Below are 57,671 nucleotides of genomic sequence, written 5' to 3'. Positions count from 1 at the left end.
GCAGGGCTTCTCTGAGTAAGCGCTATCTGCACCCATATTCTATGCCTGCTAGTGAGCCCTAATAGTATCTGCCAGGTCTGGCATGCAGAGGATCAACCGGTAGGGGCGACAGGCAATGGGGCCACTAGTCTGGCGGCCTTCTGGTAGTAGAACCGGGGAGCAGGAGGGACTTCCCAAAGCTGCAGCAGTATATAGAGCGATGTGCAGGGAGAGTCCATGTCTAGTCATCGCATATATGGCGGGTGAACGACCCGTCGTGGCTGTAGTTCCCGCACAACCTAGCCCTCTATGTATAAGCCTTGACAAGGCAAGTATGGCAGTTATTAAACGCATACTTGTAGATCTAGGGTTCGACATACCATATCTAACAGCGTGTCGTATAACTGGTACACTACTACGTAGAGGTCTACGTGAGACTTTGGATATATTGCAACAGTTTGGGATAATAGATAGACTGAACGAATAGCCTTTAGGCGAAACAGGGTTATGGTTCTAGTCTAGGAATATTGACGTCATCCTCCTCGGTGCCAACACATAGTCCGGATGCACAGCACGCTATACGTCTGTATGCGTCAATAACTATCCGGTAGGCCATGCCCTCTTGGTCATGTATTTCAAGCACTTCGCCGTTAAACTTAACCTCAATGTTTCCTATGCTGCGTAGACCGCGAATAGAGTACGTCTTGAGCGTAATATGCTCCTCTACGGCCCCGTCTACAACGTTTACTTCGAGCTTGAATGTATCGGGATCAACGAGCAAGCCCTTATTAAGGTATACTTTACGTAGAGTGAAGGCTATAACGCTTGGCTCGAGTACGATGTAATTGTCGAACACTTGTATAGCCTCTAGCACTTTTCTAGCAAGATATACGCCACTACGGATATCCCGCGAGAACGCACTAGAGTAGTCAGGGCTCCAACTCTTCCTTCGAACGAAGAACTCGTAGAGTACGGTAATAGCCTCGTAAGTTAAGCTCGGTGCTCCAAGCCCTCTTACCCTCTTTGCATCGTGAAAGCTTGCAGCGAAGGTTCCTCCATAATCTATTATTATTGTCCTGGGAGGTTCTAGGTTCCAGGCCGGCTCGCCTCTATTGTCGACAATATAGACGGGTCCAGGGGGCTCTGCTTCAAGCTCCATAGATACATTTGATAATGCTACGGATACTGGAAGACGTGCCTCACTTATCAGCTTCAATGGCAGACGTCTACCCATACCTATAATGGTTAGCTTCCACCCCTCTGTTCCCAGGGCAGTATAGAGTGTACGGGCAAGTACTGCAGCATCAAATATTGATGGAGGGGTGGTGATTACCACGTGAAGGTCAACGTTATCTTCTACCATCCCAAGAACCCCCAAAACCTCCATGACGTGGCGGCTCTGGCTGCATCTATCAGGGCTGACCTCTACGTTATACCCCGGCCTGGCGTAGACTATAAGCTTGAAATGCTTCAGCAAAAAGCACGTACAAGACTACACATAGTCCAGAGTATGGAAGAAACTGTCAATGCTATAGGTGAAGCAATGTATGTAGTATTAGAGACATATGGTACAAAGTATCTGCATGAAGTAGAGTTTAGCCATGAAAGAATAGTAGTCGTGATAGGTGCTGAGGATTACGGTATACCACAACACGTAGTAGAAGCTATACCGGAGCCCAAAGCTGTGGCAAAAATACCCACAGTCGTACAAGGGATGAGCTATAATGTTGCGGCTTCGCTCGCAATTGCATTATATGAAGTAGTGCGTGGAACTCAAAGTGGAAAGCCCCGGAACCTGTGAGGCTCTATAATTCTGTAGACCTCGTCCTTAAGGCTGCTCCGTGTCGCAAATGCGCCACGAACAGCTGCAACCACGGTCGGTGCTGGCGTCCTCACACCCCTCATTGCCATGCAAAGGTGTACAGCCTCTGTCACCACCATAACGTCTGGCGAACCAGTTGCGCGTGAAACCTCCTCGGCTATCTGCTGTGTCATACGTTCCTGTATCTGTAGCCTTCTCGCGTACTTGTTAACTATGCGCACGATCTTCGATAGTCCTATGACCCGGCCCCTTGGTAGATAGGCTACATGTGCGACACCGAAGAATGGTAGTATATGGTGTTCACATAAGCTATAGAACCTTATACCAGAGACTACAACGAGATCGCTAGTCTCGGTGAACCATGTATACTCTTCGCTATCCTTGTACCCCGCGAGGATCTCCTCGAACATCTCTGCTACACGTCTCGGCGTATCCCTAAGACCTTCTCTGTCTGGGTCTTCCCCGATGGCCTCAAGGATTAGTCTTACAGCATGTTCAATCTTTTCCTTGTCTATGCCCATTTACATCCCCATCCATGGAGCCGGGATGGTAGAGCCAGAGGGGCTAAAGAGGCTGACCCAGGTTATTGTTAGCAGGAATAACGGCCGTGAGGCATAGACGATACTATATTGTGACATCGTGTTAACAGCTTAATACCCGTACAATTCGCTATAGGGTACGAAACATGGTGGGGACATCATGGCATCTATACACGAGAGACTAGGGCCTGGCGAGAAAGCCCCAGAAATAGTGAACGTGTTCATAGAGATACCCATGGGTAGCAACGTAAAGTACGAGTATGATGAGAAGGCAGACGTAGTAAAGGTTGACCGCTTCCTGTACACAGCAATGGTTTATCCGTTCAACTACGGCTTTATACCTGGGACACTCGAGGAGGACGGCGATCCGGTAGATGTGCTCGTCATAACTGCACAGCCCGTTCTGCCAGGCACAGTCATAGAAGCACGTCCTATAGGAGTACTGGTAATGGAGGATGAGGAAGGTCCAGACAGCAAGATAGTAGCGGTACCTAAGGATAAGCTGGATCCCAGCTTCAAGAATATAAAGAGCGTGGATGATCTACCTGAGATTATCAAGGAGCGCATTAAGCACTTCTTTGAGCACTATAAGGAGCTAGAGCCCGGCAAGTGGGTTAAAGTGCGAGAGTGGCTAGGCCCCGAAGAGGCTAAACGGAGGATAAAAGAGGCCATTGAGCGTTATAGGGCCAAGAGCTAGTCGGATAGTTTTCTTTTTAGATAGCCCCTTCACAGTTAGGCGATTCAATCTTAAGGGAGCAACAAATGAAGCAGATAAATGGCTACGCGTAATAAAGATGGAGTTTCAATGTTATCAGCCGGAGTAATGACTTCTTAGCTGGGTATACTACAGTAAGAATCGGCAGGATCAAGGTGTAGTGCTTGCACGTAACACCTTATTGTGTGGCTTGTACACTCTTCAAGAGAGCTGTCGAACTGGATACTCGCGAGAACGATAATGCTAGAAAACTAGCTATATACCGTGAACTCCTTGAGGCTGTAAATCTCTACATAGGTCCAGACATAGAGGTAGCTGAGCTAGCCACGGTCTCGTTTAGGAGGCTCAAGACCCTAGTGGGTAACGACTCCCCATATGAGGAGATAATTCAGCGGAACTTAAACAAGGCTATATCCCGAGCTAAGTCAATTGAAGAGTCTATAAAAGACAAACCTCTTGATAGAAAGATAGCGGATGCTCTAAAGGCGGCTAGTCTTGCCACAGGTTTCCGTCCTCTAGACACTCCCGACAAGTTGCTGACAGAGCCGCCTACAGTAGTAGACATAGCTGCCTTAGGATCATCGCACAAGATAGGGCGAGATGATACAAAGATTGTTATAGATAAGTTATATGAGATGAAGAAGAATGGCGGGATTGTATACTATATGTTCGGGTCTGTATTCGAGCTGCCTTATGATTCTATATTCATTAAGCTTTTGCGGGACGAGCTTGGCCTCGGAGTAATCGGGGTAGCACGTAGTGGAAGATATGAGGATTATGTAATAGCAAATGACCTGGAGGTAACCGGTGTAGCTGACCTTCTGTCGGAGGTCATAGACATAGGGTCGGATGCAGCGACAGTTATGAGGGATGAGAACGAGCATATCTATGAACAGTTAAATGAAGCATCACTGGTAGTAGTCAAGGGTGATATACAGACATTATATTTCCACAATAACCCTCCGGAGGCGCCATTGTTGTTTCTCTTTGCAGCACCATGTAATGTAGTAGCCAAACTGTTCAATGTACCAGAGAAAAGCTTCAATATAATACTACGGTAAACATAACCGTGAGTCAGTCAGGATAGGACCTCTTCATCCCTCCGCGCCCTCTAAGCATGTACCATAAGATTTATTGATAGTGCGGAGGCTCCGCCGGGGTTCTTTCACTCATCCATTATTACGTGTTCAGAACTAGAATCCCATATATAAGGCCCCCTAGAGGTGCGCAAACTAACGCCACTATGCTGTCATAGCTTATACCGGTGGCGTGTCTGAGATGAGTAAAGAGGCGGAGATAAGGGGTTTTGACCCAGTTAAGCTAGCTGATCTAATAGAGCAGCGTGTCCTCCAAGGTACTCGTCGCAAGTACTATCGTTTCCGTGGGAGCCGCTTCTATGGCGGAAGCGCGGTGGGTGATGTAGTTGGATGTAATCTGCGCTGTGCATTTTGTTGGACAGGGAGACCACGCGATGATCTCAGGATAGGATTCTTTGTACACCCCCTGGAGGCCTATAAGAGACTTGAGAGCATAGCCAAGGCTCATGGTTATAGATATGTGAGGCTTTCAGGAGGCGAGCCAACTATAGGGTTCAAACATCTAGTAAAACTATTAGATCATTTTGAGTCTACTAGTGATAGGCTCTTCATACTAGAGACCAATGGTATACTTATTGGGGCCCGGCGCGAGTATGCTAGAACCCTAGCCAGGTATAATAGACTACATGTCCGTATTTCTATAAAAGCGTGTAGTCCAGAATTATTCACGAAACTGACGGGTGCTATGCCTAGAGCTTTCGAGTACCCCCTTAATGCCGTAAAACATCTAGCCGACTATGGCCTAAGCTTCCATGTAGCTTTGTTTGCGGCATTTGGTTCTGAGAAGTGTTGGGCACAGTTGATCGAGGAGCTAGTTGAGCTTGCAGGACCCGATATAGTTGAGAACATAGAAGTAGAGCCTCTGGTACTCTATTCACCTGCTAAGCGTAGACTAAAACTTCTAGGGTTAAAGCCTAGGTTCTACTATGAGCCAAAGTAGGGTGGAAACGAGCTTGGCCCGTGTTAGGGCTGTCACAGTGCAAGGAGCATTGTCTGCTGCAAATACAGGAAGAGCTACGGATATAGATCCTTATGATTCTCCCATAGAGACGTTGCTGAGAATATCTTGTAAATCCATAGGATTGAGGCTATGTAGAGAAGACAAAGCCAGAATGATCCACACCATTAGACTATTGGCTATGGATATATACGCATTATATAGTGGGGCGGGATTGAGGAATGTGGTACTTGAGGAGCAACGAGACAACAGATTGGGCAATGTACTGGTCGTTAAGGAGCTAGGCTGTGGTACAGCCAGGTTGAGTATTATGAATGGAGAGAAAGGCGAGGTCATAGCTAGGGTAGAATGTAAAGACTCATCCTACGAATGTGTAATTGAGTGTCAGTGAGGTGGCCTCTTTCATCGCCCTTGTAGACTTTCTCGAAAGCTATGGAATGGAAAGGGCTCTAAGAGTGCGTAACGTCATCATCCATACATACACATTATATTAGTCTCATAGTAGGCGGCTAATAAGAATAGGATTCACTCGAGGCTAGGATTCTTCGGCATGTACCTGAGTTCTCTAATGTATTATTCATCAATAGTTGCTTCCTAAGTGTAGCTTAAGGAGTGAGTAAAAGTGTCTAATAATTGGCATTCGTAGGAGGGTCTGTGCTGCGCGGCTCTTCATAGGTTGACCCGGCACTATTGCCGGGTCTCTGCCCTTTCGAGCCTCTTCATCCCCACAGCTATGTCCTCTAGATGAAGACTTATAGTTGTATGCTTTAACTCGGGTTTATTATATCAATGTTCGTTCCTGTGGATAATACCTTTAGTCTATCATCGTGGTTGATAATACCTAACACTTGGCGCACTACCATGGGCGGATTCAAACTGATTCTAGGAACGCCTATAAACGCGGTCCCTCATCCATGGCTTACCCTCCCAGTATCTGGGATAATGGTTAACGCTTACGATATACTAAGGGTTGGTTTAAGTCGTGTACGTGGGAGGGGTCTTCGCAAGTTACTCGGAATAGATAATGATGACGTAGAATTGTGGATCGACAGTGGTGGTTACCAGTTTCTTAGACGAGGTATCGATCCGGGTACTTATAAAATAGCAAAGGTTTACAGGGAAGTTGATGCAGACTATTATATAAGCCTGGATTATCCTCCAGGCCCACTTGACGATAATGAGACCAGAGCACGGAAGATAGCAAGAACAATATCCAGCTATATGTCGCTTAAGAATACGCTACGAGGTCTCGTAGAGGAAGGAAGACTAATTCCCGTATTCCATATGGCTGTAGGCGAGTCGCTGCGACTACAGCTACGCAGTTATGAGCCGCACTCGTGTATTGCTGCCGTTGGCGGTTTGATACCACATTTCATGCAAAGATCGGGTAAAGGTTCGCGGCTCAAGGCAGTCCTATTTCTCACTCTTCTACGTAAGTTGTGGCGTGGCAAGCTTCATGCCCTTGGCCTCGCTTCTGCAGCAGTGATACCTCTCTTAAAGATAATTGGTATAGATAGCGGTGATACGCAAACCTGGCGACATAAGGCGGCCTTTGGTAAGATAATAGTCCCAGGGCTCGGTGAACGCCATATAAGTGGACAAAAAGTACGCTTCGGTCCAGCAACATTGCGTGAAAACGAGGTAGACATCTATCGGGAATTTGTCAAGAAAGCTTCTAGCTTGTTTAACGTGACACATGAAAGTCTTGTTAACAGTTTTGAAGCACGAGCTTTATTCAACGCGTGGATACTTCTCGAAGTCGCAAGTAATGGCGCTACATACCGGGGAACGAGCAAACCCTTCGCGAAGCTCTATGAAGCTGCAAGGGCTTTGAAGAAGCTACCCCCGGATGAGCTTGAAGCTAAGCTTGCAGGGCTCCTAGGAGTTGCTAAGCTGCCAAGTGCGGAGAGTAGCAGCTACGTTGAGGTTAAAACTGTGGAACGTGTGCCAAGTTATACAGCGCTAAACTATACCACGGTGGAGGAGGCATAAAAGACATCTCACATGTATCGCTGTGCGGTCAGCGACAGCAGTACACTGTCATCTAATAATTATGTCGTATAGCTGAATGTAGACGCTAGGCTATAATCACCGTGTTGCCTCCACGGCGTTTAGCCTTTCTTAGAAGTGCTAGAGCTCTACGCCTAAATGGTGTAGCTGTATAGGCTTCCCTTCTATCTGCGGCAGGTTTGCCAAGCACATACCCCTTAAGGGCTACGATGGTGATTCCAACTCCGATACTGTTTAGCTCTTGTTTTATCTTCTCTAGATCCGGTAGAAGTTCTTCGGGTTCAACTAGCGGTATCTCTATAACTACTTCCTCGGTGCCACGTTCTTCGTCGAAGCCGTAGATAATGACACCTTGCCATCTCCTTGCAAACATCTCTATGAGTCTTGTTAGAAGCCCTGTAGCCGGGTTTGGGCTGTATTCGCTCCATCCCCTCTCCTCTACAACTTCACTGAACCTATCAAGGTCGATTATCACTATTGTTCCTTCTACGAGATGACTAAACTCTGTCTTTCTATACATAGACGTTCACCACAATTTAGACCCTCGGGAGTACCACTAGACAACTTAAACGTGCATGTTAAATCCTGGCGTATGTAATATTATAATGCATATGGAGGGGGTACATCTGACATGTCCTCTATGGATTCGCGCCGCCTTCTTGTTGAGGCAGAAAAGATTCTCCATCGTGCAGTCAACCTTCTAGGATACGATGAAGATACATATAACGCTTTACGCTATCCAGAACGCGTCATTCAGGTAAAGATACCGGTACGTATGGAAGATGGTAGAGTTAAAGTCTTCATTGGATGGAGGAGTCAGCACAACAGTGCTCTAGGCCCATACAAAGGTGGTATTCGTTTCCACCCGGCTGTAACCATGGAGGAGGTAATAGCGCTGAGCATGATGATGACGTGGAAGAATGCACTAGCAGAGTTACCCTACGGTGGAGGCAAGGGTGGAGTCAAAGTAGACCCTCATATGCTCACAAAGAGAGAGCTTGAAGAGCTATCACGTGGCTACATACGTGGTATATACAAATACATAGGCCCAGACACTGACATACCCGCACCCGATGTCTACACTAATCCACAGATAATGGCATGGATGATGGATGAGTACTACAGGCTTACAGGAGAAAACAAGTTCGGAGTAATAACTGGAAAGCCCAAGCTCCTTGGGGGTTTTGAGACTAGGATAATAGCTACAGGATTCGGTGTAGCCGTAGCAACTAGAGAAATTGCAAAGAAGATGTGGGGAGGAATAGAAGGAAAAACCGTAGCCATACAGGGCTATGGCAACGTCGGCTATTACGCTGCAAAATTCCTCCATGAGATGGGTGCAATAATTGTAGCCGTAAGCGATAGCAAGGGCGGTATATACTACTCAAAAGGCCTCAATCCGGACGAGATAAAGCAGATAAAGAACAAAACCGGATCAGTAACCAACTTCAATAAGGCCGAGAAAAGGCTCACGAATGAAGAGCTCCTAGAACTCAACGTAGATGTATTGATACCAGCAGCCATAGAGGATGTTATAACTGAGGAGAATGCTCCTAGGATAAAGGCTAAGCTCATAGTAGAGGGTGCTAATGGACCAGTCACAGCAGCTGCTGACGAATACCTATCACGCAAGGGCGTCGTCATAGTACCTGACATACTTGCAAACGCGGGTGGTGTCATAATGAGTCACATAGAGTGGGTAGACAATCGCACTGGAAAGTGGATAAGCGAGGACGAAGCACGCCGCAGACTCGAGGAGAAGATGGCTAAAAGTTCCATAGCTCTATGGGAGTTCTGGCATAGAGAGCTCGAGCCAGGAAAACATACGATGAGGGATGCTGCTTACGCATTGGCAGTTAAACGCGTAGTAGAGGCAATGCAGCTTCGCGGCCTTCTTTAAATTATATAAATTATACCTTTTATTTCATTTTTACTCATTCTCCTCCAAGACGCGTAGAAAAGGGTTGAGGGAAAGGATGTTAGTCGAAGCCTGGTTTACGCTTCTCGACAACTTCAGGGTTTACCAGGTTTGGTGGTACTTCTCCGCGTTTGAAGGCTAGTAGGTTCTCAAGTACTGCGCATGTCATTCTCTCTCTGGTCTCTCTTGTTGCGCTACCTATGTGGGGTGCTAGTACGACGTTTGGAAGCTTAGTTAAGGGGTGGTCTGGTGGTAATGGTTCTTGCTCGAATACGTCGAGCCCGGCACCAGCGATCCATCCCTCCTTTAGCGCCTTTACGAGCGCGTTGGTATCTATTACTGCGCCGCGGGCAGTGTTTACGAGTATCGCTGTAGGTTTCATTAGACGTAGCTCTCTCTCGCCGATCATGTATCTGGTCTTCGGAGTCAATGGTACGTGTATACTAACTATATCAGATTCGCGTAGTAACCTGTCTAGTGGCGCATACTCGGCATTTAGTTCCTTTTCAACATCCTCTGGTGCTCGGTGTCTGCTATAGTAGAGGATGCGCATACCAAAGCCCTTAGCCCCTATACGTGCCACTGCCCGCCCTATCCTGCCAAACCCTATAATGCCGAGAGTCTTACCCTCCAGCTCCATGCCTAGGAGAAGTTCCGGGTGCCATCCTGTACCACTACGGTACCACTCACCACTCCTAACATAGGCGTCTGCTTCGACTATCCTCCTAGCGGTGGCAAGTATAAGAGCCCATGTGAGCTCAGCGGTAGCCTCTGTCAGTACGCTGGGTGTGTTGGTAACGTATATGCCGTTCCGGGTAGCGCAATCGACGTCTATATTATCGTAGCCGACGGCGTACTGTGCTACTATCTTAAGACCGTGTTTAGCGCCCTCGGTTAGAAGCTGGCAATCTATCTTGTCACTCAGTAACGAAACTATACCATCAACCTCTCTAGCCTTCTCGAGCAAGACCTCGTAGGGTGGATGCTGCCACTCTGGCCATACTTCCGCTTCGAACTCCTCTAGGAACTTCTCAAAGCAGGGGCCGGGAAGCCTACGAGTAATGAATATGCGTGGCTTCATCTGAGAGCACCTCTGGCACGGAGTTTCATGAGAAAGGGTGGGCTGCTTTGCCGAGGTCTACGCGGTGTTAAGGGCTAGTACAAGGGTTTTACGTATCCACCGTGATCCGGCACTATCCTGATAATTCCCTCGGATTCCTCGAGGACACCTTTGACTTCAGCCTTCATGCCGGATGGCAGCTCTGTGTAGCGGAGCCTATAGCTCAGCACATATATCCATGAATAGTTAGCACCATTGAGCCTAAGTGGCTCTCTTAGCATGAGCCGGTATACAGCTGGGATAGTATACGGTGATACATGCTCTAGAATGCCGCTAATAGTAAGATTCTCTATAAGCAGTCTTACAGGCATACAGCGTTCCGGTCGTGTGCAAGGCACCAGTTTAACGTTGTACTCGGAACCACCTATGTAGCCGAAGAGAACTCTCTGTTCACCAATTGTTTTATGGAGGGCGATATCAGCTCTATTCCAGCCGTGCCCGTGTCCTCTGTAGGGAGTGGTTACACCGTCTTGGCGTAGGTCTACAAGCAGTCGGTAAACCTCATCTAAACGGCTTCCATAGACTACTATATCTATATCGCTGGCATTAGTTGGGTTATAGGCTAGGCCTCCCGTAACACCTACAAGCTCGGTGACGCCCTCTATCAGTTCTACCAGTTCTAGAGCGCGTCTACATAGAGGCATGTTACAGCTCTTTAGCTTTGTTGCAGCTGTCAGCGGGGACTCAAGCCTAGCCTTATCCGGCGCTAGTAGTGATACCTTCCTCTTGTAAAGGCATGGCTCGTTACGCAGCACGATAGCGTCGTCTATGCTGATAGCGTTGGCGCTTATGTAGGAATTCCAGTTCTTCAAGCCTTTGATGACGCGGGGTATGAAGAATAGTAGTGGGAGTGGCTGGAAACATCCCTTTACAAATCCTATAGTGTGTTTTGTGTATGCAATCCAGCCCTCTACTGGGGCTAGATCCTGGTGCAGTCTGGTGCCTCCCTCCTGGCACAGAGATTTGTTGCTTCGAAGGTCTTGTGCACGGCGTTTGCTACGCCTCTCAGCAGGTAGAATATCTGTGGTAGCTCCTCCATTACTTGTTTACGGTTCGTCGGGTCAATTTCTTTGCAGTAGCTCCACTTGCAGAGCTTGACTCTGCGGCCCTCAACCTCCATACGCACGTTGCCGCGGTGGAATACCAGCTTGCCATCACGGAACGAGATAACGGTCTCGGGCTTTACTCTGATAGCTATCAGACCACCGTCGTGTTCTAGTACACGCCATGTTGTGCATATTGTTAGCACCTTGCCTTCGGTGCCCTTAGCCTCTGCTATGCAGCGTAGTCTGCGCAGCGCAGCAGATATCTCGTCGAGAGTCTCGGACACTGTATATATAGCAGTGTTGGCTCGACTCTCGAGCAGGCTCTCGGCAGGTCCTACACTCTCTCTTATCCTATTAGCGATGGCCTCGAGACTTCTGGCAACTTCATCTAGACGCTCAAGCGCCACCACTATCTCACCCGGCCGCTTCGACATCTACCCAGCTATAAAAACGGTGTCTAGACTAACACCATTAGGGCAAGCTCCTACCAGCTTTGTAGAAGACCCCGGGAGAAGTTGGTAGGCTGGCTATAGGGCTGTGCTCACAGGTATGGGGCTATGTAGTCTCTAGGGAGGAGACGCCGGACAATGGGTAGGACGCAGCTCCGGCTGCGCGGCATACCAGGTGTAGGCGAGCGTGTCTACGAGAAACTTGTAGGCTACTTTGGCTCCGAGGAGGAGGCGCTAAGAGCACTGCTGCAGGGACAGGTAGCAAGCATAGCTGAAGCCTTGTCATCGACCCGTAGAGCTGTAAGGCTGGTGCGACTAGCTCGCGGAGCACTAGCAGGGTACGACCCCGGCGAGGTGATAGGCTCTCCGGACACAGCCGGGCTCTTTGAGGCTGTGACAAAGCTGTTTATCGAGAGTGTTGTATCGGAGCCGGGTAAAGACCTAGTTGCAACTTTGGCGCCAGTCCCTGGCCGCTTCGAGGCAGAAGTAGAGGCTGTGTCGCGCAGAATGAAGAGGCTAGTAGATGCAACAGCCACAGCCAGGATTACATGGCCCAGGCTGTACGGGAATCTTTCCCGTATAACGTGGCCACGGAAGCCGAGAGTCAAGGTAAACCGTGTAGTAGTAGCCCCAAGGGACTACGCCGAGAAGCTCCGGGACAAGCTTGGCAACAGGGTGGAGGGGCTCACAATCATAGAGGCTAACTCGCTAGACGATGTGGATGTGCATAGCTCAGCTATAATTCTAGCTTATAGAGTTGACGTGCCTGATAAACCAGGTGTAGTCGGGATAGACAAGCTAGACATGTACACTGTTGCCCCGGAGCTTGTAATCGAGACCCTTAGGCAGAACAAGGGAGTCATAGAAGCGTTTATAAACATCTATGAGATGAACCCTGGTCTGCTCGTAAGTGTTGCAGAGGCTTTGGGCAAGCAGCCAGGAATAGTGGACGAGATCGTGGCATTGGCCCGGGAAGCCCTAGAGGTGCTTAGACGCCTCGAGCTGGGCGAGATAGACCCAGAATACAAGTATGCCTCATTCGTCCTAAAGAACCTAGAACCTGCAGTGTCTGACCTCGAAGTCTGGATAAACGAGGAGGCTAAACGCCGCCTCGAGGAACGCGAGCTACGACTAAGCGCCGCAGAACTCCTGCGCCTAATACAAGCACTCGAGGAGGGCTACTTCCGTATCCCAGACGAGCTAGTCGAGATATTCGAAGAGGTGAGCATAGAAGCGGAGAACAGGCTTGCAGAAATGCTGGGACTAAAACCCGAGGAGCGAGAGTTCATAAGAGGAGTCGTAGAGCCCAAGCCGCAGTTCCCCATAGAAGTGCGCCGAGAACCTATTGAGAAGTTGCGCCAACACCTAGAGCAGAAGATTGGCCTCAGCCTCTACCTCTTCGCGAGAAAATATGCTGCCCGGCTTAGCCAGCTCGTTGAACTTCTACCATCGGCTGCCGAGATACTAGCTTGGCTCGATGTAGCACAAGCGGCCCACCGCTTCATAGTGGAGAAGCGTGGTTGCATAGCGGAGGTTAGCCGTAGCTTTAGCGGAGTAGGCTTCATAGAGGCTGTCGAGGCCAATCTTTTGTCAGCAGGTGTTAGGGTTCAGCGCGTAAGCTACGTGGCTGGATGTACCCCCTATAGGCCGGAAGGTACACAGTGTGAGAGAGTCATACTACTCACCGGCGCCAATAGTGGCGGCAAAACAACATTGTTGAAGACCATAGGCGAAATAGTGCTCGCAAGCCAGGCCGGGCTCCCGGTTCCAGCGTCCAGGGCCTGGGTAGGCGGCTTTGACAAGGTCTACTACATCTCTAAGCCGACTGGCATGCTGGACGCCGGAGGCCTAGAGGAGACGCTACGGAAGCTGGCAGCTATAGTGGAAGAGGCGCAGAGGAAGCGCATACTACTCCTAGTAGACGAGCTAGAGGCGATTACAGAAGCACATGCTGCTGCACGCATAGTAGCGGCGATAGCAGCATCTATAGCTAGGAGCAAGGACTCGGTGGCGGTTATAGTTAGTCACCTGGCCGAGGAAGTTGTCGAAGCGCTGCCTCCAGCTATCCGCGGGCAAGTAAGGATAGACGGTATAGAGGCCAAGGGGTTAGACGAGAACTACAACCTTATAGTGGACCGGAGCCCACGCTACAACTACCTTGCACGATCGACACCCGAGCTGATTGTAACCAAGCTGCTGAAAAAGTCCAAGAAGAGCAGTGAACGGAAATTCTTTGAGACGGTGTTAGATCTTCTCTCCCGCTAGTCTCTCACCCTGATAGATACCGCTATATCTCTCACCAAGCTGTGGGTAAACCCGTATAAACACTAGCTGTGCTACCCTAGCGCCAACTTCTATCTCTACTCCATGGGGATTCCCGACTATTAGCAGTGCTTCTCCTCTGCCGCGATAGCCGGGATCCCATACAGCGCAACCCAGCATAACTCCCATACGTAGAAGACTGCTACGGGGAAAACACATCCCTACAGCATTACTAGGTATAGCAATAGCATCCATAAAGACTATCTTGTAGTAGCCTGGCTTGAGCAGCCACTTGTCGCCCTCCGGCTCTAAGGGCTTCGAGGTAGGTATCTTGCGTCCCCTAACACCTAGGAATCCATGCTCTTGAAAAACATGTATCTCTCCTATACGTAGATCTATACCTGCAGGTTGTATCTGGTCAGGGACTATGCTGGTTAGTAGCGATGCAGCGGCATATATTCCAGGAAGCGCCATACCGACCCCTTAAGGCTTGGTTCTACTACATGGTAGGGCGAGCAGCTAAGAGACTCGCCCCACGTCACAACAAGGCCTGGAGGAACAATGCAGCCCCGTAGTGGCTTCAGGGCGGGGGCATAGTGACAAGGGAGGAAAGGGATGCATGATGCCGTTCGGCGTCTGTGTATCGGTCTGGATCTCGGCTGCACTCCGTGTCGAGAGCCTCGGTGGCTCGGCAGCCGCGCTTCATGGGCACGACTATAGAGTGCGTGTTTGCGTCGAGGGTCCGTTGGGTGCCGACAACACTGTCATAGACCATTATGTACTCGAGAGGTTTTTGGGCGAGTGTGTGAGGAGTCTTGATCATGTCTACTTAAATGAAGTCTTAGGCGTCAAGGATGCTACAGCGGAGCTGCTAGTACGTGAAGTGTACAAATGTCTAGACTCTAAGCTATCAAAACTAGCCAGCACTAGTCATGACTTGCAGCTAGTCTTCGTTGAGGCGTGTACAGCGACAGGATACTGCTCGTACTATAGGAACGATGTTCGGTTTTATGCCGGAGAGTAGTGCAGATTAGCCGCGCAGTGAGTAGCTAACGAGGGGAGTGGACCAGCTTCCATTGGGCTCTTTTGAGAATTATATGTCAATGTCATAGTCTAGAGCGTCTAGAGGTGGCATGTGATAACCTTGAAGATTGAGATAGAGCGGTTGCCCACGGGCGTACCTGGTTTTGACAAGCTTATACAAGGAGGTATACCGCGGGGATTCTTTGTAGCTGTTGTTGGAGAGCCTGGTACCGGAAAGACGATATTCTCAATACACTTTATTGCTGAGGGTATTAGACAGGGAGATAAAAATATCTATGTGACAACTGAGGAATCAAAGGAAAGCATAATAAAACAAGCAGCTATGTTTGGTTTTGACTTCGAGAAGGCTATCCGTGATGGAAAGCTAGTTATAATAGATGCGCTCATGGGTAAACGTGATGACCCATGGAGCATTGCCGAGCTTGATGTAGAGACTTTGGTAAACAAAGTCATAGAGGCCAAAAGGTATCTAGGCTACGGTCGTGCCCGCCTTGTGGTAGACTCGATGTCAGCCTTTTGGCTTGACAAGCCCGCTATGGCGAGGAAGTATAGCTACTTTGTAAAGAGAGTACTATACCGCTGGGACTTTACAGCACTACTTATAAGCCAGTATGCTGTCACGACGAGCCTAGGCTTTGGTTTCGGCATAGAACATGTAGCAGACGGCATAATAAGGTTCAGAAAGTCCGTCGTTCGGGGCGAGCTAAGACGCTACGTGATAATAGAGAAAATGAGACAAACAGAGCACAGCCTTAGAATGCATGAAATAGAAATAAGAGACGGAGCTGGAATGCGTGTAAAAGCACCCACAGTATACCGCAAGGAGGATACAGCTCTCCCTCCTTCTGTTGCTGCAAGAATGCTGGCTGCCGAGCTACAAAGGCTATTAGAGATACCTAACGGCGAAGAGGAGAGCTAGGAAGCCTTAAGACTATACTAGTGTGAGGCTAGCTTGGATCCTCTGGACGAGCATAGTGGATGGGAGGCTGGCATTGGGCAGGCGCGAGAGCTTCTACGTTCGATGGGGTAAAGGAGCACTAGAGCTACGTGTTGCAAACGAGGCTCTTGAAATTAGAGCTGCTAATGCCGAACTGCTCTTCGAGCCTAGGAGCATAGTAGTAGAAGCCAAATACAGTTACAAAAGAGAAGTTGAGGATAGGAACAGAAAAACACTCTTCATAGGCTTTGCGGAGGAGCTGAAGCCCCTAGAAGCACCTCGGGTGGACATAGTAGGTAGGAACTATGTTGGAAACTTTGAAGTGGTCTACACCGATTTAGAGTTCGAGAGATATCTCACGGTGATAACCCCGGCTAGCTTTCTCTACGACTATTTCGTGTTGACAAGCAAGGATGTGATGTTCTATATGCAGGCTAAGCGCAAGGTGTATTTCGAAGAAGAACCCTATGACAAGATAATAGTGTATGTTATGTAGCAGTCACCTAGAGTTTGTATAGGACAACGTCTCCCTGTCAGGCTCGGATAAACATAGGTAAGACCGAGTGATACTAAGGTTATGTCCTAGCTTTGTTCAGCATATATTACGCGTGTATAGAATCTACCATAACAGCTGCAGTTGAGCGGAAGAGGTAATACACGGGTTCATAGTCGGCAGGGCTACACTACCCCCTCCTACAAGTACTACCGGGGTGCCCTATTGTGGCGGGCAATACTGACAAGCAGCAATTAGAACTCATCAAGGAATCGCTATACCGGCCGGAGGCTGAGGAGGAAGCAAAGCAACTACTGTTAGGTGACATATATCCTATTGTTGTAAGGAGTTATCGCAGGACAGCCCCTAATGGTGGCAAACTAGCAGAGTTACCCGATTGTGTGAAAGCATACGCTGAGAGTCGTGATAGCGAGCCATGCAGAGACGATATGGGCTTCACGTATAATGCTATACGTGTTCTCATGGCCAGGTACATGACCCGGAACGAGTATGGGGCCTTTATGGAAACCCCTAGCATGGTGATGAGAAGAGTAGCACTGGGCTTTCGAAGCCGCGTAGACCCCGAGGAGCTATACCGGCTACTCATAGCTCGCCGTTTCATGTTTAACTCCCCTACTCTCTTCAACATGTACGCTGATGGTGCCCGTGGTACTCTCTCGGCTTGCTACGTGACCCCGGTCTATGATGACATGCGTGCAATAATGGATGCAGCCACGGTTCAAGCTATGACCTTCAAGTGGGGTGGTGGCCAAGGCTTCAGCTTCAGCGAGCTAAGGCCTCGTTGGGATATAGTAAGGGGTACTAGTGGCTATGCCTCCGGCCCATTAAGCTTCATTCAGATATACGATGTCGTTACGGAGATGGTGAAGCAGGGTGGCAAGAGACGTGGCGCAAACATGGGTATTCTACATGTCTGGCATCCAGACATAATCAATCCCGACTTTGACCCCTGGGCAGCACTCTGGAACAAATTACCACCTCAGCTCCAGAGTCTGCTACGCCAACTCAAAGAGATAGTAGACGCCATAGAGAGGGATGGTGAATACGAGGTAGACACTGCGGTAAAAGAGATGCTGGAGAGGCTAACACGTGGTGGCTGGAGCACGGTAGAAGATGCAGGTTTCATACAAGCCAAGGAGCCACCCCTACAGGACGTAAACATAACCAACTTCAACATAAGCGTGGGCGCCAATGACGCCTTCATGAAGGCTGTGCTAGAGGACAAGGAGTGGTGGATGATAAATCCAAGATATAGTGCCGACTCCAAGACAGGTATCTATCGGCTTCACTACAGTGTATCTATGGCTACTGGTAGTGGTAGGCTAGGCAAGCTAGTAGAGAAGTATTCCTGGCTGCTAGACAATCCATACCTAAATATCTATGAGGAAGTAGCAGAAGAGGCTCGGGCCAAGGCGCTAGCGGCCCTCAAAGAGCAAGCCAAGTACACGGGCTGGGAGATACAGCCAGACACGAAGAATCCCCATACGTGGCGCTACCCGGCACGCAAGATATGGGAGAAGATAGTAGAGAATGCCTGGGCAGGCGGCGACCCCGGACTCATATTCATAGATAATCACAACAAGTGGAGCCCCACGCCATGGCTTGGTGCAGTGAACGCTACCAACCCATGTGGAGAGCAGCCACTATACCCGTTTGAGAGCTGTAACCTCGGCAGCATGAGTATCGAGAAGTACATCGTGGGCGGGAGGTTCGATATAGACAAGTTTATGCATGATGTACAAGTAGTTATAGACGCTATGGATGCCGTGATTGATCTAAACAACCATCCCGACCCCAGGCAGGATATTGCTAACAAGCTGACAAGGAAGATAGGCCTAGGAGTAATGGGCCTCGCTGACGCGCTCGCGAGGCTCGGCTATCCCTACGACAGCGATGAAGCGGTAGCTTTCACCATGATAGTTATGGCCGCTCTGGAGGTCTATAGCTGGAAGCGTAGCTGGGAGCTAGGCGCCAAGCTCGGCCATGCCCCAGCGTTCGAATGTAAGAGGTATGACTGGAGAAGCATGAAGTGTCTAGAGAAGGGTGAGCCTGAAGAACTGGTAGAGCTGCATACCCCAGCACTCGTGAAGGCTGGTGAAGTAGCCCGGTTCGAGAATGGATGGTTGAAGCTTCATTATCACAAGGTAGAGATCAGCGATGATGTTAGGGAGAAGCTCGCAGGTGCTGCGAAAGAGCGGGTAGAACTCGACGGTGCGGTGAAGCTGGTGCCAGAGTATGTAGTAGAGCGGGTTGCTAGCGAGGTATTTGGTGTAGAGAGACGTCATGTCTGGGAGGCGCTGAAACTGCATCCAGTCAAGGCGGCTAACAGTCCCAGGCACTTGCTAGCACTCGCGATATGGATGCCACAGGCGGCGTGGGAGCTGTTAAAGAGCTACGGACGCCTACTGGGTGCAAAGGCTCCACGGAACACAGTCACCACCACCGTGGCGCCCACTGGTACGATAAGCATTATAGCTGGGACTAGCAGTGGTATAGAGCCATATTTCGCCCTAGTATACCGCCGTGTCGTAGCAGTTGGCGAATTCCTGGAAGTGGTGCGTCCCTTCCGTGAGAAACTCCTAGAGGCCGCGGCCCGCTACAAAGTACCAGAGGAGGCTGTAAAGGTAGTCTATGAGACCATCAGTAAGCATAAGGGCTCGCTCCGCTGGGCCCTGGATGAGATACGTGACAAGTTGATGCAGATGGGTATAATGAACGGGTTCCTCGCAGAGATAGAGCGGCTGGCGAGGCTATTCACTATGAGTATGGACTTCGATGTCTGGTATCACTTAGCCCATCAGATAGCTGCGCAGCTCTACGTAGACCAGGCTATAAGCAAGACGATAAACCTCCGCAAGGAGGCCGGCAAGGAAGAGGTCTACACAGCCTACCTGGTAGCCTGGTTAGGTGGCCTCAAGGGAGTAACAGTGTACCGCGACGAGAGCAAGGGAGTCCAGGTAATCTACTTTGGTGGCGAGCAGAAGAGCTTGTCAGCGAAGCCGATAAAACGGCGCAAGAAAAGCCAAGAGCAGTCCCGCCGAAAGATGAGAATGATGCATCTCAAGAAGAAGATTCGACGGGAAGATCTAGAGGCCGACGAGAAGGCACGCGAACTCTTTGAGGTTAAGGAGGCCGCGACGGGTTCTGACGAGGTTGTAGTAGAACTCACGGAGAACAGTACATGCAAGACATGCGAGGTCTAAAGCCCCATACATTTGTTATAAAAGATGTAGGGCTCGATGATAAGCACTCGCAATCCTCCAGCTTCTGTCTAGAGGTCCAGCTCTAATCCGGGGCAAGTTGTGACGCTGCTAGATACCCCTCTTGTTAGCGGGCTGGAGTTGTCACCCCCGGTTCTTGTAAGGCTTATATCCTATACTCGCGATGCGCCGCGGTTAGTAGCAGCGGCTGCACGGATAACAGTGTCGAAGAAGCCTGTTGAGAAGGCATGGGATATGCCTAGCAGCGAGATAGAGAAATGGATACGAGAACTCATACGCCGTGGACATGGTAGTCCTCTTGAGCATGCAGTCTATACATTTGAGGTGATTTGTAGCCGCGTCTGTAGTCATCAGCTCGTCCGTCACAGAATAGCCAGCTATACGCAGCAAAGTATGCGGTATACTGAGGGCTTCCTACGTCAAATGGTCATAGAGTTATGCCAGTTCTCCGACGTGGAATGTCCCGAGAAGCCACGTAGACGAGATGACTATGCCCTCTATTCTAGCATCCTTCGCTGGGCAGCAGGTCTCGTTGACAGGCATGATGAAAGAAATGGTGTCGAGACGGCAAAGATCTTAGAGGCCGTGAGTAGGGCCTTCGTACTAAATCCCAAGTGGAATTTCGGTACAATGCTTAGCCATGCACGTATACATCTCCAAGCGGCTGCTGAGTACTATAAGATGCTTGCAGAGGGTTTGCCAAGGGAGGACGCGCGTTTCGTCTTGCCTCAGGCGGTGCGTACGCGAGTAGTCTTCACAATGAACGCGCGAGAGCTCCTAGAGAGCTTTCTACCGCTCCGCATGTGCAGTCATGCACAATGGGAGATACGTCTACTGGCGTGGCGTGTTCGAGAGGAGCTTGTACGAATTCACCCGGAGATATTCCGTTACGCAGGGCCTCGCTGTGTGTTTCAGGAGAACCGTGTCCGTCAAGAGCCTTGTAGACTTGAAGACTACGTTTTGGGGCAATGTGGCTTTACTATAGAAAGGTGCCCGGAGCTGGTCCCTCGGCAGGGTATAGCCAACTGCCTGGGGCTCGCAGCGCAATCATCAAGGTGGTAGGTGGTATGAGGCTCGGCAGTAGCGCCCTGTACGGGTTTGGCGTAATTTTGTAATTTATGAGAGCCAATAACTAGAATTGCTTGGGGTGATGGCTTTAGGCTAGCGCTTTCTTTACGTGCTCTACAAACTCGTCTATTGTCATCTCTTCGCGGTGCTTGGGCAGTTTTATCAGCACGATCTTACGGTCTGGCGTTAGTACTCTTATCTCGTCATGGTCCTTATATCTGAACACGTCGAGCTGTTTGAGTTTGAGCTGCTCGAGTGCCTTTCTGTAAGCCGTGTACTTGCGGCTTACGGGCATTGCTCTCCTCCAGGCATCCGTGGCCTCCTGGCTGCCCCTATAAAACGAATTATACGGCGAACCGGTATTACCATGCGTAAGTTCTTAAACTCAGGTTAAGACATTAGCGGGTAGCTTGTATATAAAAATATATATGGGGTTTCCACTCTCCTCTATACCTGAGCAAGAAGGCTATGAAAACATTATAGGTGATTGGTCCTTGAGCACAGCGTCAGCAATCTATGTACGTGTGCCACAAGAGCTGCTGAAGGAGTTTGACCGTGTGGCACAAGAGCATGGTCTGTCGAGGAGCGAGGCTATCAGAGAGGCTATGAAACTCTTCATATACTACTCCAAGGCGCCCGACGTCAAGAAGCTCCGCGGCATCATAGAAACCAAAGTCGAGGCCGACGAGCTAGACAAGTTTATTCTACCAGGCTAACATGGGAGGTGAGATGCGATGGTAGGCCCAATACTGGTAGACTCTACAGTCCTCATAAGGCTCCTACTAGGCAAGGCTGGTGCAGACTTCGCGGTCAATATATTCAGTCGCGCCGAGGAGGGCAGCGAAGACCTGGTAATACCGAGCACCGCCGTGCTAGAGGCGCTATCCAAGGCAGCTGTAGCAGCTGCTAGTGCCGCCACTGGGGCAGGTGTAGCAGAGAGTATAGAAAAGCTAGCTAGCGACGAAGAGGTTAGGGCTAAGGCATTCGAGGCTGTGGAGAAGCTCTCCGCGTATCTCTCACAGCTCAGCAGGACTGGAAGATTGACAGTCTACACAGTGAGTATGGACGACATAGCCCGAGCAGTAGAGCTAGCAAAGAAGCATGGCTTAAGCCTCAGTGATGCAGTAACCCTTGCAGTAGCCGAGAAGCTCCGCATACAGAAGATAGCTACATTCAGCCCCAAGCTACGTAGCATAGAAGGCTACACCTTTATGCCTTCGAGCTAGCTCCAATCTCCTTTTTAGCCGCAAATCATAGCGGCTTGTCTTGCTCCGTCTTGCTCCTACTCCTAGCTTACGTCGAGACCCACACCTAGAGCGAGTAACCCCTCTAGTACGCCAGGTGCTATGTCCTCAAGCACGTCAATGCCCTCGAGACTACCGCTTCCCAGTCTTAGAAGCCTAGCCAATGCAGCAGCACAGTAGACAGGGTCATTACACTCTATGCTCTTCCTAATACTCTTGGGCTGCTCTCCCTCAGCCACGAGTCTATCACCTTCATCTTCATAGAAGGCGTTGACTCCTAGCTGTTGTAGGAACGACTCGAATCTCTTGTCAAGTAGCCCCTCAAGCGTCACTGTATTGAGTCCACTTATGACCAGCCGAGCCCATGCAGCCACCTGGGCTGCTGCGTATAGCATGTAGCCGGGCTCGTCTCGAACCGTTATAGTGGCCGAGAGAGGCTCAAAGGATGTAGCAACTATACTGCAGTTAGAATCTCTACACTCTTTATAGGCCTCGAACCCTGTAGCCTTCAACATGTACTCTAGAGTAGACAGCTCTTCCTCGCGTATTGGCAGTCCTTCGACGCGTATCTCGCCACCTATGCATGGAGAGGCTAGCGCGAGTAGGAGAGCAGTCTCGTGTGGTCCACCTTCAACTACAAGTCTACTCTCGCCATCCCCCAGAGCACCTATAATGAGCGAGGGACCACTCTCAATAACCTCAAAGCCAGCCAGCCTAAGCGCCCTAGTCATAGCGGCCAGCCTGCCAACTCCCCTAACGGGAGAACCATACGTCATTAGTCTGCCTCCACCGGTAGCCGCAAGGGCTGCAGCAACACCAGCGGCTATGAACCCTGGTGGACCATAAAGCCTAGCAATGCGGCCATGGGGCTTATATATACTTGGCTCGACTACCACGAGCCTTGAGAGGGTGCCTCCAGGCCATGCCCGCCCGCCTACAGCTATCACTGCTTCTATCAAAGGCCTTAGGCTAAACGATAGACTGGACTCGCTCGTACCCCGGACTATTAGCTGGCCTCCAGGTGGGAGGCGGACAGCAGCAAGAGGGGCTATGAGGCCTGGTACTAGCAGTCCACAAGTTGTATCTACAACTACTCTGGATTTTTGCTCTCCTTCTTCGTGTATTGTTAGTCTCGTGGACGAGATCCACTCAGCCCTATAACCCAGGGCTTGTAATGCATGAAGGAGTGTAGTGATGCACTTGCTTTCCCGTTTGACACCATCTACCTCGCCGCCACCCCTGGCGGCTACTGCAACTATCCCTACAAGGGTCTCCCATAGCGAGGGTGGTGCGGTTACCGAGCCGGAGGCCCCGCTGCACTCGATGACTCTGGCTTTCATGTCTCTGGCACCGCTAATCATGATGGGTCAGGGCGCGAAACCATCCACACTGACAATGCGTCTTCGGAGGGCAACCGTAAGGGCCCAGTTCATCATTCCCGTATAAATATGAGCAGCTAGAGACGTTATGAAGTATTTCCTCGCTCGGCGGTAGCCAGGACTAGGGTCGGTGATGGGACTCTTCTTCATAGCCCTTTTGGGCTCGAGGAGCCCCCAGCCCTCATCCCCGGCTAGCTATAGAGAGGAAGTTCAATTGATGAATCTTCTATAGGGTAGCTTGCTATTTAACAGTAGACACTGCTCTCTGGAACCTCTTACAAGCTCCCTTATATAGCTGCTGCGTATACTTAAGAGATGTTAAGAGTGCCCCTACATGGCATTGGGTTTGCGGGTTCGGGGGTAGAGGCTAGTGGCAGCTAAGGACAGCACAGTCATAAGCGATGAGGAATACCTCGAGTGGCTTACATCAACGTCTAAAGGATGTATAAGCACCGAGGCTATGGAGCTATTAGTCGAAGCTACTACTAGTGGATGTAATGGAGAAATCGAGGTAGACCTTGGAGATACTTTATTCGCTATACCTTGTAGCCAGCTTCCTGAGGCCTGGGCTAACCTAATCCATGTACACTGTATTGACGACTACCAGCTAGGCTCAATAGTAAAGCTCAAGCCAGGCGACATAGTGGTAGATGGTGGCGCTTACATAGGATTCTTTGCTGTAAAAGTGGCGCTTGCCATGAAGCGTGATGGGTTAATTATAGCTGTAGAACCGAATCCGGCTGCAAGGAGTATACTCTACAAGAACTTCGAGCTAAACAGCCTCGAACGCATAGCCCGCATCGATCCTAGATCCTTGGGTGGCTGTGAGTATTGTCTACGCGAGATACACGTTACAGAGCCTTGGGTTAACACCAGCATGTATAAGAGCTATATAGCGGAAATGCGGGTAGAGGTGTTCAAGACCCTTAGAGTGCCATCTATAAGCTTAAAGAGGCTAATGAAGGATCACGGGCTAGATGCTATAAACTTGCTTAAGCTGGACGTGGAGGGAGCGGAGCAAGAGGTTCTAGAAAGAGCATCGAATGACGGAATCCTATCGCCGAGCACTATAAGCCAAGTGATAGTGGAAGTTCATCCGCCGCTCATACGCGTAGAAGATATCGAAGCACTTCTCCGCGACAATGGCTATAAGACCATAGTCAAGAGCTTTGGGAGTGACTGGAAACAAGCAGTAGTCATTGGTATATCTTAGGTTCATAGCAGATATAGTATCTCTGCAGTGTAGTTCTACGGTCAGTACGGCCTCCCCGCTCATCCCGAAGCAAGGATCCAAGGAAGACCCTGGTCGCCGGGGGTTCATCTAGAGCAAAGTAGAGCTATGCATCATCCCGTGGCGCGTCCAGCTAGAGTCTAGCCACGCTTAACTAGCCTCTCAGGTCTATATAGTCGTGCGGCAGCAGCTATAGACACTATAGTCAGTGCGGCGATGATGCTGGTGTGTATGAGGGCCATACCCTCGTCACCTAGAGCGTAGGTCTCTATGGCTTGAGCCGTATGTGTATAGGGTATGAGGTAGAGTAACGCCTTTATCCATGCTGGTAGTGTGTTGATATCGACGAATAATGTTGAGAAGAAGACCATAACAGCGGCGCCTGTTACGCTACTTGCTGTGAGGGAAGCTGCACGCTGGCCGGGAACCACCATAGTAACCAGCATAGTTATAGCGGCGGTAACCATCACGGCTAGAGCTACTTGGACTGCATGGAAGAGTATAAGCCCTGCGGTAGCGCTTGCCGCGGTCATCTCTGCATATGCGATCACGGCTACAATGTCGAGACTGCCTGCTATCAAGGCTGCAGTCAACGAGCCGAGAGTCTTGCCTAGCACCAGCTCCACGCCGCTGAGCGGGGTTATCGCCAATAGCTCGCCGGTGCCGCGCTCCCGCTCACGGGTTATGGAGTCTGCTACAGCTATCGCTGCGGGATTCAGTATAAAGAATACAGAGAATGCTAGGAACCTTGCAACAGCTGCTCTCTCCTGGAGCTCTGGCGGAGCCTTCTGCCCAGTCTCGGTGACGGTTTGCGATACAACACGTAGCGGGTGTAACACGTAGTCGGTCTCAACCTGCTTGCCAGCTAGCCTAGCTAGTGTCTCGACACGCTGTGCGGCTATACTCTGCGAGAATCGCCCCATCACGCTATAGGCTAGCTGTACAGCGTCCTCGGCTGCAGGGTTCCCCACTACGCGGTACAACTCTACGATAACTGGCGAGTCGATGCTCGTGGCATTTCTGCTAAAGCCCTCGGGGATTACTATGGTGGCTACGGCTTGTGATGGTGGTGTACAGGGAGGCCCGTGCTCCATCATTGCGCTAAAGCCCGGGCTTTCGTTGAAGGCCGTATAGAGCTGCTGAGCGAGTTCCTCCGCTGGTGCACCAGTGTCGCATACAACTATGGCTACGAGAGCAACTTGCTGCGTCTTTAGCCCGGTTACGAGGAGCCCTAGCACTGGAAAGAGAAATGCCGATACAGCCATCAATACCAGGCTGCGTCGGTCGCGAAGGAATTCAAGTGCCTCCTTCTTGACGAGCACGGCTAGACGATAGTTTATTAACGGAAGTCTTGGCATGGCGGCTCACCGTGGCTATTCCCGTCGTGTCCCTCGTGGTAGTACAGCCTTCACGAAGGCTTCCTCGAGGTCTCTCGCGGAGTACTTCCTGACGAGGTCGCTTGGATGACCTTCGTCGATGATTCTGCCCCTGGCTATGAAGGCTACTCTATCGGCTATTCTCTCTACCTCTAGCATGTTGTGGCTGGTGACGAGCACTGCCCTGCCCTCCTCGGCGGCCTGTCTTATTAGTTGGCGTATACGTACAGCACTATAGACGTCGAGCCCCGAGGTAGGCTCGTCGAGGACTAGGAGTGGTGTGTCAAGGGCTAGAGCTAGGGCTAATAGGAGCTTCCTCTTCATGCCTTTGCTGTACTCCTCGACACGGCGCCAGAGCGCTTCACCTAGCTCTGAGAGCTCGGCTGCCCGTTCTACGATGCGCTGAGCCTCACTAGGGTTGCCCATATAGAGTCCAGCGTAAAACCAGAGGTGCTCATAGCCTGTCAGGCGTGGATAGACAGCAGTCTCCTCGGGAACATAGGCAGCTAACCCATGAGCGCCTCTCCCAGTGTATGGGTCGACGCCACATATGTTAACACTGCCAGCGTCGGGGCGGTATATGCCGAGGATCATACGTATAGTTGTAGTCTTACCTGCGCCATTGGGGCCTATAAGTGCGAAAACAGTGCCCGAACCTATACGTAACGATATTGGTCCTATCACTGGGCCCTTCTCGAACTTCTTGACGAGCCCCTCCGCTACTAGCACATCTCCCTCACATTTGTGTCGAGCCAAATACCAGGCCCCTCTAGCCGGTCTACCTTGGCGGAGCGAGTACGGCTAATGTCTTCTCTTCGGGGATATCTTCCCGTGTGATCTCAATCCAGCTGGACTCTAAGCGTAGCACGCGCCACTTCTTTGCATATCGTAGTATTGTATCGAGAGGTTCGAGAGGGAGCTGTATTCCTGGGAGCCAGTAGTGCATTGGTATAACTATGCGTGCTCCCAGTGCCTCTGCCGCCTCTAATGCTTGGCGTGGATGCAGGGTATACACGTCTCCAGCTGGGATAAGCGCGATATCAACGCTGCCTATTTCACGAACTTCCTCCTCAGTGAGCATGCGTCCAAGGTCGCTTAAGTGTACTAGACTAATCCCTTCCACCTCTATACGATATGCTACTACGAATCCCCTAATACGCCCGTCAAACTCGTCGTGAGGTAGTTTTACGCCCTTAACCTTGAAGGGTCCTAGAGTGAATCCTCCCGTCCTCTCCCTTGCAACCACAGTATGGTCTGTTGAAACCTTTTCGACAGCATTATGGTCGTAGTGATCGTGGGTAACTAGCACATAGTCGGCCTTAACGCTTGGAGCCGAAAACCCTACGCCTAGGCTACCCCCGTCGTGTGGGTCAATTACCAGCCTCTTGCCGTCTACCTCTAGCTCAAAGCATGCATGTAGCCACCATTTCAGCCTTAACGGCATAGCGGCCCAACCCTGCACAAGCTTAAGCCTTGCACTGCCGTTAAGTAGTGAGCCACAGTGCACGTCTTACAGCAATCATAGATATGCTTCACGGGTTTGTAGTAGTGGTGATACATGGTGAGACGGTGTCTCGGCGATCTGGGCTAGTTGTAGTTGTGTCAAAACCGGGAAGGTTGTAGATTTGTTGAAAGCAGCTTTAGCCTAAAGGGTGATGTTAGCTGGCAAGTGTGTCGCTGAGTGCACGTACTTGCGCTTTGGCCTGGCTTCGTGCTGTGTTAGATACGATGTAGCGGCAGTAGATCTTGCCCTCGCGGCGGATGCAGAGTAGCTGGTCTGCAGGAAGCTCTGCAAGTTTGTCAGTCTTTATGGTGAATGTGGCGTCTAGTGCGCGTGCTATCTTTCTCTCGTAGCCCTTCTGGCTTAGCGAAACTGCCGCAGCATATATCTCGGCGGCTTTGCTGGCGTCATCGAACTCTACTAGACCGGCACGCCAAAGAGCTGCTATGTATGCAGCTGCGGCCTTGTAGTCGCCTGCGAGCTCCGCGAAGTCTTTGAAGCTCGGCTTAGAGCCCTTAGAAGCAGCTTCTAGTATCGACCTTATGAGTGCATACTCTAGCCGTGCAAGCTTGCCCTCGTCAACGTCTATTATCCTCTTCTTGGGGCTTCTTATGCGTAGTCTAGGCCTTGGTAACGCGTAAACGCGGATGTAGAACCTCTCTGCCTCGATCGTCTTGCGGGCCTCCTCAATACCTGTTCCGGCTAGCTTAGCTATATCGACTATGGGTGTAGCTGACACGGCTCTACGTCACCCCCCAAAGGACTCCGATTCCCAGGGGGATGTGCGTACCAGGGATACTCCTCTTATTCAACTCAGCGGCACACCTGGATGAGGGGCGAGGTCTCTAGGCTAGGGCGTAACAGAAAGGGTAGAAAATAATGAGGCCTAGCTTAAAGATACCAGAAAAGCTCGCCAGAATTGTCGTGTCGATAAATGAACGCTTGGGCTACGTAGAGCGCTGGCTATTCATAAGTACAGTTACTGCTGTTGTCTCCTCGCTTGCAATAGGCATCTTCTACGTAATGCTTAGGCTTGTAATTGCCGTCGCAGCCTACCTACACGGTCTTGATGTCTCATCTATACTCTTCCACATATCGGACTACTCCATAATAGCGCTCGAAGGTCATAATAGACTTCTAATACCACTCACGGTAGTCGTAGGTGCAGCTATAGCGAGTACTATAGTCTATCGTTGGGCGCCGGAGGCGGAGGGAAGTGGCACAGATGCTATAGTAAACGCTTACCATCATGAAGCCGGGCATGTAAGGCCTAGAGTAGCAGTAGTAAAGGCAGTTGCATCAGCGCTACTACTCGGTGGAGGAGGAAGCGGTGGCCCCGAAGGCCCGGCAGTACAGATAGGTGGTGCTGCAGGCTCATTCATAGCTAATGTGCTCCGGCTCAGTGTCGAGGAAAGGAAAATAGCACTGATAGCCGGTGTGGCCGGTGCCCTCTCCTTTATATTCCAGAGCCCAGTAGGTGCCGCAATATTCGCTATAGAGGTCCTCTACGAGAGAGACATGGAGACAAGCGCGCTAATACCGGCCCTATTCGCATCGGTAATAGCCTACAGTTTCTCACTCCATATACTGGGTCCAGGCTACAAGCTTCCATCAATAGATGTAGGTGATGTACTGAACGTCTACGGTTTCGACGCGATGGCTTCCTACATTCTGCTAGGAGTATTTATAGCGCCATTTGCATATCTCTACGTCTACACGTTCTATAAGGTAAAGGAGGGGTTTATCGAGCTAACAGAGAAGAAGGGCATAGACACTCGCCTAAGACCAGTCATAGGTGCAATAATTGTTGGTATCATAGGTGTATTCGTGCCGCATATACTTGGCACAGGTGAGGAACTCCTCGCGGAAATGCTGAAATTCTTCCAGGAGCAAAAACCAGGCGCTACCAGCACATCATTCATAAGCCTGGACGTAGATATGATCACAGCTCTGTTGCTGCTAGCCATACTCAAGATAACAGCTACGGCCTTAACTGTTGGCAGCGGCGGCAGCGGTGGACTACTGGCACCAGGCCTCTTTGCGGGAGCCATGATAGGCGAGTTGTTTGGGCTGCTCGTGGCTGGTTATACCGGTGTAGAGCCTGCACTATATGCCTACCTTGGTATGGCTGCCTTGTTTGGTGCAGCGTCAAAGGTCCCTATAGGCCTCGCATTCATGGTGGCGGAAGTAGGTGGTACGCCGGCACTAATTGTGCCGGCGCTTATGACTTCGCTCACGGCCTCGCTCGCGACGAGAGGCATAAGTATTGTCGAGTCTCAGCTACCCCAGTCTATACCGCCAAGCCTATTCACGGCCGAGTCCCTACTACAAATGATACGTGAGCAAAACATATGCATACGTGTTGAGAAGCTTGCTAGCAAGAAGTATGTGACTGCTAACTGGAGTGAGCCGCTTCGCGTCGTGGTTCGCCGTATGGTAGCGAATAAACAGCACATAGTCCCGATAGTCGATGAGACAGGACGAGTCGTCGGAGTCCTAGATCCAGGGTATGCTGGCCTAGACTTGCGCTATGCGTTGCGCTCGAGTGAGCCTGTAGCAGAGGTCTCGCTCTCCCAGGCACCGATGGTTAGAGTTGGCGAGTGTGTAGCTAGAGCATTAGAGCAAATGATAATATATGGAACTGACTACGTTATAGTAGTTGATGCTATGTATCGGTACCATGGCGTGATAACACTAGAGGATATCGTCGGGACAGTCTTTCCCATACTGCTCGAGAGGTTCGGGCAACGCCTCCTAAAGGAAGCCAGTAGCGGGAGCCAAGGCGGGGGAGAGCAAAAGCATAAGAGCATAGAATAACCCTTGGCGAATATACCGGAGAGCAATGGAGGCTATGATGTGGAATCCGGGAGCGTAGCCTCTAGACCCTCGCCTGCCGGGGGCTAGCAGGGATGCAGACCGCATACTAGGCTGAGCCTCCACCGGCTACATTTCTGAATAGACAGGGAGAGGATGTGGCTGAAGACATTGCCGGTGGTTTTCCGCCCACTAGAGGGCAAAACGTCTCGTAGAGCAGCAAGATATGATATAGTCCTAATTGTCGCAGCCATTGTTGACTCGATAGAGCGTAAAGAAGCGTATAGGAGTCTAGGAATACAGCTTGTCGAGATTTATCCGCTTCTCCCGAACGACTCTCCAACACTCTTCTCGTTACTAGGCATAATAGGCTGGATAAAGAAGTATGCTGAGAGTTTTAACGTGCTTGTAGAGGGTTATGGTGGAGAGAAGTTGCTCAGGGAGGCCTACAGAATAGTCAAGGGTTCGTGGAGCTGGAACAGTATAATAAGGGTAGCTAACGAGCTACAGAGCCCACTCCACCTAAGGTCACTAGTACATATAGCAAAGCTGGCTGAAGCAGGTATCGATCTACGGGAAGAGGTAGAGAAACATTTAGAGGCAGCGTTTACGGGTGGGGATGCATATCGTTCATCGCTCCTAGAGCATAGTATAGATATTGTACTTCAGCTCAGCATTGGAGATGAATGCATCAGAGAGGTGTACGAGTATATAGGCTCCAGGAGGAATGAGCCCAGACGTTCCCTGTGTCGGGCTATAGTCGAAGTAGCCCGTAAGCTAGACTACATGAAGGCTGGAGCGGTTAAGACTATCGCTGTGGATACGGGCAGTGAATCTAAGGCTAAGGTGTACCTTGGCTGTAGACTCTTGTTGCGCGATGATGAATGTTGGCCGGAGGCTAGAAGCGTAGAGAAACCCCTAGAGGAGCTACTCAAAGGGCTAGGCTACGGGCTAGCAGGTCTAGAGCTTGTAGATCCGGAGGAGGCTGCATGCATAGCATACGGTGTAGCTTATGGCTATGAGTGTGATGCGTGACACGTCCATACGCCGAGATATTGTAGCTTACTCGAGGGATGATGTAGTGTTGCCTAGGTCTAAAGGCAAACTGTTAGGAATAGACGAGGCTGGACGTGGCCCCATTATAGGCCCCATGGTTGTGGCTGGCGTGCTCGTAGATAGTAGTACGGTGCCGATCCTGGAAAAGCTAGGAGTGCGTGACAGCAAGGAGCTTACGCCAGCCCAGCGCCGGGAACTCTTTGCAAGAATCCTAGACCTGGCAAGCTATGTGGTGATAGTGAAGATCCCGCCCGCAGTGATAGACACGGTGAACCTAAACCGGCTTGAGATATCGACAATAGCTCATATCGTTCGACGTACATCAACCATCTATAGGGACTTAGATGCTGTGTATATAGATGCTGTTGGGCCAGCCTCGAAAATGGCCTCAGAGGTAAGGCGTCTTTCTGGCTTTCAGGGAACTATTGTAGCTAAGCCTAAGGCGGATAGAAGATACCTCCCCGTATCGGCAGCGAGTATAGTAGCCAAGGTTGTGAGGGACGAGGAGATAGAGAAGCTCCGTCAACTCTATGGTATCCGGGGCTCAGGCTATCCCACTGACCCTCATACGCTAGAATGGATTAGGGAGGCATACCGGGAGTCCCCCCATAGCCCGCCGTGGTTTGTTCGCCGCTCGTGGTCCACTCTGAAGCGTGTAGCGCCAGGATGGTATAGGGCTAAGAGTACGGAGGCTAGTAATAAGTCCGGGAAGTCTAGGCAGAAGAGTCTTCTCGACTATCTTGCAGGCCGGAGCAGAGACTCGTGATAATTGTCCCACGGTTTGTCCGGCGGCTCTGCTTGCTCGGTGCTTGCTCAGATACGGCCACACTCTTCATAGCCCTGCTTATGTAGTTGATAGGGCTCTGGTAAGCCCACCTATCATCACTGCAGCCGTCTATGTGGGCTTATCCACGGGCCCCCTTAACTACTACTTTGGTGATAGGTGAGCTAGATTAGGGCTCCCTAAGTGTTGTCCCTCTTGGGATCTAGGCAGAGTGCTGGGGAGCCGCAAAGGCTGGTAAGGTGTGCGGGGTGCAGTAGAAGCCCATGGACAAGATTGCTAGGAGCTTGATAGATTTTAGCGCCAAAGTGCTCTACATTGTTATGACTAAGCATGTTAGTCATGACAGGGCGTTCCAAGCGGCTCTTCGCGAGTACCGGAAAGCAGCCCGCTACGTGCCTCTCAAGGTCTTGTACAGAGTCTCGCACGACATAGTCTCGGACTACTACCTGCTCCGTTACGCTGAGCAGAAGATCTACGGAAGTCGTGGGAGCGCTCGCCGCATGGCTAAGCTATGGCTCCTCTTGAGGGGTCTCGAGTCGGAGCACCTAGTGCAGCATATAGAGAGTGTTGAGCGTCTACGCCGTAGGCTCGTTAAGAGCCTGCCGCGCCGCATAGAGAACGTAGAGGAGCTGGTAGAAGGCATAGAGGATACAGTCAAAAGGCTCTCGGTGGTCTACTCGTTCCCACGCTGGTTTGTTGAGGTGTTCCTAGAGGTTCTTGGGCGAAACGAGACAGAGAAGCTACTGGCCGCGCTTAACGAGGAGAAGTGGTGGATACGCGTAAACACGTTAAAAGCTGACGTGGATAGCGTGGCTGAGAGACTCCTCGATAAAGGCGTAGTAGTCCGCCGCGACCCAGACCTCCCCTATATGCTCGAAGTAGTAGACTTCAATGAGCCCCTACATCACCTGGAGGAAATGTGGCGTGGAGAAATAGTATTCCAAGACAAGGCTTCTGCACTAGTCGTTGAGGCGCTTCACCCCGAGCCCGGTGATACAATACTCGACCTAGCAGCAGCGCCAGGCATAAAGGATGCACTAATAATGCAACTGACAGAGAACCGAGCAAGGATAATAGCCGTAGACGTGTCCTGGGAGCGACTAAAGCGGACAAAGAGGCTTCTTCGTCTCTATGGAGTAGATACCAGCCGTGTCGAGATAATTCACGCTGATTCCCGCTCGCTGGAGTTACGCACTAAGCCAGACAAGATCATACTAGACGCGCCTTGCACGAGTAGTGGTGCTATGGGGAAGGACCCGGCGATCAAGATGCACCTAGAGGACCTCGCCTGGATTCGCCGATTCCCGGCTCTCCAGCGCGAGATGCTAAAGAAGGCGCTAACATACAAGAGTAGTTATATAGTCTATGCGGTGTGTAGCTTGCTGCCCTTTGAAGGCGAGGAGCACATATCCAGCATGCTCGGCGAGCTCGAGCCATTGGATCCAGAGATACCTGGCTCGCCCGGCTACAAACCCTATAACTTCCGCGAGCGCGTCCGCCGACTGCTCCCACACATACATGGTACACAAGGATTCTTCATAGCAGGTCTCAGACCCGCATAGAGGCTATGCAATAACCCTATTCTCGTTATTTGCAAGGCTCTTATAATGAAAGTGGGCGGCGTGCAATTCGTCGCCCGGCTCATCCAAAAGCCGCAGTTCCTGCGGCGTCACCGGGGCCCTGACCCCCGCTACCTCCAGGATAATGGATAAGCCATTGTAATCTATGTTAGCAGAGTATTAAGGTTATACCACCTGGTAGAATGTGAGGATTTAAGGCAGCGATCATTGGTTGCTAGTATATTTAGAAGGTTATCTAAAAACTTGGATGAGGAATGATATGCTCCTAGAAGAATCTGCGTCGCCGAGGTGCTCTCGGCCTCGAGAGTATTGTTGTGAGTTCTATCTGTGCGTCGAGCGCCGCTATCTTGGGTTTCAACTCCTCTACGGCGGCGCGCAGCTTCTCGAAGAACTCGGGGTCAGTGCCCTTCTTCTCTAGGAACTCTTTGCCGTCGTTGGTTAGGCGTAGCTTCTTGGTCTTGGGGTCAGTTTCTGCATAACCGACGTATAGGAGTGCTACTATATCCTCATGAAGTTCCTTGGAGGTTGGGACATCGCCTACCATGTAGAAGTTATAACCCAGGTCTATGCCCTTCTCCTTCTGTAGCCAGTAGACTAGGTGAGCTAGACTCCTCTCGTATATACCGCCCTGGTCCTCCATAGTCTTTAGTACTAGGAGGAGACGCTTCTTCCTCTCGTCACGCTCCACTTGATCTCGGGTCACAGCTGGCCTAGAGACAATGACTAGCTCTTTCTTTGAGCCGCTTACGGGCTCCTTCTTCTTGCCGCTAGTTTTGGCCATGCACCTATCCACCCCAGCCTAGTGCTGCAGAGTACCCAGGGCCTCTCTGCGGGTCCGGGAGACCTAAATCTGGTGCCTCTAAGCAGAAGGCAGATGACGCTACCCAGGGTCATAACGCGGCCCGGAAGGAGGGTTCGGTGCGCCGGACTATCATCACCACTCCCCGGGGCGTCAGCCTCTAGTGTACTCCACACCCCCGAGCCCCTGGGCGGGGCTAGATTGAGCGAATGTAGGAGGCCAAGAGTCTATGTCGATGAACGGGAACGCGGAAGCGGCGTCCCTGAGGCACTCGCGGAGCTAGGTGCAGCCGTGATATACACTATGGCTGGCGTCGGGGACTATATTGTGTCCGATCGAGTGGCAATAGAGCGTAAGACAATGCACGATCTCGCTGAAAGCCTCTTTGATGGTAGGCTATTCGATCAAGCGAGACGCCTCACTGAATACTATGAGATCCCTGTACTGCTTATAGAGGGTGACTTGACTAGACTTGAAGAGTACACGAGCCGGGGACAACAGATCCGCCTAGCGCTGGCGGCCCTTGCTCTAGACTATGGTATCCGTATACTGTGGAGTCTCAACCAGCGCGAAACGGCCAGGATAATATACAACTTAGCTTGTCGCGAACAATATGGCAGTCGTCGTAGTGTAGTCGTGCATCGGAAGCCGCGGCTCGACAAACTCTGGATGCAGCAGCTCTACGTAGTCCAGAGCCTCCCTGGCGTCGGTCCGAAGCTAGCGGAAAGGCTCCTTGAAAAGTTTGGTAGCATAGAAGCTATATGTAGAGCTTCAATAGTAGAACTCGAGCGTGTACTAGGCTACGAGAGAGCCCAGCGTGTATATCGCGTGCTCCATACCCCTTATAGGTCTCCCGGCAAGCCGGATACATGAGCTAGTGGATGAGCCGGATATGTTGCCCGATGTTTTATCGTCGTATAGTCGCCTTGCCGCTCTAGGCGCAGGGTCTAATACCCAGCGTGCTTATAACCCGGAGACCGCCACGCCCCTTCTTCCCCGGGTAGGGTAAGCTATGCGTGTCAAGCATGTAGACGAAATCTTGAAGATAATGAGGAACGTCGAGCAGATAAGAAACATTGGTATCGTGGCACACGTGGACCACGGTAAGACTACGACTAGCGACTCGCTGCTCGCAGCAGCAGGTATGATATCCCAGCGTATAGCTGGCGAAGCACTTGCTCTAGACTACCTCAAGGTAGAGCAGCAGCGTGGTATAACAGTCAAGTCTGCGAACATTAGCCTCTATCACGAGTATCAGGGTAAGCCCTACGTAATCAACCTAGTAGACACCCCTGGTCACGTAGACTTCTCGGGCCACGTCACTAGGAGCCTCAGAATGATGGACGGCTCAATCGTGGTAGTTGATGCAGTCGAGGGTGTAATGCCCCAAACCGAGACAGTGCTACGACAGAGCCTCGAGGAGCGTGTCCGCCCCATACTCTTCATAAACAAGGTCGACAGGCTCATCAAAGAGTTAAAGTATACACCCCAGCAGATACAGCAGAGGTTCGTAGAGATAATCAAGGAGGTCAACCACCTGATCAGCCTCTATGCCGACCCCGAGTTCAAGAAGAAGTGGCAGCTAGACCCAATGAGCGGCATGGTGATATTTGGTAGTGCCCGCGATAAGTGGGGCATAAGCATACCTCTAGCCCAGAAGCGTGGCATAAAGTTCAGCGACATAATCGACGCCTACAACAAGGGCAAGGAAGCTATAGAGGAGTTCGCTACAAAGGTTGCACCACTACACGAGGCACTCCTTGACGCAGTAGTCAAGTTCATACCAAACCCGCGTGAAGCCCAGGGCTACCGTATACCCAAGATATGGAAGGGAGACATAAACAGCGAAGTAGGCAAAGCGATGCTCGAGGCTGACCCCAACGGTCCCCTCGTATACGCTATATCCTTCATGAGGGTTGACCCCAAGATACGCCGCCTAGTAGCTACCGGCCGTATCTTCAGCGGCACCCTGCGCCAGGGCGACGAGGTATGGCTCGTAAACGCTGGCAAGAGCGCTAAGGTGCTACAGGTAAGCATCTACATGGGTCCCGACCGCGAGGTCGTAGACGAGATACCTGCCGGTAACATAGCAGCTGCGCTAGGTCTCGAGGACGCACGTGCAGGCGAAACAGCAGTAGCAGTGAGCCTCAAGGACAAAGTGCCGCCGTTCGAGAAGCTACACTATGTATCCGAGCCAGTAGTAACCGTAGCTATAGAGCCTAAGAACCCCAAGGACCTACCTAAGCTGATAGACGCGCTATACAAGCTCAGCATAGAAGACCCAACAATACAGGTCAAGATCAACCAGGAGACAGGCGAGTACCTGCTAAGCGGTATGGGCCCACTACACATAGAGATAGCTGTATGGTGGCTAAAGGAGACCTTCGGCCTCGAAGTGAAGACCAGCCCGCCAATAGTAGTATACCGCGAGACAGTACGTGCAAAGAGCCAGGTATTCGAAGGCAAGAGCCCGAACAAGCACAACAAGCTCTACATAAGCGTAGAGCCGCTAGATGAGGAGACAATCAAGCTAATACAGAACGGTGAGATAACAGAGGACCAGGACGTATACGAGAGAGCCAAGATACTCAAGGAGAAGGCTGGCTGGGACTACGACGAAGCAAAGAGGATATGGGCAATCGACGAGAACATAAACATCTTCATAGACAAGACAACCGGTGTACAGCACCTCCGCGAGGTCAAGGACACTATAATCCAGGGCTTCCGCCTAGCAATGAAGGAGGGCCCACTAGCCAAGGAGCCTGTGAGAGGCCTCAAGGTAGTACTACACGACGCTGTGATACACGAGGACCCCGCCCACCGCGGCCCAGCACAGATCTACCCTGCAGTCCGCAACGCGATATACGCAGCTATCCTAACCTCTAAGCCAACACTGCTAGAGCCTCTCCAGAAGCTAGACATACGTGTACCACAAGAGTACGTCAGCAACGTTATAGCAGTGATATCCAGGAAGCGCGGCAAGATACTAGACATGAAAGAGTACGGCGTCATGATGAGGATAATAGCAGAGCTACCGGTAGCAGAGAGCTTCGACCTCGCAGCCGAGCTAAGAAGCGCTACACAGGGCAGAGCCTTCTGGGGCACCGAGTTCAGTCGCTGGGCACCAGTACCTGACAACATGCTAATGGATCTAGTAAAGAAGATACGTGAGAGGAAGGGCCTACCACCAGAGCCACCGAAGCCCGAGGACTTCATAACACCGTTCTAAAGCCGGAGTTAACACACTGTCTTTTTCCGAAATCGAAGCCCAGCCCTTCTATCCGTTTCATCCTTGCTATACACGTTATACCTATGAGTATGGCTTGTATTACACAACTGGTTAGTGTAGACTACTATATATCATGTGTTGAAGAGGTAATTTTGTCCCACTAGTAAACGTCATGGGTACTCATTTTATACTGCAGCCACGTTATACTATAGTATACGAGTAGAGGGTGTATAGACATGATACTGCTCTTACGTCGCAGACGTATACCGTTACGCGCCCGTGACATTATGACCACGCCACCGGTCACAATAGGTCCAGATGCTTCGATAAAGGATGTTGCACGTAAGATGCGTACTGAACGTGTTGGAAGCGTCTTAGTTGTAGACGAGGAAGGCAAGCTTCGGGGCATAATAACTGAGCGTGACCTCGTCTTCGCGTGTTCCGAGGGATGGAATCCCGAGGTAAAACAAGCATGGGAGATAATGACAGAGGATCCTATAACAGCGAAACCAGATGAAGACATAGTAACGATAATTAAGAAGATGAGAGATGCCAATATACGTCATATTCCAGTAGTAGATGATAATGGCAAACCATTAGGCATGATATCAGCGCGCGACATACTGGACTTCATAATGACACTTGCAGGGCTCGGAATATTCCACGAATTTCCAAGCGAGTAACCTGAAGATCTAGATAGGGTTATCCAAGTATAAAACATGTTTATAAGTGGTATTTAGTCGGCGGTTTTTAACTCATTTAGTCAGTTGTCATAGGGGAGTCGACTCAAGGTGCTCCTTGAGTTCGTCTAGATGTTTCAATGCCTTCCTCCTGATACTGTTTTCTGTTCTCGATGGATGTTCCTCGAATGGGTTAGGCATATTGAGTAAGCCGGCTAGGAGTGCGGGGAGCGCACGATAGAGTCCGCTACTGTAACCTCCCTGTAGTATTATCAGAATGGGTGCTCCTATGCGGGCTATTATACTGCCTATGGTGTAGTAGCTTGTAGTTGTAAGGCGCAGCGATCCAAGCCCGTCTTCGATGTATGCGTCGAATCCTGCGTCAATAATTACTAGATCCGGGGTAGATGACAGTGATTGATAGAGGTCTAGTGTCCTTCGGAATAATTCTACGTAAAGGTCGTCTCCAGTGCCAGGTGGTGCTATAACGTTTAGCTTTGTTCCTCTCCCTTCAGCTTCACCGGTTTGCCACGGCCACCCTGTACCGGGATAGATTGTTGAAGGATCTTGATGTATATCTATATGGAATACGGGTTCACTGTATAATATATCTTGTGTGCCATTGCCGTGGTGTAAGTCGATGTCTATGATGACTACTTCGTATCCGAGGCGGTGAACGTTAAGGGCAACTAGTGCGGATACATTGAATATGCAGAAGCCAAGTGTTGGTGCTCCCATTGCACGCCCAAAGTAGCCGGCATGGTGACCGGGTGGTCTGCCTAGCACTAAAGCGACGTCGCACATACCGCTTAGCAGCTTCTCGCTTGCATCTAGTACAGCGGAGGCGTAGCTAAGCGTTGAGAGCGGTGTACCCGGCGAGACGTAGGTATCCGGGTCTATGTAGCCGCCTCCATGCTCTGCAAGATCGAGTATAGCCTCGACGTAATCCCAGCTGTGTACCTCCCGAATCCTTGACAGTTCTCCGCCGCGACGTGGAACAGGAAGATGCTCAGCTCTGCTCCATAACTGTGAGTCTTGTAAACCTTGTATCGCATAAGTTAGCCTCTCTGGAGATTCGATGTGGTACCCATAGGGTGGTGAATGAAGCTCGAAAACTGGGTCATAATATAGACATAGCTTGTTCACAGCTGGCTCCCTTATGGTCTAGAGAGCGTCTCCTAAGGGAGTAAATAGAAACACCCCCGTTGCACGCTAGCGGGAGTATGTTGTAGCAACACCTAGCCCATAAGAGGGCTTTGGATCCTTCAGCCAGTAGTAGTGGGGATTTTCCCAACGTCCGTGATGGGTTTAAGGAGTGCAGCAGTATAAGGGTTTGAACCTTGCAGGGGGAGTGTGCGGCGGCAGTAAAGCTCACATACGAACTGCCAGGACTCCGGCTAGTTCTGGGACTAGGTAGTAATGGTAGTTGTGTAGACGGGAGGCCCGGCTGGCTAGAAGCTATCATATCGCGTGACGTCTTCTTGGCGGACGTGGAGGAGTCGTTACTAGGCGAGATAATAGCGTCGCTGCTTCTCCTAAAGCCTGTAAGTGTTGAGGGAGACGTAGAGCAATATCATAGACTAATCGAAAGCTACATCATTAGAGTGTTTAGAGAGGAGGTAAGTCGGCTGGAGAAACTTTTCCACAAGAACTATGAACGCTTGCTCGTAGCAGACATATACCCTGTAGTCGCGAGGATGGCCCGTCTCCAAAGAATCTACCCCTGGCTCCGAGTAGTATATCAGTTAATGTTGCAGCGTAGAGACTACTACTCCTGGCTCCGTGTACTAGTCCAAAGGATTCTGGGAGTCAATGTATATAAGAGTCGTTGGATTCCGGCAAAGAGTGTTATTGAGCAGCCTAAGAGAGCACGGTTGAAACCCTTCGTTCAGCTTAGTGGCGCAGTCAAGATAGTTCATATAATTGGCGATATAGCTTCCAGCGTCTCGCTGTCGCTACTCCAAGCAATACCACAGTCGATAATACTTGAAGGTATTAGCCGTAAACCTCATCCTCTGACAAGAGATCCTCTACTTCTTGTAAGGCTAGACTCTGCACGCGTTGCTACAAAACTAATGCAGTTCGAAGACCAGCTCTATACCATAACTGGTGTAAAGAGACTGCTTGACAACGCAAAGCTTCAACGTAAAGGGATGATAAGGAGTGCTAAAACTGTTGAAATTGGTGGCTTCCGCCCTGCGGTTGTCAAGAGGTATACTGATATAACTGCTGTTAAATGGTTGGCTGCCGCCATAGCGTCACTACCCCTTCCCCGCCCCCGTCTCCGTGCATTAGCACGGCTCAATGCCGAGTACTACTACAATCGTTTCCTAGCTGAGCGTGGATTCCATGTACCGGAGCCTATACTTATAGACCCTCGGCGCCGCCAGGCAGCCTATAGCTATATAGAGGGTGAAGACCTCATCGCTATGCTCCAGAAAGAGTCAACGCCCGAGCCCTACCGTGAACTAGGTGTAACGTTGGCACGCCTACATGCTGCGGGTATAGCTCTATGGGATTCCAACCCGAGTAACTTCGTCTATGATGGCGAGAACTTGTACATTGTAGACTTAGAACAGGCACGAGATTTAAGAAACATGCAGGATGCTGCATGGGATATAGCTGTAGCGTGCTACTATTCCCTCCTCTACACTCCCCAGAGTGGGCCGGAGCGTGCTAGTCTAATCGCAAGTGGCTACCTTGAAGCTGGTGGAAGAAGTGAAGTGCTCATAGAGGCGGCTAAGCACAAGTATATGGCTCCATTCCTCGCGGTAGTGCCACCAAATATCCTTGAGAAGACCCGTAAAGCGATACTGGTAGCAGCGCGTACGGGAGAGAACCAGCCTTAACCCCCACCTTCTCAGCCTGGACTAGTACGGGGACCTGCTGTGGTCGGCGCTAGGCCGTGCCCGGTATGTGGTAGAGGTATGTACCGTAGAAAGGCACTACTAGAACACATAAAGCGCGTCCATGGCTGGTACTTCAAGGAGTTCATAGAGCCTAAGGGTAAGGGCGGTGGAGGCGGCGCCAAGAAGAAGAAGGAGAAGTAGTGGCCTAAAACTCCCGGACACTAATACACTGGTGGCTAGGATCTATTTTTACTGCAGCCTTGTCCCTAGCTCCTTGAGCATCTTTCTACAAGGCTAGGCACTGGTTGTATGCTCCAGAGTTCTATGTTTAATACGGTGTGGCCGTGATTACACAATATGGCCGGGCTCCTTAGAGATAGATGAGCTGTGGGTCACGGGGCTAGAGCCCCCTAGGCGGCTATAGTAGGCCCCCGGAGGCCGGGTTGAAGAGCCTAGGGGGCGGTGATGCAGCCTCCGGGGATGCGATAAAACAGATCCTATGGAGTAAACGTCTCGAGGAGGTTCTAACTACCGTTTCCGGACTAAGCTAATTTAATGCTCGATAAGTGTCAACTGCGTTAAACACGAGGGTGCACTATTCTTGCCGGGTGAACAGAGCAAGAAGCTCTACGAAGAAGCATTAAACTTGTTCCCTGGAGGCGTCAACAGTCCTATACGTGCAGCAGTAAAGCCATACCCGTTCTACGTCGCTAAGGCCGAGGGCCCGTACCTCTACACGGTTGATGGTGAGCGCCTCATAGACTATGTACTTGCATATGGCCCAATGTTCCTGGGGCATAAGCATCCCCAGGTAATGGAGGCTGTGAAGAAACAGCTTGAGAATGGGTGGCTCTACGGAACTCCCGGCGAGCTGGAGATAGAACTGGCCAAGAAGATACTCAAGTACTATCACCCTGGCGGCATGGTGCGCTTTGTTAACACAGGTACAGAGGCCACTATGGCAGCTATAAGGCTTGCACGGGGTTATACGGGCCGCAAATACATAATCAAGTTCAATGGTTGTTATCATGGTGCTCACGATACAGTCCTAGTTGGTGCTGGTAGTGCAGCAGCGGAGTATGGTGTCCCCTCAAGCCTCGGCGTGCCCGAGGAGATTGCAAAGCTAACGCTAGTAGCTCGTTACAACGATCTCGAGAGCGTAGAGAGGATCATGAAGAGGCATGGAGACCAAGTAGCAGCAATAATAGTGGAGCCCGTAGCGGGTAACGCGGGCGTCATACCGCCTAAGCCCGGCTTCCTCAAGGGGCTCCGTGAGCTGGCAGACAGATATGGAGCTCTCCTCATAATGGATGAGGTTATCACGGGGTTCCGCCTAGGCTTAGGTGGTGCGCAAGAGTACTACGGGGTTCGCGGCGACCTAACAACCCTAGGCAAGATCGTCGGTGGAGGCTTCCCCATCGGCGTAGTGGCCGGGCCACGCGAGATAATGGAAAAGCTCACACCTAGCGGCAAGGTGTTCAACGCTGGCACGTTCAACGCCCACCCGGTTACAATGGCTGCTGGTCTAGCTACTATAGAGGTGCTCGAGACTGGAGAGCCCTACCGTGTAGCACGTGAAGCGGCATCCAAGCTAGTCAAGGTTGTTGAAGACCTAATTAGCCGCTACGACATAAAGGCTACAGTGAACTATGTGGAGAACATGTTCCAGGTATTCTTCGTCGACGGTGAGGTGGCATCACCGGACGACGCTATGAAGAGCAACCGCGAGCTCTACAACAAGCTCCACATGGAGCTGCTAAAGCGCGGCGTCTTCATAGCCCCAAGCCAGATGGAGGCAGTCTTCACGAGCGCAGCACACACTGTCGAGGTAGTCGAGGAGACCATAAGGGCGCTCGAGGAGGCCTTCAAGAGGCTCCGGGAGCAATGAAGATACGAGTAGCAACTAGGGGCAGTAAGCTAAGCTTAGCACAGACACAGCTAGCCCTCAACGAGATAAAGAAGAGGCACCCTGAGGTAGAGTTCGAGCTAGTAATAGTCAAGACCCGGGGCGATATACACCAGGACAAGCCGTTCATCATGATAGGTGGTAAGGGCCTCTTCGAGAAGGAAGTAAACCTAGCAGTATTAGAGGGCCGGGCAGACATAGCGGTGCATAGCCTCAAGGACGTACCGAGCGAGGTAAGCCCAGGCCTCGTGCTGGCCATGACGCCGCCCCGTGCCTCACCTTTCGATGTACTCGTGACGCGTACTGGTGCCAAGACGATATGGGATCTGCCTAGCGGAGCAGTAGTAGGCTCGTCGAGCGCCCGGCGCGTAGCTATGCTGAAGCGAGTACGGAGCGACCTAGTATTCAAGCCGCTACGCGGCAACGTGGATACAAGGCTACGTAAGCTACAGCAAGGCATGTATGATGCTATAATACTCGCCGAGGCGGGGCTGCAGAGGCTAGGACTAGACATAGAATACTGGCGCATACCCCCAGAGGTACTGCCCCCGGCACCAGGCCAGGGAATACTAGGCATCTACACCCTGTACAACCGGAGCGATATACTACCGCTGCTCGAAGAGGCCACAGACAAAGACGCGATGATCATGGCTAGGGCTGAGAGAGCATTCCTAGCCTATGCGGGCGGCGGCTGTCATACACCACTAGGAGCCTACGCGTGGATAGAGAAGGGCACACTCTATATGCGCGCGGCAGTAGCGTCGCCCGACGGCAGCAAGAGAGTAGACGTAGTCATGGAGGGTGACCCAGAGAGACCGGCGCAGCTGGGGGTCGACGTGGCCCTAGAGCTGAGAGCCAAGGCGAAGTCGGCCGGCATCACTCTCTAGCCACTCTCACGGCTGTCCTAAGCCTTAGGGTAGAGGGGTGCCCTTGGTTTTGGTGGAGGAGTGTAGAAGGGGTCGCGTATACATAGTCGGTGCCGGGCCCGGCGACCCCGAGCTAATAACGGTGAAGGGACTCCGACTCATACAGCAAGCCGATGTCATCGTGTACGATCGGCTAGTAGCGAAAGAATTGCTGAAGCACGCCAAACCAGGGGCAGAGCTAATATATGCTGGCAAGAAGCCCGGCGCCCACACCATGACTCAGGAAGAGATAAACAAGCTGCTCCTAGAGAAGGCTTGTGAGGGCAAGACCGTTGTACGTCTACACGGCGGCGATCCCTACGTCTTCGGCCGCGGCGAGGAAGAATGCATCTATCTCCGCGACCACGGTGTGGAGTGCGAAGTCGTCCCCGGCCTAACCAGCGCTATAGCGGGCGCGGCTTATGCGGGTATACCGGTCACCAGCCGCGGTATAGCCTCGAGCTTCGCTGTAGCCACTGGTAGAGAAGCGCCCAACAAGGACAGAAAAATGGTTCACTATGGGAGGATAATGAAGTCTGTAGACACGCTAGTAGTGGTAATGGGTGTGGGCAACCTCGAGAACATTGTAAAGGAGATGGTGGAGGAGGGCATAGACCCAGACCTTCCCGTAGCGATAGTCGAGAAGGCTACGACGCCAGAACAGCGGGTAGTCACAGGCAAGCTCAGAGACATAGTTGAGAAAGCCCGTGAGGCAGGCGTCCAGCCTCCAGCACTCATAATCTTTGGCCGCACAGTAGAGCTGAGGGATAGGCTTTGGCGTCTAAGCTAGAGAAGCGGCCCCACGTCCTCCTCCTACGCCCACCTGGCTCAGAGCCCGGCCGGCTCGCCGAGGTAGCAGTAGTAGCTCACATCCCCGTAGTCGACGTAGAGCCGGTACCCGGGGCACTCGAGCAAGTCGAGAAGGAGCTCGAGAAGAGCGACTGGATAGTATTCACCAGTCCTCGCGCCCCACAGCTCCTAGCCAAGCTCCTCGAAAAGATACGCCAGCTACAGGTCCAGGGAAGGGTCCGGGTAGCAGCAGTCGGGCCAAAAACCCGCCAAGTGCTCGAGCGGCACGGAGTCCGCGTGGACTATGTGCCACGGGAGTACCGCGGCGCAGCCCTAGCAGAGGAGCTAGCATCGCTACACCCTCGCCGTGTCTTACTACCCCGTTCGGAGAAGGCCGTACCGGATCTAGTCCAAGGCCTAGAGAGCAGTGGAATAGAGGCGGTCGAGATCCCGCTGTATCGGGTAGTAGTTCTGGACAGAATGGCTTCGGCGGCTGCCAGGGTGGCGGACATATTCGACTACGTGGTATTCACAAGCCCAAGCATAGCCGAAGCCTTCACCAAGCACTACCCGAGCCCCAGCAACCCAGGCTTCAAACCCATAGCCATAGGTCCGACTACAGCCAAGAAGCTAAAAGAGCTAGGCTACCCAGAGGTCCTCTACCCCAGCGAGTACACGCTAGACGGAGTGACATCCCTCATAGAGGAACTAGAGGAGGGGCAGAACTAGCCGGGTTGGAGGGGATGGTAGCCGGGCGGGGATTCGAACCCCGGTCACGGGGGCCAAAGCCCCGCATCCTTGGCCGCTAGACGACCCGGCTGCCCCTCCATTAGCTAGTGCAGTGCTTCTGGGGGTTCTTTTGTAGTTGTCGGATCTGTGCTCCAGTGTCGGTGGGAGTGCTGTGGGCCTAAAGGTTTATACTGGGCTAAGTGTGGGGTCATACGGTATGTGAGGGCGTTGACCTTGATACTCCAGCGTGGTGGACTCGGGCTCCTACTGCCTAGGCCCGAGTATATTGCGTCCCCGAGCCGGGCAGTGGGTCTAGTAGGCGAACTAGCAAGAGCCATAGCGTACACACGTGGCTACGAGCTTGTAGCGGCTCCTCGCGGCTGGTGGAGCCGGCGGCTCTGCCCAGTTCTTGCTGGGCTTGAGTGTATTGGGCTGGACGAGTCCGAGATGCCCTATGCTGTCGAGGAGTTGATAGAGGTGGAAGCTGATTCTGCCCGGCCCGAGCCCCTCAAGGTGTCAGGCAAGCCTATACTACGCTACTACATTGATAGTCGCCGGGGGCGGCTCCTTTATCTAGGCAAGACTGTCGCTGCCGAGGCCTAAGCCCTCAGCTGGTGGTCACGCTTTATCACGGGGTCTGCTCTCTGACTGCTCCTGGGCTGTGAGGGGGCCTGGGGGATCCCCCTAGCCCGGACGCCCAGCGCCACCGGGTGGCGCTGGGGTATGGGGAGGTGGCCCCCTCCCCGAGCCCTCTCCAGGCATGGGTTTATCATGTAGCGTCTCGTACTCCAGGTTACTTGGTGTAGTGTAGGCCTTGGCTAAGCTGCGCATACCCCTATACGATGTCCACAAGAGTCTTGGCGCACAGTTTGGCGAGTTCGCGGGATGGGAGGCGCCGATAAACTATACGAGCGTCATAGAGGAGCACATGGCCGTCCGCAGGACTGTCGGGTTCTTCGACCTGAGCCACATGGGTCGCCTCCTGCTAAGCGGCAGCGACGCTACGCGTGTCCTAGACCACCTACTGCCCCGCGACATAACGTCGGAGGAAGGCATGATGGTTGGTCCGACGGCGTTCCTCAACGAGCGCGCAGGCTTCAAGGACGACGTGATGACCTATAACCTCGGCGCCGATGGGTGGCTCGTCGTCCCTAACGCGGTTAACCGTGAGAAGATACGTGGCTGGCTAGACGAGTGGATAGGAAAGCTCGGAGCCCAGGCACGGGTCGAGGACCACACCCTAGACTGGGTGCTCTTCGCCATCCAGGGGCCCCGCGCGGCAGAGCTCATGAAGAAACTGGGAGCGCCCAGCGAGGTGCTCGACCTCAAGGTACTCCGCTTCCGCCGCAACGTGGAGCTAGAGGCGGCAGGGGCACAGGCGCTCATAGTCTCGCGTAGTGGGTGGACCGGCGAGGACGGTTTCGAGATAATAGCAGAGGCTAGTGAGGGCGAGAAGATACTGCTCAAGGCAGCCGAGTTGCTAAAGGAGCTAGACGGCAGGCTTTGCGGGCTGGGCGCGCGCGACAGCCTCCGCATGGAGGTAGGCTTCGTACTCTACGGACACGAGATAGACGAGGAGACTACACCGGTAGATGCCAGGTACTGGTGGGTATTCCAGCCCGGCCCCAAGCAGGACTGTGTAGGCTGCCAGGCGCTCCGCGAGGCACTACGCCGCGGCGCAGCAAAGGTACGTGTTGGCCTCAAGCTCGGCAAGAAGGCCCGCATAGTGCCACGGCAGGGAGACAAGATATACATAGACGATATTGAGATAGGCTATGTGACCAGTGGAGCCTATAGCCCCATGCTGAAGCGGAGTCTAGCACAGGCCTACATCAAGCCTAGCCACGCCTTGATGGGCCTCAACGTGGAGATAGAGAGGCGCGGCAAACGCTACAAGGCGAAGATCGTGGACTTCCCGCTGGTACAGCCTAGCTCAAGCCCACCAGCTTAGCCCCGGAGCCCCGTTTTCTATTCCACATGTACCCTTCTGGGAGACGGCGATAGTCCGGTGATACCCCAGTAAAACCCGAGTAGCACGCGTTACAGCATGGAATCTCGCAGCGACCCAGGCCCCCGTTATGCTGGGTTGATACCCGGTTCTACACTACCCCCTCGGGCTAAACCCCTGCCAAGGACACAAATACTGTGTTCGGGTGGGACGCGTGAGCCTAGTAGTAGAAGAGCCCATAGGACTGGAGAGTCTCTCTCACAGCCTCTTCGAGATAGCTGGCACTGAGCCGGCGGCGAGGGTTCGAGGCCCAAGCCTCATACGCTTCATGGCCGATGTGAGGACAGTCGTAGAAGCCTTCGTGCTCGGCGGCAGGCTCGAAGGGGCGAGGCTGCTCCGAATAGTCGAGGACTATGGTGTAGACGAGATACCCTATGCCCGTGCACTAGTAATGTTCGAAGGTATTGCGTTCTACCTCTACGCGAAGCCCTACATAGACGTAGGCGATGTAGACGTGTTGGCAGACGAGGTGGGCGAGCTAGCGGAGAAGCTAGAGAACACCGAGATAGTGCCAGTAGCAGCAGCCTACCAGTTCAGCTACGATGCAGAGCGCTACGCGAAGAGCATAGACGTGGAAACCGTGAGGCTAGGCCTCTAGGCCCCGCTTCTCCGTATCTCATCAAGCTTCTCCACTACAAGCCTCCTGGCCACCGCGGGGTCAGCACGCCCCCTCGTCTTCCTCATAACCATGCCTACTAGGAAGTTCACCGCCTTAGGGTTCCGGAGCGCGTCCTCAACAGCCTTGGGATTCTCCCGGAACACCTCCTCCACTACTGGCCGGAGCTTCTCCGGGTCAGCGATGCGACGGAATCCGAGCTCGTCTACAAGCTTCTCCGGGTCGGCGCCACGCTTCGCGATGTGCTCGGCCATCTCCTTTGCTTGCCTTATGCTTATCACGCCGCTGTCTAACAGCTTCATGAGCTTTGCCAGGTGCTCGGGCTTGACCCTCTTGTAGAGCCCTGCTAGGTCGTCATCCTTGAGCCAGTTTAGCAGGTCGTTAACCAGGTAGTTAGCCATCCTCTCGTAGTTCCCTTGGTAGAGTCGGGCAGCGTCCTCGAAGAAGTCTGCGAGAACCTTCCTCGTCACAAGAACCTTTGCTACCTGGGAGCGGAGGCCGTACTCCTTCACAAGCCTCTTGGCGCGTGCATCGGGCAGCTCAGGCAGTGTCTCCCTGAGCTCTTCGACCAGGCTAGAGGGTATGGGCACCGGGGGCAGGTTTGGATCAGGCATATAACGGTAGTCTTCCTCCGTCTCCTTCACCCTCGCTGGTAGCGTCACCTTGCGTACGGGGTCCCAGTGGCGTGTCTCCCGCCGGACAGGCTTGCCCTTCAGCAGCAGGTCGTGCTGCCTTGTTATCTCGTAGGCTAGAGCACGCTTCACCTCATGGAAGCTCCCGATATTCTTAACCTCGACACGCTCGCCGCCCTCAATGCTTATGTTGGCGTCTACCCGCATGGCGCCCTCGAGCCCACAATCACAGACACCTAGGTGCTCTAGGATACTCCTCAGCTTCTCGAGGAACGCTACAGCCTCCTCCGGCGACTCCATGTCTGGCTCGGTCACTATCTCGAGGAGGGCTACGCCGCTCCTGTTATAGTCCACGAGCACATAGGGGCTCGTGAGGGGGCCCCCTCCAGGGTAGACTATCCTGCCCGGGTCCTCCTCGATGTTGATACGCCGTAGCCTTATCCTCTTGGTCCCGCTTGGCGACTCTATCTCGATGTAGCCGCCGGTGCATATGGGTTCAAGGTACTGTGTTATCTGGTAGTTCTTGGGTAGATCAGGGTAGAAGTAGTGCTTACGGTCAAATCGGAGAAGCTTGGCAACACGCCCGTTAACGGCAAGGCAGACCTGGATAGCCTTCCGGACGGCTTCCTCGTTAACCACGGGCAGGGCGCCGGGGAGGCCAAGGCATACAGGACAGACATGAGTGTTAGGTGGCGCGCCACGATAGTCAGCGCTGCAGTTGCAGAACAGCTTGGTTTTCAGGCTCGTCAGCTGTACGTGGACCTCGAGCCCTATAACAGCCCTTGGCTGGTCGCTAGGCAAGGCGCCCCTCTAGCCCTCCGTCCTCCCAGGCTAGTAGTCTGCCCTCTTTGAATCCCGCTGTAGCAGTGTGGGATAGAATCTAAGGGGTAGTCTCGGACTGGAATACTGTGTCGGGCACTAGTCATGGATGGACGTGATCTTGATAAACTGGTGGAGAAAGCGCTAAGTGTTCATCGAAACAGCTACGCACCCTACAGTAACGTGCATGTGGCAGCTGCAGTAGAGGCCGAGGATGGTACAATCTATACCGGTGTCAATGTCGAGAATGCTAGCTACGGGTTGACAATCTGTGCTGAGAGAGCTGCAATAGCGGCAATGGTGGCAGCAGGGCGCCGCCGGGTAGTCAAGATAGCTATAGTTGCTGATACACCGGAGCCCCTTCCGCCGTGCGGAGCATGCCGCCAGGTATTAGCGGAGTTCGGTAGCAGAGATACACTTGTCGTATCAGTCTCAACAGTGACTAAGGAGAGTAGAGTGTGGAGGCTGGGTGAACTGCTGCCATATGCTTTCACGGTTGAACATATACGGGAAAACCGGGGCTCGGACGCCGCTCCCTGAGGGGCTCCACAGCGGCCTCATGGGGCCTCGGGACAGGCCAGCCTCCACACAGCCCCAATGTAGACATCAGTAGCACTCCAGTAATAGGCCTAATAGGGACAATACTGTCATAACGTAGTTATTGTCGTGTGTACTGGGAATCGTAATTTAACAAGACAAGCTGTAATGCCCCTATTTAATGCTACGGTATTGGTCGCGAGAAACTTACAACTGTTACCTCGCGGCAAGGCTTATAATATGGCTACTCGCCATACCTCTCAGTTGTAAGGCGCGGCAGCGCGCCCTTTAAGCGTAAGAGGAGACCGTATCTATGTCGGAGAGTGTAAATATCATAAAAATATCCGACCTCAAGCCCGGAATGAATAATGTGAATATACGCGTCCGTGTCCTCGAAGCCGAGGCTCCCCGCACAATAAACACTCGTAGGGGACCCCGCACAATAAGCGAGGCCGTTGTGGGAGACGAGACAGGGCGCACAAGACTCACACTATGGGGCCACGCGGCGGGGAGCCTTCAGGCGGGCGACACGGTCATGATAAGCGGGGCCTGGACGACCAGCTACCGTGGTCAAGTGGTTCTCAATATAGGGGGACGCGGCAACATAACGCGGGTAGACGACACCACGCTACCACCAGAAGATGAGATACCCGAGGAAACACCACAAGTGCCACCAGACTGGCGGCCGCCGCGCAGGAATAGCGGCTTCGGCGGGCCACGCCGTCGTAGTTATAGACAGCGCTTCTGAGCGGAATTATCTGACGTTGCAGCAGTATTGTGCGCTAAACTTTTTGTTTGCTCCATATATCCATAATATATGTTTGTACCTCATAAAGAGCTAGTCTTCTATCCCTGAGAGCCTCAAGACAACAGCTAGGCTAAGAATCGCGGAACCTCCAAGGAATAAGGCTAAACTTGCTACAGCTAATGATGCATATGGCCTCTCAATAACGATGGCGGTGGCCTCAATTGTGACGTTGACAGAATTGCTCGATTTTAGCACTATGTTGTCGAGGGGTGCAACATCGGTAAACGTAGTAGAGTTGTGGGCTCCTATTACTGCTGAAGTGTTCGTATATGGTAGTATGTGTACTTCTACGGGCTGTCCACCATTGTTATAAATAGTAAGATTGACCCTTATACTCCCGCTAAGTGCCTGGTCGCCCAGCAACCTGGCTACAATGATCGAAACAAGCCCTTCACGGCTGTATAATGTCGTAGGGTTAGCCTCTACAAGCTTATGCTTAGTCATCATTGACGCCAAAGAAGCCAAGAGAGCTATTATAAGCAGTATTATGCCTGCGGTCATGAGTCTACTAGAGTAGCTCTGAGTAATTCCTGGCATAGCCTCCTGCACCTGCCGATGAGAGTTTCAAGCAGAGACCCAGCATATAGTGTTATGACCTCTTGGACTACCCAGATGCAATGACACGGGTGCAGTAGCTATAGTGTCCAAGCGTTTATGGAAGGGGGTACATCTCCGAGATTTGATTATGCTCAGCATTCTTGTTGTAATTGTGGCAGTAAATCCTTCGATACCTCTTGGCTTACAAGGTAAGGGAGAGGTATGCATAGCACCGTTCGCCACGGTTAAACTGCAGCCAACAAATTATAGCGCGACTCAGCAGGTATCCGGGTATACGCTCCTCTACATACCATGTAGCGAGTTGGGCTGTGGAATAGCAGGGGGTAATACAACACTTAAGGAGGCTGAATTTCCTGCAAGAGGTGGGGAACAATATCTAGGCCCTGCTCTGATACATACTATACTAATAAAGCTGAAAGACGGTAGTTTGTTACCACCAACAATTATGGAGTCGTCGAGTCCCGGCACAGTAGAGGTTATCTGGAATTATCCAATAGTACACGGCAGCGCCCTCCTCATACTTGATGCTAACCAAGCATACATAGTCCTAAAGGGGGCTGCATGTGGTAATAAATTAGAGGTGCCTGGCTGCCGCTTAGTAGAACAAACTAGTACGTGTAGCTTTCTAGTTAAATGCGACTTCAATATCGAGGCCAAAGGTAACTTAGAATCTACAATATGGAGTGGCGTTCTGTTCCGCGATCAAGTGAGTATAGGGAGTGTTGGATGCTGGGTCGAAGCGGATGTTGAGCGGGCATTGCTGCTCCGTCCAATAGGTGTAGCACTACTAATTATCCTAGTGGCCAGAATTGCGAAGACGCGTTACACCGGGTAGTACCTCACATAGGTACCCAGAACATTCAATACCTCTTGTGTTGGTGTGATCAGCTATGTAGCTATCAATAGTGAATAAACAGTAGGCACCGTGGGAATGCTTTTAAAGCAGCATTATAGGGTTTAGGGTACATGAACAAAAGGTGTTATAGCACGACTGGGGGACAGAGTTATGAAACGCATTCTTGCTCTAATAGTACTAGCCCTCTTCATGCTACCGACCCTCGGCATAGCCACACATGCTGCAGCCCAAGCAGAAAAGGGACCAGCCACGGATAGAATCATCTGGAAATCTGTATCGCTTGACAAGGTCGCGGCCGCTCTCGAAACGGGAGACATTGATGTATACCTCTTCAGTCTAAGGCCCGCTGCAGCCCAGGAGCTCACCGGTAAGCCCGGTATCAAGCTATACCAGGCTCCTAGTGGCCTCGTAGACATAGGCCTAAACCCAGCACCAGTCATGATAGTGACGCTGCCTGGCAAGCTTGACAAGAAGGCAGCAGCCGAAAAGCTCGGTGTAGACCCTGTAGTGATAGCATACGCCACCTATGTGGCTCCAGATTCTGAGAAACTCCCGCCGATAGGTGTGCCGATAGAGGATAAGGATGTAACAGTAGTAGAGCTGTGTGCCAAGCCGCTGGGCGGCCTACCAACGGACGCCAAGGTAGTATGGGAGAGCGACAAGTTTGACATCAACCCATTCTGTTTCCGTGAGATACGCTTCGCGCTAAACTACATAGTTGACCGCGACTACATCGTCAAGAACATTTACAAGGGCTTCGCCATACCGAAGTACACATTCTACGGTCCCGACGACCCGACATACACAGTACTAATAGACATAGTTGCTAAGTACAAGTTTAGCTACAACCCAGAGTATGCAAAGAGCATTGTAAGCAATGTGTTAAGCAAGGCAGGTGCTGAGATGAAGGGTGGTACCTGGTACTACAACGGTAAACCGATAACAGTAATAGGCATCATAAGGCAGGAGGACGAGCGTCTAGACATAGGTAACCTATTCGCTAACGAGCTAGAGAACACCCTAGGCATCAAGGTGCAGAGACAGATACTACCCTTCGGCGAGGCGATACCCAAGGTATACTTCACTGACCCCAAGGACTTCGAGTGGAGCTTCTACACAGAGGGCTGGGGTAAAGGCGCCCTAGACCGCTGGGACCCATGGATGCTAGCACAGTTCGCAGCAGCATGGCTAGGCTGGTCCCCTGGCTGGGGTGAGGCCGACTTCTGGAACTACAGGAACGACACCATAGACAGCTACAGCAAGCCTGCAGCCCTCGGTGAGGTAAAGAGTAAAGAGCAGTTCATAGAGTATCTACGTAAGGGCACCGAGCTAGGTATACAGGAGAGCATAAGGATCTGGATAGCAGCAATAATGAGCAGCTTCCCAGCCCGTGCTGACGTGAAGGGCGTAACACTAGACCTAGGTAGCGGTCTAAGGAACCCATTCATGTACCGCGGCATGTACGTACCAGGTAGCGACACGGTAAAGGTTGGTCACCTACACGTCTTCACGGCTGCCACGATTTGGAACCCGCTAGGCGGCTTCGACGACGTATACAGCGTAGACCCTGCCAGAGCCACTTACGATCCAAGCATATGGCGGCACCCGTTCAACGGCGAACCCATACCGTTCAGAGTAGAGTTCTCAGTTGAAACAGCAGGCCCCGATGGTAAGATGAAGGTACCTGACGACGCTATATGGTGGGACGCCGAGAACGATAGATGGGTGTATGCCAAGGACCTCGGCCGCACAGAAGCTGTAAGCAAGGTGGTATTTGACCTATCCAAGCTAGTAGGTAGCAAGTGGCACGATGGCGAAGAGATAACCTATGCAGACATACTTGCATGGCTAGCCGAGAACATAGACATAGTTTACGACCCGGTAAAGAGCCAGATAGAGAGCAGCATCGCCGGCCCAGCAAAGGAGAGCTTTGACAAGATAGTGGCCTACAGGCTACTGCCGGATCAGAACAAGCTAGAGGTCTATCTCGACTACTGGCACTTCGATCCCAACTACATAGCCGACTTCGCCGCCTTCACGCTCTACAACCCGACACCAATAGTGCTAGCAATGGACTACCTAGCATTCGTGAAGAAGACCTTTGCCCTCAGCGACACGCGCTCCGAGAAGGAGAACATACCGCAGCTCAACCTAGTACTCAAGGACCACGCTGAGGCCATAGCTGCAGCGCTCGATGAGATAAGTTATGACCAGTACAAGGGCTACTTCACACTGCCAGACGGCACAGTCCTCATGACCAAGGATGAGTGGAATGCACGTATCCAGGCAGCCAAGAGCTGGATAAGCCAGTATGGCAATGCATGGATAAGCGATGGTCCATTCAAGCTAGTACGCTTCGACAAGGACGCACAGGTACTAGAGCTAGAAGCATTCCGCGACCCAACATACCCATTCGGCCCAACTGACTGGGTATTCGGCCTACCAACACCAACAACAATAACCAATGTAGTAGTACCACTAGTAGAGCCAGGCAGACCTGCAAGGATAACAGTAACAGCAAGTGGCCTGCCACCAATACATGTGAAGTATATCCTACGCGACCCAGCAACCGGCAAGGTACTAGCCACTGGCGAGGCACAGCAGGCAGCAGCTGGCTACGTAATCGAGCTATCTGCAGACCTAACCAGTAAGCTAGAAGAGTATGCAGCCTATGAGCTAGCGGTAATAGCCTACAGTGAGCAAGTAGCCCTACCAGCCGAGAAGACAGTAGTACTACAGACCACGGCTGCTGCTACACAGCAGATAGGTGAGCTACAGCAGGCCCTACAGCAGACTCAAGAGCAAGTGCAGGCTCTACAAGAGCAGCTACAGCAGCAGGTACAAGCACTACAGCAGGTACAGCAGCAAGTCCAGCAGCTACAGCAAGCGCTAGGCAGGCAGCTAGCTGAGGCAATAACCGGCCTAAGCAAGCAGACAGCCGATGCAATAGCGACTGTAGGCCAGCAGGTACAGGCACTCGGTGATGCTGTAGCACAGCTAGGTCAGAAGATTGACGAGATAAGCCAGCTACTAGCACAGCTACAGAACGTTGCAACAAAGGCTGACGTAAACAAGGCCGCCACTGCAGCCCAGCAGGCACAGAGTGCTGCTGACAAGGCATACAGCAAAGCCAACCTAGCAGTAACAATATCGATAATCAACCTAATACTGCTACTAGTACTAATAGGCCTAACCTTTACACGCAGGCAGCAGTAAAGCTTTCTCCTAATGCATACTCTTTTTCCATATACACTATCTCCCTTCAATTCTAATTCTAATCCAAGCTAATCATATTTACAGCTTTGAGACTGTATCATCGTCCTTACGCATACCTGTATCAAGAAGTTATCCAGGATGAAGCTCAGCAAGAAATTAGTGTAATTACATGGCAATGTTGTATGCGGTGATATCTATTCGTCTAAACTAAATTTGCTGAGATTCTCGGGTTGGGGAGATAGTGTTTTCAACCATAGCTTCACTCCTCTCCGCTCCGGGTAGCCGGCCTTGACGTCGGCGCGTGTAGCATCGGTGCTAGTAAAACGTGGAATATTTCTGGCATTCTCTCTTGTCGTAATTATGCTCCTTACTGCCATCATCCTTGGTGCGACGGGGTATGACGAGAAAATACTCCGTGCAATGGTGATAAGCGAGCTACAAGCGTACCGTCAAGAGCTTCAACGCCAGAACATACCTCAGGAAGACCTCCAGAAGCTCGTGGAGCAACGCCGTGCAGAACTCGAAGAGATATATGGATTGAATAAGCCTTGGTATGAACGAGTCCTACCTATGGCTTTTCGTGCACTTGTATTGGATCTAGGCTACGTCAAGAGTAAAGAAGTGGCAAACATTGTTGGCGAACAGCCACCTCTAACTGTGAGAGATGCAATATTAATCACACTGCCACGAACGGTCATAATGCTAACGGTGGCTGAGATAATCTGTGCGCTAATAGCCATTCGTATAGCACCGCTAATAGCTTATAAGCGTGGGAGTCTTCTCGACAAGGTTGCAATAACTTATGCCGCTTTCATGAACGCGTTACCGCTCTGGTGGCTAGCGCTTATAGCAATATTCGTGTTTGGTTATCATCTCCGCATAGCGCCGACCGACTACCGTGCAGTAGTAGCTTACATTAACAACTTCTGGGACGACCCTGTAGGCTCACTAAAGGGAATCCTATACTATTCCTGGCTACCCATAACGGTGGTTGTTATAGGCTTGCTCGGTAGCTGGCTTTACGGTGTACGTGCTATAGCTCTTCGCGTTGTTGGTGAAGACTACGTAGCTGTTGCTAGGGCTAAGGGTATTCCAGAGAAACTAGTAGTAAAGCGCTACATTCTACGCGTCATAGCAGGTCCTGTCGCCACCATAATAATCCTAGGCCTTGCAGGCTCTATAAGCGGTTTCATAATAACAGAGTCAATCTTTGAATGGCCCGGTATGGGTTCACTTTACTATGCTGCTATAATGAGTGCTGATGCGCCGACGATAATTGGACTAGTATATATAACGACTCTAGTTTACATAGTTGCAAGGTTCATATTGGAAGTGTTGTATGTGATGCTCGACCCAAGAGTGCGGCTATAGCCCCAGAGGAATTGCTCGTCCGTTTTCATCTATATATCATTATGGGTATTGACTCTGAGTATGTAATGGTCCGAGGGTGGTGGACATCATGGTGGATTCGAAGGCGACTAAGAAAGTGAAAAATGCTGGTCAACCCAGTCTATCGGAGAGACTCCGTGGTGCTCGCGAAATCTTTGGAGAAGTTTGGAAACAAGCTATGGGTAAGGCAGGTTTCATACTAATAACGTTTATAGTGGTTATGTCAATATACGCTATTGTTACAATGCCTCCCAACTTTGTAAACATTTGGAGCTTTAACATTAAGTACTGGGAGGACAATCCTGCTGTAGTGCCTCCAGCCTGGGTTTCGTTATTTGGTGAGCCAGTAGCGCCGCACATGGCAAAGGAGTTCAAGGAACCAGTAGAATCAAGTGTATACCTACGCCCCGTAGAATACTACGGAGTAAAACTTATGGGTTATGTGCAGCGCTACCAATTGAATTACGTACTAAATGATCCAGCATTCCCTAAGGATGTATTGGTGCGCTTCGTAGAGGTCAAGGCTGGTAATGTAACCGGCAGAGCAGGGCCGGTGGAGCCTAGCGTAACAGTCTATGTGCTGGTTCATCGACCAGATGGTCACGTGATTCTTGTAAACAAGCCTGAGCCGCTGAAGCTTAGTGATCTAGCTGCCCGTGGTGTAGAAAGGCTTGATGCAGCG

At 51.6% G+C, this 57,671-nt stretch carries 56 protein-coding genes and 1 tRNA gene (1 of these 57 cut by a window edge); 39 read left to right on the top strand and 18 right to left on the bottom strand.

Annotated elements, in window-relative coordinates; all coding sequences use genetic code 11:
* The first annotated feature begins 256 nt into the window (after nt 1-256).
* Nucleotides 257-466: a hypothetical protein gene (locus Pyrde_RS10750; protein ID WP_156328040.1), complete on the top strand. Its 210-nt coding sequence runs from the start codon at nt 257-259 to the stop codon at nt 464-466.
* Nucleotides 467-484: 18 nt separating this feature from the next.
* Here the strand turns inward: Pyrde_RS10750 and Pyrde_RS08130 are convergent, their stop codons facing one another.
* Nucleotides 485-1,342 carry a hypothetical protein gene (locus Pyrde_RS08130; protein ID WP_143522140.1) on the bottom strand — a complete coding sequence of 286 codons (858 nt, stop codon included), beginning with the start codon at nt 1,340-1,342 and terminating at the stop codon, nt 485-487.
* Between Pyrde_RS08130 and Pyrde_RS08125 the strand changes: the two genes are divergently transcribed.
* Nucleotides 1,316-1,780: a TrmH family RNA methyltransferase gene (locus tag Pyrde_RS08125; protein WP_055409785.1), complete on the top strand. Its 465-nt coding sequence runs from the start codon at nt 1,316-1,318 to the stop codon at nt 1,778-1,780. The genes Pyrde_RS08130 and Pyrde_RS08125 overlap by 27 nt on opposite strands.
* Here the strand turns inward: Pyrde_RS08125 and folE are convergent.
* On the bottom strand, nt 1,753-2,322 hold the full coding sequence (gene folE, locus Pyrde_RS08120) for a GTP cyclohydrolase I FolE (RefSeq protein ID WP_055409783.1): 570 nt from the start codon (nt 2,320-2,322) through the stop codon (nt 1,753-1,755). The two genes, Pyrde_RS08125 and folE, sit on opposite strands and share 28 nt — an antisense overlap.
* Before the next feature lie 178 nt (nt 2,323-2,500).
* On the opposite strand from folE, the gene ppa reads away from it, so the two are divergent.
* From ppa to Pyrde_RS08095, 5 genes are all read left to right on the top strand, one after another.
* Nucleotides 2,501-3,037 carry an inorganic diphosphatase gene (gene ppa / locus Pyrde_RS08115; protein WP_055409782.1) on the top strand — a complete coding sequence of 179 codons (537 nt, stop codon included), beginning with the start codon at nt 2,501-2,503 and terminating at the stop codon, nt 3,035-3,037.
* A 182-nt stretch (nt 3,038-3,219) separates the two neighbouring features.
* Nucleotides 3,220-4,116 carry a damage-control phosphatase ARMT1 family protein gene (locus Pyrde_RS08110; protein WP_082419571.1) on the top strand — a complete coding sequence of 299 codons (897 nt, stop codon included), beginning with the start codon at nt 3,220-3,222 and terminating at the stop codon, nt 4,114-4,116.
* Between the two features lie 217 nt (nt 4,117-4,333).
* Entirely contained in the window at nt 4,334-5,092 is a 759-nt protein-coding gene (locus Pyrde_RS08105; protein ID WP_055410894.1) for a radical SAM protein, read from the top strand.
* Nucleotides 5,093-5,105: 13 nt separating this feature from the next.
* A complete protein-coding gene (locus tag Pyrde_RS10745) occupies nt 5,106-5,501 on the top strand; it encodes a hypothetical protein (RefSeq protein ID WP_143522141.1) in 396 nt (131 codons plus the stop codon).
* A gap of 470 nt (nt 5,502-5,971) precedes the next feature.
* The gene (locus tag Pyrde_RS08095; protein WP_180385470.1) at nt 5,972-7,102 is read left to right on the top strand and encodes a tRNA guanosine transglycosylase family protein; all 1,131 of its coding nucleotides are present in this window, start codon (nt 5,972-5,974) and stop codon (nt 7,100-7,102) included.
* A gap of 85 nt (nt 7,103-7,187) precedes the next feature.
* Here Pyrde_RS08095 and Pyrde_RS08090 read toward each other — a convergent pair whose 3' ends face one another.
* Entirely contained in the window at nt 7,188-7,640 is a 453-nt protein-coding gene (locus Pyrde_RS08090) for a Maf family protein (RefSeq protein ID WP_055409776.1), read from the bottom strand.
* A 111-nt stretch (nt 7,641-7,751) separates the two neighbouring features.
* On the opposite strand from Pyrde_RS08090, the gene Pyrde_RS08085 reads away from it, so the two are divergent.
* Nucleotides 7,752-9,020, top strand: a complete 1,269-nt coding sequence (locus Pyrde_RS08085; protein ID WP_055409774.1) for a Glu/Leu/Phe/Val family dehydrogenase — start codon at nt 7,752-7,754, stop codon at nt 9,018-9,020.
* Between the two features lie 79 nt (nt 9,021-9,099).
* Here the strand turns inward: Pyrde_RS08085 and gyaR are convergent, their stop codons facing one another.
* The 3 genes from gyaR to Pyrde_RS08070 form a co-directional block, all read right to left on the bottom strand.
* Complete coding sequence (gene gyaR / locus Pyrde_RS08080; protein ID WP_055409772.1) at nt 9,100-10,119, bottom strand: glyoxylate reductase; 1,020 nt, start codon at nt 10,117-10,119, stop codon at nt 9,100-9,102.
* A 74-nt stretch (nt 10,120-10,193) separates the two neighbouring features.
* Nucleotides 10,194-10,970, bottom strand: coding sequence for a hypothetical protein (locus Pyrde_RS08075; RefSeq protein ID WP_055409770.1), 777 nt, complete (start codon nt 10,968-10,970; stop codon nt 10,194-10,196).
* Between the two features lie 107 nt (nt 10,971-11,077).
* Nucleotides 11,078-11,611 (bottom strand): hypothetical protein, encoded by a 534-nt coding sequence (locus Pyrde_RS08070; protein WP_143522142.1) that lies wholly within the window; start codon nt 11,609-11,611, stop codon nt 11,078-11,080.
* 180 nt (nt 11,612-11,791) lie between these two features.
* On the opposite strand from Pyrde_RS08070, the gene Pyrde_RS08065 reads away from it, so the two are divergent.
* Nucleotides 11,792-13,918, top strand: a complete 2,127-nt coding sequence (locus Pyrde_RS08065; protein ID WP_055409766.1) for a MutS-related protein — start codon at nt 11,792-11,794, stop codon at nt 13,916-13,918.
* Here the strand turns inward: Pyrde_RS08065 and Pyrde_RS08060 are convergent.
* Nucleotides 13,898-14,389 (bottom strand): deoxyuridine 5'-triphosphate nucleotidohydrolase, encoded by a 492-nt coding sequence (locus tag Pyrde_RS08060; protein WP_055409764.1) that lies wholly within the window; start codon nt 14,387-14,389, stop codon nt 13,898-13,900. The genes Pyrde_RS08065 and Pyrde_RS08060 overlap by 21 nt on opposite strands.
* A 145-nt stretch (nt 14,390-14,534) precedes the next feature.
* Between Pyrde_RS08060 and Pyrde_RS08055 the strand changes: the two genes are divergently transcribed.
* The 5 genes from Pyrde_RS08055 (at nt 14,535) to thyX (ending at nt 20,693) form a co-directional block, all read left to right on the top strand.
* Nucleotides 14,535-14,939, top strand: a complete 405-nt coding sequence (locus Pyrde_RS08055; RefSeq protein ID WP_055409763.1) for a 6-pyruvoyl trahydropterin synthase family protein — start codon at nt 14,535-14,537, stop codon at nt 14,937-14,939.
* A 120-nt stretch (nt 14,940-15,059) separates the two neighbouring features.
* A complete protein-coding gene (locus Pyrde_RS08050) occupies nt 15,060-15,878 on the top strand; it encodes a KaiC domain-containing protein (protein ID WP_088171903.1) in 819 nt (272 codons plus the stop codon).
* Between the two features lie 73 nt (nt 15,879-15,951).
* The gene (locus tag Pyrde_RS08045; RefSeq protein WP_143522143.1) at nt 15,952-16,392 is read left to right on the top strand and encodes a hypothetical protein; all 441 of its coding nucleotides are present in this window, start codon (nt 15,952-15,954) and stop codon (nt 16,390-16,392) included.
* 224 nt (nt 16,393-16,616) lie between these two features.
* A complete protein-coding gene (locus Pyrde_RS08040; RefSeq protein WP_055409757.1) occupies nt 16,617-19,613 on the top strand; it encodes an adenosylcobalamin-dependent ribonucleoside-diphosphate reductase in 2,997 nt (998 codons plus the stop codon).
* A 99-nt stretch (nt 19,614-19,712) separates the two neighbouring features.
* Nucleotides 19,713-20,693: an FAD-dependent thymidylate synthase gene (gene thyX / locus Pyrde_RS08035; protein ID WP_197272675.1), complete on the top strand. Its 981-nt coding sequence runs from the start codon at nt 19,713-19,715 to the stop codon at nt 20,691-20,693.
* 94 nt (nt 20,694-20,787) lie between these two features.
* Here the strand turns inward: thyX and Pyrde_RS08030 are convergent, their stop codons facing one another.
* Entirely contained in the window at nt 20,788-20,994 is a 207-nt protein-coding gene (locus Pyrde_RS08030; protein ID WP_055409755.1) for a hypothetical protein, read from the bottom strand.
* Between the two features lie 199 nt (nt 20,995-21,193).
* Here Pyrde_RS08030 and Pyrde_RS08025 point away from each other — a divergent pair, with 199 nt between their 5' ends.
* Complete coding sequence (locus Pyrde_RS08025; protein WP_180385472.1) at nt 21,194-21,415, top strand: CopG family ribbon-helix-helix protein; 222 nt, start codon at nt 21,194-21,196, stop codon at nt 21,413-21,415.
* Between the two features lie 18 nt (nt 21,416-21,433).
* The gene (locus tag Pyrde_RS08020) at nt 21,434-21,925 is read left to right on the top strand and encodes a type II toxin-antitoxin system VapC family toxin (protein WP_055409751.1); all 492 of its coding nucleotides are present in this window, start codon (nt 21,434-21,436) and stop codon (nt 21,923-21,925) included.
* A gap of 62 nt (nt 21,926-21,987) precedes the next feature.
* On the opposite strand, the gene Pyrde_RS08015 is transcribed toward Pyrde_RS08020, so the two are convergent.
* Nucleotides 21,988-23,283 (bottom strand): hypothetical protein, encoded by a 1,296-nt coding sequence (locus Pyrde_RS08015; RefSeq protein WP_143522144.1) that lies wholly within the window; start codon nt 23,281-23,283, stop codon nt 21,988-21,990.
* 409 nt (nt 23,284-23,692) lie between these two features.
* Between Pyrde_RS08015 and Pyrde_RS08010 the strand changes: the two genes are divergently transcribed.
* On the top strand, nt 23,693-24,535 hold the full coding sequence (locus Pyrde_RS08010; protein WP_055409747.1) for an FkbM family methyltransferase: 843 nt from the start codon (nt 23,693-23,695) through the stop codon (nt 24,533-24,535).
* Nucleotides 24,536-24,693: 158 nt separating this feature from the next.
* Here the strand turns inward: Pyrde_RS08010 and Pyrde_RS08005 are convergent, their stop codons facing one another.
* The 4 genes from Pyrde_RS08005 to Pyrde_RS07990 form a co-directional block, all read right to left on the bottom strand.
* Entirely contained in the window at nt 24,694-25,911 is a 1,218-nt protein-coding gene (locus Pyrde_RS08005) for an ABC transporter permease (RefSeq protein WP_082419570.1), read from the bottom strand.
* A 15-nt stretch (nt 25,912-25,926) separates the two neighbouring features.
* A complete protein-coding gene (locus Pyrde_RS08000) occupies nt 25,927-26,685 on the bottom strand; it encodes an ABC transporter ATP-binding protein (protein ID WP_088171905.1) in 759 nt (252 codons plus the stop codon).
* 22 nt (nt 26,686-26,707) lie between these two features.
* Nucleotides 26,708-27,373, bottom strand: coding sequence for an MBL fold metallo-hydrolase (locus Pyrde_RS07995; protein ID WP_055410889.1), 666 nt, complete (start codon nt 27,371-27,373; stop codon nt 26,708-26,710).
* 214 nt (nt 27,374-27,587) lie between these two features.
* Nucleotides 27,588-28,169, bottom strand: a complete 582-nt coding sequence (locus Pyrde_RS07990; protein ID WP_055409743.1) for a hypothetical protein — start codon at nt 28,167-28,169, stop codon at nt 27,588-27,590.
* 140 nt (nt 28,170-28,309) lie between these two features.
* Between Pyrde_RS07990 and Pyrde_RS07985 the strand changes: the two genes are divergently transcribed.
* The 4 genes from Pyrde_RS07985 (at nt 28,310) to Pyrde_RS07970 (ending at nt 33,646) form a co-directional block, all read left to right on the top strand.
* Nucleotides 28,310-30,247 (top strand): chloride channel protein, encoded by a 1,938-nt coding sequence (locus Pyrde_RS07985; protein ID WP_055409741.1) that lies wholly within the window; start codon nt 28,310-28,312, stop codon nt 30,245-30,247.
* A 168-nt stretch (nt 30,248-30,415) separates the two neighbouring features.
* Nucleotides 30,416-31,279: a hypothetical protein gene (locus Pyrde_RS07980; RefSeq protein WP_143522145.1), complete on the top strand. Its 864-nt coding sequence runs from the start codon at nt 30,416-30,418 to the stop codon at nt 31,277-31,279.
* Nucleotides 31,263-32,066, top strand: coding sequence for a ribonuclease HII (gene rnhB, locus Pyrde_RS07975; RefSeq protein WP_231656719.1), 804 nt, complete (start codon nt 31,263-31,265; stop codon nt 32,064-32,066). Before Pyrde_RS07980 ends, rnhB begins: the two co-directional genes overlap by 17 nt.
* 281 nt (nt 32,067-32,347) lie before the next feature.
* On the top strand, nt 32,348-33,646 hold the full coding sequence (locus Pyrde_RS07970) for an RsmB/NOP family class I SAM-dependent RNA methyltransferase (protein WP_055409737.1): 1,299 nt from the start codon (nt 32,348-32,350) through the stop codon (nt 33,644-33,646).
* Nucleotides 33,647-33,929: 283 nt separating this feature from the next.
* Here Pyrde_RS07970 and Pyrde_RS07965 read toward each other — a convergent pair whose 3' ends face one another.
* The gene (locus Pyrde_RS07965; RefSeq protein ID WP_055409736.1) at nt 33,930-34,445 is read right to left on the bottom strand and encodes a hypothetical protein; all 516 of its coding nucleotides are present in this window, start codon (nt 34,443-34,445) and stop codon (nt 33,930-33,932) included.
* Between the two features lie 219 nt (nt 34,446-34,664).
* Here Pyrde_RS07965 and Pyrde_RS07960 point away from each other — a divergent pair, with 219 nt between their 5' ends.
* The 3 genes from Pyrde_RS07960 to Pyrde_RS07950 all read left to right on the top strand — a co-directional run bounded on the left by Pyrde_RS07960 (nt 34,665) and on the right by Pyrde_RS07950 (nt 38,375).
* The gene (locus tag Pyrde_RS07960) at nt 34,665-35,336 is read left to right on the top strand and encodes an ERCC4 domain-containing protein (RefSeq protein ID WP_055409733.1); all 672 of its coding nucleotides are present in this window, start codon (nt 34,665-34,667) and stop codon (nt 35,334-35,336) included.
* A 139-nt stretch (nt 35,337-35,475) separates the two neighbouring features.
* Nucleotides 35,476-37,692, top strand: coding sequence for an elongation factor EF-2 (locus tag Pyrde_RS07955; RefSeq protein ID WP_055409731.1), 2,217 nt, complete (start codon nt 35,476-35,478; stop codon nt 37,690-37,692).
* A gap of 236 nt (nt 37,693-37,928) precedes the next feature.
* Nucleotides 37,929-38,375: a CBS domain-containing protein gene (locus Pyrde_RS07950; RefSeq protein WP_055409730.1), complete on the top strand. Its 447-nt coding sequence runs from the start codon at nt 37,929-37,931 to the stop codon at nt 38,373-38,375.
* Nucleotides 38,376-38,462: 87 nt separating this feature from the next.
* Here the strand turns inward: Pyrde_RS07950 and Pyrde_RS07945 are convergent, their stop codons facing one another.
* A complete protein-coding gene (locus tag Pyrde_RS07945) occupies nt 38,463-39,518 on the bottom strand; it encodes a histone deacetylase family protein (RefSeq protein ID WP_055409728.1) in 1,056 nt (351 codons plus the stop codon).
* Nucleotides 39,519-39,712: 194 nt separating this feature from the next.
* Between Pyrde_RS07945 and Pyrde_RS07940 the strand changes: the two genes are divergently transcribed.
* From Pyrde_RS07940 to Pyrde_RS07920, 6 genes are all read left to right on the top strand, one after another.
* Nucleotides 39,713-41,221 carry a phosphotransferase gene (locus Pyrde_RS07940; protein WP_055409726.1) on the top strand — a complete coding sequence of 503 codons (1,509 nt, stop codon included), beginning with the start codon at nt 39,713-39,715 and terminating at the stop codon, nt 41,219-41,221.
* A gap of 39 nt (nt 41,222-41,260) precedes the next feature.
* Complete coding sequence (locus Pyrde_RS10740) at nt 41,261-41,422, top strand: hypothetical protein (protein ID WP_156328039.1); 162 nt, start codon at nt 41,261-41,263, stop codon at nt 41,420-41,422.
* Between the two features lie 400 nt (nt 41,423-41,822).
* The gene (gene hemL / locus Pyrde_RS07935) at nt 41,823-43,109 is read left to right on the top strand and encodes a glutamate-1-semialdehyde 2,1-aminomutase (protein WP_055409720.1); all 1,287 of its coding nucleotides are present in this window, start codon (nt 41,823-41,825) and stop codon (nt 43,107-43,109) included.
* On the top strand, nt 43,106-44,014 hold the full coding sequence (gene hemC, locus Pyrde_RS07930; RefSeq protein ID WP_055409715.1) for a hydroxymethylbilane synthase: 909 nt from the start codon (nt 43,106-43,108) through the stop codon (nt 44,012-44,014). Before hemL ends, hemC begins: the two co-directional genes overlap by 4 nt.
* Before the next feature lie 52 nt (nt 44,015-44,066).
* The gene (gene cobA, locus Pyrde_RS07925; protein ID WP_055410886.1) at nt 44,067-44,822 is read left to right on the top strand and encodes a uroporphyrinogen-III C-methyltransferase; all 756 of its coding nucleotides are present in this window, start codon (nt 44,067-44,069) and stop codon (nt 44,820-44,822) included.
* Nucleotides 44,807-45,550, top strand: a complete 744-nt coding sequence (locus Pyrde_RS07920; protein ID WP_055409713.1) for a uroporphyrinogen-III synthase — start codon at nt 44,807-44,809, stop codon at nt 45,548-45,550. The genes cobA and Pyrde_RS07920 overlap by 16 nt, the downstream gene beginning before the upstream one ends.
* Before the next feature lie 15 nt (nt 45,551-45,565).
* Here the strand turns inward: Pyrde_RS07920 and Pyrde_RS07915 are convergent.
* A tRNA-Gln gene (locus tag Pyrde_RS07915) sits at nt 45,566-45,641 on the bottom strand.
* A 128-nt stretch (nt 45,642-45,769) separates the two neighbouring features.
* Between Pyrde_RS07915 and Pyrde_RS07910 the strand changes: the two genes are divergently transcribed.
* The 3 genes from Pyrde_RS07910 to Pyrde_RS07900 all read left to right on the top strand — a co-directional run bounded on the left by Pyrde_RS07910 (nt 45,770) and on the right by Pyrde_RS07900 (nt 48,156).
* Entirely contained in the window at nt 45,770-46,153 is a 384-nt protein-coding gene (locus Pyrde_RS07910) for a hypothetical protein (protein WP_143522146.1), read from the top strand.
* 211 nt (nt 46,154-46,364) lie between these two features.
* Nucleotides 46,365-47,501 (top strand): glycine cleavage system aminomethyltransferase GcvT, encoded by a 1,137-nt coding sequence (gene gcvT, locus Pyrde_RS07905; protein WP_055409709.1) that lies wholly within the window; start codon nt 46,365-46,367, stop codon nt 47,499-47,501.
* A 211-nt stretch (nt 47,502-47,712) separates the two neighbouring features.
* Nucleotides 47,713-48,156, top strand: coding sequence for a hypothetical protein (locus tag Pyrde_RS07900; protein WP_156328038.1), 444 nt, complete (start codon nt 47,713-47,715; stop codon nt 48,154-48,156).
* On the opposite strand, the gene gatB is transcribed toward Pyrde_RS07900, so the two are convergent.
* A complete protein-coding gene (gatB, locus tag Pyrde_RS07895; RefSeq protein WP_055409705.1) occupies nt 48,153-49,607 on the bottom strand; it encodes an Asp-tRNA(Asn)/Glu-tRNA(Gln) amidotransferase subunit GatB in 1,455 nt (484 codons plus the stop codon). The genes Pyrde_RS07900 and gatB overlap by 4 nt on opposite strands.
* Before the next feature lie 123 nt (nt 49,608-49,730).
* On the opposite strand from gatB, the gene Pyrde_RS07890 reads away from it, so the two are divergent.
* Both Pyrde_RS07890 and Pyrde_RS07885 read left to right on the top strand, forming a co-directional pair.
* Nucleotides 49,731-50,165 (top strand): cytidine deaminase, encoded by a 435-nt coding sequence (locus Pyrde_RS07890; RefSeq protein ID WP_055409703.1) that lies wholly within the window; start codon nt 49,731-49,733, stop codon nt 50,163-50,165.
* A gap of 310 nt (nt 50,166-50,475) precedes the next feature.
* Nucleotides 50,476-50,910, top strand: coding sequence for a single stranded DNA-binding domain-containing protein (locus Pyrde_RS07885; RefSeq protein WP_055409701.1), 435 nt, complete (start codon nt 50,476-50,478; stop codon nt 50,908-50,910).
* A 90-nt stretch (nt 50,911-51,000) separates the two neighbouring features.
* Here Pyrde_RS07885 and Pyrde_RS07880 read toward each other — a convergent pair whose 3' ends face one another.
* Complete coding sequence (locus tag Pyrde_RS07880) at nt 51,001-51,507, bottom strand: hypothetical protein (RefSeq protein ID WP_143522148.1); 507 nt, start codon at nt 51,505-51,507, stop codon at nt 51,001-51,003.
* A 103-nt stretch (nt 51,508-51,610) separates the two neighbouring features.
* Here Pyrde_RS07880 and Pyrde_RS07875 point away from each other — a divergent pair, with 103 nt between their 5' ends.
* The 4 genes from Pyrde_RS07875 to Pyrde_RS10735 form a co-directional block, all read left to right on the top strand.
* On the top strand, nt 51,611-52,363 hold the full coding sequence (locus Pyrde_RS07875; protein ID WP_156328037.1) for a hypothetical protein: 753 nt from the start codon (nt 51,611-51,613) through the stop codon (nt 52,361-52,363).
* A gap of 171 nt (nt 52,364-52,534) precedes the next feature.
* Complete coding sequence (locus Pyrde_RS07870; RefSeq protein ID WP_055409693.1) at nt 52,535-55,600, top strand: ABC transporter substrate-binding protein; 3,066 nt, start codon at nt 52,535-52,537, stop codon at nt 55,598-55,600.
* Between the two features lie 288 nt (nt 55,601-55,888).
* Nucleotides 55,889-56,971, top strand: a complete 1,083-nt coding sequence (locus Pyrde_RS07865) for an ABC transporter permease (RefSeq protein WP_143522150.1) — start codon at nt 55,889-55,891, stop codon at nt 56,969-56,971.
* An 88-nt stretch (nt 56,972-57,059) separates the two neighbouring features.
* On the top strand, nt 57,060-57,671 hold the 5' end (the start) of the coding sequence (locus Pyrde_RS10735; RefSeq protein WP_055409688.1) for an ABC transporter permease. It continues 951 nt past the right edge of the window; the window shows 612 of its 1,563 coding nt (coding positions 1-612); the start codon lies at nt 57,060-57,062; its stop codon lies beyond the right edge, outside the window.

It is taken from the genome of Pyrodictium delaneyi (genome assembly GCF_001412615.1).
Lineage (GTDB): Archaea > Thermoproteota > Thermoprotei_A > Sulfolobales > Pyrodictiaceae > Pyrodictium > Pyrodictium delaneyi.
The sequence above is the reverse complement of the archived record's forward strand: the minus strand, read 5'-3'. Positions and strand labels throughout refer to the sequence as shown.

Coding starts and splice junctions, on each gene's coding strand:
- Pyrde_RS08130 (WP_143522140.1), bottom strand. CDS start 1,342: ATGGTAGAAGATAACGTTGACCTTCACGTGGTAATCACCACCCCTCCA.
- folE (WP_055409783.1), bottom strand. CDS start 2,322: ATGGGCATAGACAAGGAAAAGATTGAACATGCTGTAAGACTAATCCTT.
- ppa (WP_055409782.1), top strand. CDS start 2,501: ATGGCATCTATACACGAGAGACTAGGGCCTGGCGAGAAAGCCCCAGAA.
- Pyrde_RS08105 (WP_055410894.1), top strand. CDS start 4,334: ATGAGTAAAGAGGCGGAGATAAGGGGTTTTGACCCAGTTAAGCTAGCT.
- Pyrde_RS08095 (WP_180385470.1), top strand. CDS start 5,972: ATGGGCGGATTCAAACTGATTCTAGGAACGCCTATAAACGCGGTCCCT.
- Pyrde_RS08090 (WP_055409776.1), bottom strand. CDS start 7,640: ATGTATAGAAAGACAGAGTTTAGTCATCTCGTAGAAGGAACAATAGTG.
- Pyrde_RS08085 (WP_055409774.1), top strand. CDS start 7,752: ATGTCCTCTATGGATTCGCGCCGCCTTCTTGTTGAGGCAGAAAAGATT.
- gyaR (WP_055409772.1), bottom strand. CDS start 10,119: ATGAAGCCACGCATATTCATTACTCGTAGGCTTCCCGGCCCCTGCTTT.
- Pyrde_RS08065 (WP_055409766.1), top strand. CDS start 11,792: ATGGGTAGGACGCAGCTCCGGCTGCGCGGCATACCAGGTGTAGGCGAG.
- Pyrde_RS08060 (WP_055409764.1), bottom strand. CDS start 14,389: ATGGCGCTTCCTGGAATATATGCCGCTGCATCGCTACTAACCAGCATA.
- Pyrde_RS08055 (WP_055409763.1), top strand. CDS start 14,535: ATGATGCCGTTCGGCGTCTGTGTATCGGTCTGGATCTCGGCTGCACTC.
- Pyrde_RS08030 (WP_055409755.1), bottom strand. CDS start 20,994: ATGCCCGTAAGCCGCAAGTACACGGCTTACAGAAAGGCACTCGAGCAG.
- Pyrde_RS08020 (WP_055409751.1), top strand. CDS start 21,434: ATGGTAGGCCCAATACTGGTAGACTCTACAGTCCTCATAAGGCTCCTA.
- Pyrde_RS08015 (WP_143522144.1), bottom strand. CDS start 23,283: ATGAAAGCCAGAGTCATCGAGTGCAGCGGGGCCTCCGGCTCGGTAACC.
- Pyrde_RS08005 (WP_082419570.1), bottom strand. CDS start 25,911: ATGCCAAGACTTCCGTTAATAAACTATCGTCTAGCCGTGCTCGTCAAG.
- Pyrde_RS07995 (WP_055410889.1), bottom strand. CDS start 27,373: ATGCCGTTAAGGCTGAAATGGTGGCTACATGCATGCTTTGAGCTAGAG.
- Pyrde_RS07985 (WP_055409741.1), top strand. CDS start 28,310: ATGAGGCCTAGCTTAAAGATACCAGAAAAGCTCGCCAGAATTGTCGTG.
- rnhB (WP_231656719.1), top strand. CDS start 31,263: ATGAGTGTGATGCGTGACACGTCCATACGCCGAGATATTGTAGCTTAC.
- Pyrde_RS07970 (WP_055409737.1), top strand. CDS start 32,348: ATGGACAAGATTGCTAGGAGCTTGATAGATTTTAGCGCCAAAGTGCTC.
- Pyrde_RS07965 (WP_055409736.1), bottom strand. CDS start 34,445: ATGGCCAAAACTAGCGGCAAGAAGAAGGAGCCCGTAAGCGGCTCAAAG.
- Pyrde_RS07955 (WP_055409731.1), top strand. CDS start 35,476: ATGCGTGTCAAGCATGTAGACGAAATCTTGAAGATAATGAGGAACGTC.
- Pyrde_RS07950 (WP_055409730.1), top strand. CDS start 37,929: ATGATACTGCTCTTACGTCGCAGACGTATACCGTTACGCGCCCGTGAC.
- hemC (WP_055409715.1), top strand. CDS start 43,106: ATGAAGATACGAGTAGCAACTAGGGGCAGTAAGCTAAGCTTAGCACAG.
- Pyrde_RS07890 (WP_055409703.1), top strand. CDS start 49,731: ATGGATGGACGTGATCTTGATAAACTGGTGGAGAAAGCGCTAAGTGTT.
- Pyrde_RS07885 (WP_055409701.1), top strand. CDS start 50,476: ATGTCGGAGAGTGTAAATATCATAAAAATATCCGACCTCAAGCCCGGA.
- Pyrde_RS07880 (WP_143522148.1), bottom strand. CDS start 51,507: ATGCCAGGAATTACTCAGAGCTACTCTAGTAGACTCATGACCGCAGGC.
- Pyrde_RS07870 (WP_055409693.1), top strand. CDS start 52,535: ATGAAACGCATTCTTGCTCTAATAGTACTAGCCCTCTTCATGCTACCG.